Raw genomic sequence first — 54,323 nt, 5'->3', positions numbered from 1 at the left:
TCTCGCGGAGTAACTTGCGATGCTGATAATCTTGTTGACTATCAGTCTGACTCCACAAGCACCCACACGAATTGCTTGATTCAGTTGTTAAAGAGCGGTTGGTTAAGATCTTTCGTCTCAACCGAGGCGCGCATTCTACAGCAGCCTCTGTTGCTGTCAAGCGGTTATTTTCAGAAGTTTTCAAAGTTTCCTTTGCAACTTCAACCACTTGCGCTTCCGATCTCTCGTTAGCGGGAGGCGAATTCTACAGCGTTACTCGCTGCTGTCAACACCTCTTTTTCTCCGCTTTCGACCGAGAAGATCGAACCGTCAATCAAGCCAAACCCACCCGCTTGATCAACTCCTTCTGGGCTTCGATGACCTGAAGCAACTCACTGTCGAAAACTGCGTAACTCTTTGTTTACCAAGGAGTTTTCCGTTTCGACTGCGCCGGAAGTGGGGCGAATTATAGACTTCCAGAATCTGCCGTCAACCCCTAATTTCAGCTTTACTCGGATTTGAGCGTAATACGCGCAAATGCCTTCTTTCCCGCCTGGCAAACATGGGTCGCGCCCAGTACGTATATAAAGGTGCGATCGACAACCTCACCATCTATACGCACACCACCGGAACCCAGCAGGTCTCGAGCGACGGCCGAGTTCTTGACCAGGCCCGCCTTATTAAGGACGGCAGCGATCGGCATGTCTTCAGTCGCGGTCAATTCGATCTCTGGCAGATCGTCCGGCAGCTCGCCTTCCTTCATACGGTTGCCCGCCGCACGGTGAGCATTGGCCGCAGCCTCTTCACCATGGAAACGTGCAACGATCTCTTCGGCCAGCTTGATCTTGATATCACGCGGGTTGGCACCCGCCTCGACATCGGCACGGAATGCATTGATCTCATCCATGGAGCGGAAACTGAGCAACTCAAAGTAGCGCCACATCAGCGCATCCGGAATAGAGACCAGCTTGCCGTACATGACACCCGGCGCCTCCTGGATACCGACGTAGTTGCCCAAGGACTTGGACATCTTCTTCACGCCATCCAGACCTTCGAGCAGCGGCATAGTCAGGATGCATTGAGCCTCTTGACCATAACTGCGCTGCAGCTCACGTCCCATCAGCAGGTTGAACTTCTGATCGGTACCGCCCAACTCGACATCCGCGCGCAAAGCGACCGAGTCATACCCTTGAACCAACGGATAGAGGAACTCGTGAATAGCGATTGGCTGGTTGGTGGTGTAGCGCTTGTCGAAGTCGTCGCGCTCAAGCATGCGAGCCACGGTGTACTGCGAAGTCAGACGAATGAAGTCCGCCGGCCCCATCTGATCCATCCAAGTGGAGTTGAACGCCACTTCGGTCTTGGCCGGATCAAGAATCTTGAAGACTTGAGTCTTGTAGGTCTCGGCATTCTCGAGAACCTGCTCGCGAGTGAGCGGAGGACGTGTCGCGCTTTTGCCGCTCGGATCACCGATCATCCCGGTGAAGTCACCTATAAGGAAGATGACCTGATGACCCAGCTCCTGGAACTGGCGCAGCTTATTAATAAGCACGGTATGACCCAGGTGCAAATCCGGCGCAGTCGGATCGAAGCCTGCCTTAATACGTAGCGGCTGGCCACGCTTGAGCTTTTCGATCAGCTCGGACTCGACCAACAGTTCTTCCGCACCACGTTTTATCAGCGCTAGCTGCTCTTCAACCGACTTCATAACAGACCCGCAAGGCTCGAATTCAAAGGGAACCAACCATACAAGATCACGCGTCAAATACAAAGTTTGGCCGGCGCAATGACGCCAATCCGCTGGCAGAGTGACCACGGACTTGCTTCAGAGATGATTTGGTTATATTTTATACAGTTATTTCATCTTCATCATGTCATTCATCTTTTCCAATTCATCTTTTTTCAAAGTCAAAAATTACCCATGACCAAAGAATCGTCTAAAGCGCCACCGCTTTACCCGAAGACCCACCTGCTCGCAGCAAGTGGTATCGCCGCTCTTCTGAGCTTGGCGCTTCTGGTATTCCCTTCCAGTGATGTAGAAGCCAAAAAGACGACCCTGAGTCTTGAACTGGAAAGCCCTGCTGAACAACTGACACAAGATCAAGACGCTGCCGAAGCCGTTCAAGCCACAAATGAGCCGGCAGCCTCCCCTTTCGCGCAGATCGAAAACAGTGCGGAAGAACCTCAGAAAACAGCCCAGGCTGCACCAGCGCCGGCACCTGTCGTCGAAGAAAAGAAGGCACCAGGCCATAAGGAAGTGATCGTTTCCAAAGGCGATACTCTCTCCACGCTGTTTGAGAAAGTCGGCCTTCCAGCCACTTCCGTGCATGAAGTACTGGCCAGCGATAAGCAGGCCAAGCAATTCAGCCAACTCAAACACGGCCAGAAACTCGAATTCGAACTGACCCCCGACGGCCAGCTGACCAACTTGCACAGCAAGGTGAGCGACCTCGAAAGCATCACCCTGACCAAGAGTGACAAGGGCTATACGTTCAACCGCATTACCGCCAAGCCTACCGTGCGTTCTGCCTACGCTCATGGCGTGATCAACAGCTCGCTGTCGCAGTCTGCCGCGCGTGCCGGCCTGTCCCACAGCCTGACCATGGACATGGCCAGTGTGTTTGGCTATGACGTCGACTTCGCCCAGGATATTCGCCAGGGTGACGAGTTTGATGTGATCTATGAGCAGAAAGTCGTCAACGGCAAGGCTATCGGCAACGGTCCGATCCTTTCCGCACGCTTCACCAGCCGCGGCAAGACCTACACCGCCGTGCGTTACACCAACAAGCAAGGCAACAGCAGCTACTACACCGCTGATGGCAACAGCATGCGCAAGGCGTTTATCCGCACTCCGGTCGACTTCGCCCGCATCAGTTCGAAGTTCTCCATGGGCCGCAAGCACCCGATCCTGAACAAGATCCGCGCCCACAAAGGCGTGGATTACGCAGCACCACGCGGCACGCCGATCAAAGCGGCCGGTGACGGCAAGGTGTTGCTGGCAGGTCGCCGCGGCGGCTACGGCAATACCGTGATCATTCAGCATGGCAATACCTACCGTACGCTGTACGGCCACATGCAAGGCTTTGCCAAAGGCGTGCAGACAGGCGGCACCGTCAAACAAGGCCAAGTGATCGGCTACATCGGTACTACCGGCCTCTCCACCGGCCCGCACTTGCACTACGAGTTCCAGGTCAATGGCGTGCACGTCGACCCACTGGGCCAGAAGGTTGCGATGGCTGACCCCATCTCCAAAGCGGAACGCGCACGCTTCCTCGCGCAGAGCCAGCCGTTAATGGCGCGCATGGACCAAGAGAAAGCCACCATGCTGGCTTCGAAGCGCTAAATCATGACGCTCTATATAGGTGTGATGTCCGGGACCAGCCTCGATGGCCTGGACATCGCGCTGATCGAGCTGACTCCGGCGATCAACCTGATCGCCACGCACTACACCCCGATGCCTGATTCCCTGCGCGCCGAGCTGCTTGGCTTGTGCGCCAGCGGCCCGGACGAGATAGCCCGTTCCGCCATCGCCCAGCAAAACTGGGTGAAACTGGCAGCGCAGGGCATTAACACCCTCCTCCACCAGCACAACCTGAAGCCCGAAGACATTCGCGCGATTGGCAGCCACGGCCAGACCATTCGCCATGAACCGGCACGCGGCTTCACGGTGCAAATCGGCAACCCTGCGCTGCTGACCGAGTTGACCGGAATCACCGTGGTCAGCGACTTCCGCAGCCGTGATGTTGCCGCTGGCGGGCAAGGCGCACCTCTGGTTCCAGCCTTCCACGAAGCCTTGTTTGAAAAACGTGTCGGCAATCGCGCGGTATTGAATGTTGGCGGATTCAGCAACCTCAGCCTGATCGAGCCCGGCAAGCCTGTCGCCGGTTTCGACTGCGGCCCGGGGAACGTCCTGCTGGATGCCTGGATTCATCAGCAGCGCGGCGACAACTTTGACCGTGACGGCCAATGGGCTGCCAGCGGCAAGGTTGAACCGGTTCTGCTGAATGAATTGCTGAGTGATCCGTTCTTCGTAACCAAAGGCCCGAAAAGCACCGGCCGCGAAGTGTTCAACCTGTCATGGCTGACACAACATTTAGCGAAACTGCCACCCTTCGCGACTGAAGACGTGCAAGCAACTCTGCTTGAGCTGACCGCACTGACCATCGTCGAGTCACTGCAGCACGCCCAATCGGACACTCAGGAATTGCTGATCTGCGGTGGTGGCGCGCACAACGCCACACTGATGAAGCGCTTGGCCAGCCTGTTGCCAAACGCGACCGTCAGCAGCACCGCCGCTTACGGCGTGGACCCGGACTGGGTCGAAGCCATGGCCTTCGCCTGGCTGGCCCATTGCTGCCTGGAAGGCATCGCTGCCAATCGCCCAAGCGTCACCGGTGCCCGCGGCCTGCGCGTACTCGGCGCCATCTACCCGGCATAAACTCCACACAGCAAAACGCCGCAAAGCCCTGAAGCCATGCGGCGCTTGATAATGCGGTGAAGCGCGATCAGATCGAGAACGAAGAGCCGCAGCCACACGTGGTGCTGGCGTTCGGGTTCTTGATCACGAAACGCGAACCTTCCAGACCTTCCTGATAATCCACCTCGGCACCGGCCAGGTACTGGAAGCTCATCGGATCTACGACCAGACTCACACCTTCGCGCTCGACGATGGTGTCGTCATCGGCCACTTCTTCATCGAAGGTGAAGCCGTACTGAAAACCTGAACAACCGCCACCCGTAACGAATACGCGCAGCTTCAAGCGATCATTCCCCTCTTCATCGACCAGGCTCTTCACCTTGTGCGCGGCACCGTGGGTGAATTGCAAAGCGGTGGGGGTGAAGGATTCGACGCTCATGCTGACTATCTCCCGGCGTTACGCCGCCATAATGCGTGATGACGCGCATTATCCGCTTCTCCTAGAAAATCGGTCAACTATTGTTACGGTATATCAATAAACCCGATTGCCGGCGCAAAACGCAAAAAGGCCCGTCAGACGGGCCTTTTTGCTGACCAGGATAAAGCCCTACGGCAGCATACCGGCGTGGGACAGGCCCAGACGTTCATCCAGACCAAACAGGATGTTCAGGTTCTGCACCGCCTGACCCGACGCACCTTTGACCAGGTTATCGATCACCGACAACACCACTACCAGATCACCGTCCTGCGGACGATGCACGGCAATACGGCAAACGTTGGCACCGCGCACGCTGCGGGTTTCCGGATGGCTGCCGGCCGGCATTACGTCGACGAACGGTTCGTTGGCGTAACGCTTTTCAAACAGCGCTTGCAGATCCACCGAGCGATCGACGACGGTCGCGTACAACGTCGAGTGAATGCCGCGAATCATAGGCGTCAGGTGTGGAACGAAGGTCAGGCCGACGTCCTTGCCCGCTGCACGACGCAGGCCCTGGCGGATTTCCGGCAAGTGACGGTGACCTTTGACGGAGTAGGCTTTCATGCTTTCCGACGTCTCGGAGTACAGCGAACCCACAGAGGCGCCACGGCCCGCACCGCTGACACCGGATTTGCAGTCAGCGATCAAACGGCTGGTATCGGCCAGGCCCGCTTCGAGCAACGGCAGGAAACCCAACTGCGTCGCCGTTGGATAGCAACCCGGGACGGCGATCAGGCGAGCTTCCTTGATTTGCTCGCGATTGACTTCCGGCAAACCGTAGACCGCTTCTTCCAGCAGTTCCGGCGCACCGTGCGGCTGGCCGTACCACTTGGCCCACTCGACAGGGTCTTGCAGACGGAAGTCCGCCGACAGATCGATGACCTTGGTCCCGGCTGCCAGCAGTTCGCCAGCCAGCGCATGAGCAACACCGTGAGGCGTGGCGAAGAACACCACATCACACGCACCCAGCGTCTTGATGTCCGGAACGCTGAAAGCCAGGCCGTCGTAGTGGCCTCGCAGGTTCGGGTACATATCAGCCACGGCAAGTCCGGCCTCGGATCGGGAAGTGATCACTACCACTTCAGCTTGCGGATGCTGTGCCAACAGACGCAGCAGTTCGACACCGGTGTAACCCGTGCCGCCGACGATACCGACCTTGACCATAAACCTGCCCTCAACGAACCCACTGGAAAGCCGTCGATAATAGGGGCCGCGCAGCCCTGCGACAACTGTCAAGGTGACGTGCGGCGGCTCAAGCCTCTACTATTCGGGCTACCGTGAACCTGGGAATAACTAAAAATGCTTTATCTGTGGCTCAAAGCGCTTCATATCATCAGCATGGTCTGCTGGTTTGCCGGCCTGTTTTACCTGCCGCGCCTGTTCGTTTATCACGCCCAAAGCGAAGACACCGTCAGCAAGGAACGCTTCAGCATCATGGAGCGAAAGCTGTACCGCGGCATCATGGGCCCGGCGATGATCGCCACCCTGATTTTCGGTATCGCGCTGATCTGGCTTAACCCAAGCATTTTCAGTCAAGGTGCCTGGATTCATGCCAAGTTGACGCTGGTGGTGATCCTGATTGGCTACCACCACATGTGCGGCGCACAGGTAAAACGTTTTGCCCGTGGCGAAAACACCCGCAGCCATGTCTTTTATCGCTGGTTCAATGAAGTGCCGGTTCTGATATTGCTGGCTATCGTAATTCTGGTCGTCGTTCGGCCGTTCTAACTCCAATAGGCACAACTCACCGGGGTACTTCCAATGTCGCTGCCCGCTTTGCTCGAACAACGTTTGCGCCTGCCCGTGGTGGCTGCGCCGATGTTCCTGATTTCCAATCCGCAATTGGTGCTCGCCTGCTGCCGTAACGGCGTGGTGGGCAGTTTCCCCGCGCTGAACCAGCGCGAGAGCAGTGGCTTCAAGGCCTGGCTGGAAGAGATCGAAGCAGGGTTGGCGACACTGGAGAACCCGGCGCCTTACGCGGTGAACCTGATCGTCCACAACAGCAACCCGCGACTGCAAGCGGACCTTGCTATCTGCGTCGAGCATAAAGTGCCGATCGTGATCACCAGCCTCGGCGCCGTGAAAGAACTGGTCGACGCCGTCCACAGCTATGGCGGCCTGGTGTTCCATGACGTGACAACGCGTCGACATGCCGAGAAAGCCGCCGAAGCCGGTGTGGACGGTTTGATCGCCGTGGCAGCAGGCGCCGGTGGACACGCCGGGACCTGGAGCCCGTTCTCGCTGATTGCCGAGATTCGCCAGTTTTTCGACAAGACCCTGCTATTGGCGGGCTGCCTGAACCACGGCCACGAGGTTCTTGCGGCGCAATTGCTTGGCGCGGATCTGGCCTACTTCGGTACGCGATTTATCGGCACCACTGAAAGTCATGCGCCTGACGCCTACAAAGAGATGTTGCTGAATTCCAGAGCCGCGGACATCGTCCATACTCCGGCGGTCTCGGGTGTACCGGCGAGTTTCATGCGTCAAAGCCTGGAGGCTGCCGGTTTTGACATGGCGGCACTGCAAGGCAAAGGCGAGGTCGACTTCGGCTCCAAACTCAAACCCATCAGCGATGAAGCCAAAGCCTGGAAAACCGTATGGTCCGCGGGCCAGGGTGTCGGGGAAATCGATGATTTGCCGAGCGTCGATCAATTGGTCGCACGGCTGGACGCGGAGTACCGCAAGGCACTGGAACTGGCGGCACAGCTGCCTAAACGCTGGCCGCGCTGAGATGAAAGTTTGGCCAGCCCGCTCCGGCTGGCCTTACACTCCATGCCCGTAACATTTCCTCATTCAAAAACTCGCGACAAGGATGCCTCGCAATGAGCGACAACCGTTTCAAGATCGTGTTCGACGGCGCTCTGCTGCCAGGCGTTGACGTCACCACCGCCAGACAGAATCTGGCCGCGCTGTACAAAAGTGAGGTCGCGGCTGTCGAGCGACTGTTCACTGGCAAGACGGTTACGCTCAAACAAGACCTGTCGCAAGTTGACGCGCAAACTTACCTTCAGGCGCTGAACAAAACCGGCATCGATGCTCGCATCGAAAGTGAATCATCCATAGAGCTGAACCTGGCCGACGCCCGCGAACACGCGCCCGCCAGCAGCCAACCGGTATTCGCCGACCCCGCATCCCCTTACGCACCGCCCCGGGCCACTGTCGGCGAAAGCTTGCCCGCGTACGCTCCACTCAAGCCATTCAGCGTCGAAGGCCGCATCGGTCGTTTGCGTTATCTGGCCTGGACGATGTCCCTGACGCTGGTCACGCTGGCCGTCGGTTCGCTATTGGCCATTTTCGCCTTCGCCATCATCAGCGCCGATTCGACCACTGGCCTGATTCTCGGGGGCTTGGTGGCATTCACCCTGTTCATTGCCATGGCGGTCGTGAGCATTCAGATCAGCGTTCAGCGTCTGCATGACATCGGCTGGTCCGGCTGGCTCTGGCTGCTGAACCTGGTCCCGTTCGTGGGCAGCTTCTTCCCGTTTGTGATCATGATCGCTCCGGGCACCAACATCGCCAATCAATATGGCGCACCACCTCCACCTAACACCACAGCGGTCAAAGTGCTGTCTTCGCTGTGGGTCGTGTTGATTGCCATCGTCTTGATTGGCGCACTGGCAGGAGGTCTTACGGCGATCCAGGAAGAGTATGAAACCGCGGCCGAAACCAGCTTTGACAGTAGCTCGGTGACTACCGAAGAAGTTGAAGTCGAGCCGGCCGCAGAGGCCGAGCAAGCACCCGACTCTGCAGACGATGAAGCCGAATAAGCCCCCGCCCCTGTAGACTCTGCGAAAGTATGAACAGCGCTCCCCGCCCGTGACACCCGCGTCGCCGGCGCGGAGCTGTTGCGATGGAGAACTGCATGACCCGTTACGCTCTGATCACTGGTGCTTCCAGCGGCATCGGCCTGGCGATGGCCGAAGCGCTGGCCCGCCGTGGCCGCAGCCTGATTCTGGTGGCCCGTCAACGTGATCAGCTGGAAAGTATTGCAATTGAACTGACCCAACGGTTTGGCGTGGAAATCTTGTTCCGCGCCTGCGACCTTGGTGAGCCGTTACGACTGTCCGGGTTCCTGCTGGAACTGGAAGAAGGTGACCGGCAAATCGATTTGCTGATCAACTGCGCCGGCATCGGCACCTGCGGGCCATTTCTGGCCCAGGACTGGATGACCGAGCAGGACCTGATCGAAGTGAACATCCTGGCACTCACCCGTTTGTGCCATGCCATCGGAAACAGCATGGCCTTGCAGGGGGGCGGGCAGATTCTGAACGTCGCTTCAATGGCGGCATTCCACCCCGGGCCGTGGATGAGCACGTATTACGCCAGCAAAGCCTACGTGCTGCACTTTTCCGAAGGGTTGCGCGTCGAGCTGAAGAAATGTGCGGTCAAGGTCTCGGTGCTTTGCCCCGGCCCGACACGTACGGGGTTCTTCCGCACCGCGCAATTGAACACCGGCAAACTGGCCGACAGCAAAATGCTGATGAGTCCCGAAGAAGTGGCGCTGTATACCGTGCGGGCCATGGAGAAAAATCGCGCGATCATCATTCCGGGTCGAGGGAACCGCTGGCGCGCCCTTCTGCCGCGGCTCGGCTCTCGCTGGTTGATCCGGACAATCGCTGGCATGGTCAACAAGGCCTACTGCCCGCGCTGACCAGACCTGAAAGTAAATGGCTGGGCTCGAGGGTAACCCATGAGTACACTCAGGCCAGCCCAAACAACGGAGAAAACAGCTGTGGATACTCTGTTCACCAAGATCATCAACCGGGAAATCCCGGCCAAGATCATTTACGAGGACGACCAGGTACTGGCCTTCCACGACATCGCCCCACAGGCACCGGTGCATTTTCTGGTCATTCCGAAAAAAGCGGTGCGCACCCTTAACGACCTCACCGAGGACGATAAGGCATTGGCCGGGCATATTCTGTTCACTGCCCAGCGCCTCGCCCTGGAACTGGGCTGCGAAAAAGGCTTCCGCGTTGTCATGAACTGCAATGAAGAAGGTGGGCAGACTGTCTATCACATTCATATGCATGTGCTGGGTCAGCGCCAGATGCACTGGCCGCCGGGCTGATCCACAGACCCTGCCCTTTGTAGGAGCGAGGCTTGCCCGCGAAGAACGATAACGCGGTCGATTTGGATGACTGCGTCGCACCAATTGCGGGCAAGTCGGATCGCCGCACCGCTCGCTCCTACAGGTTTGCTGGTGCTCCCACTGGAAATGACCCAGCGCAAACCTTCCCCGGCCGATTGGGTTAAACTGGCCGCCGAGATTCTTCCCGGAGGTCAGCATGACTACCCAGCGTCACTACTCGCCGATTGACCGTCTTCTGCTGCAAGCCGATGCCGCGATGCGTACGTTGCTGCCCTTCAGTGGCCAGCCGTACCGTCCGTCGCCCGCCATCGTGCAGCCGGATGCGCAAATGAGTGACGAAGACACCCGCCACGTTGCCGGCTTGATGCGCATCAACCATACCGGTGAAGTCTGTGCCCAGGCGCTGTATCAGGGTCAGGCCCTGACCGCCAAGCTGCCGCACGTGCGTGCCGCCATGGAACATGCTGCCGAAGAAGAAATTGATCACCTGGTCTGGTGCGAGCAACGCATCAAACAACTGGGCAGCCACACCAGCATTCTCAACCCGCTGTTCTACGGCATGTCGTTCGGAATTGGTGCGGTGGCCGGATTGATCAGCGACAAGGTCAGCCTGGGTTTCGTGGCCGCCACCGAGCATCAGGTGTGCAAACACTTGAACGAGCACCTTGAGCAATTGCCGGCGGAAGACGAAAAGTCCCGAGCGATTCTTGAGCAGATGCGGATTGATGAAGAGCACCATGCTGAAAGCGCGCTGGAGGCTGGAGGCTTTCGTTTTCCGGCACCTGTGAAGTTCGGGATGAGCTTGATGGCTAAAGTGATGACCAAGAGTACTTATCGGATCTGATTCAAGGGGCTTTTCGTAGGAGCGAGCGATGCGGCGACCCGACTTGCCCGCGGAGGCCGCTACAAGGTTTCACCGAAACACCGCGTTATCGTTCTTCGCGGGCAAGCCTCGCTCCTACAAGGAGTTTGCGACAGACATGAAAAAGGCGACTGCCGTGAGGTAGTCGCCTTTTTTTTATCCGAAAATCTTAGGTCGGCATGTTGCGCGCGTAGAAGATTTCGAGCATTTCGTGTTTCACACGATCAGTCACTTGAGCACGCTGCTCAGGGGACAGGTTGTTGGTCGCGTCACCGAACAGGTAGTTATCCAGTTCGAAGTTCTTCAACAGCATTTTGGTGTGGAACAGGTTTTCCTGGTACACGTTCACGTCGGTCATCTGGTACGCGTCGCGGGTGTCGTCGGAGAGGTAGTTCTGGATCGAGTTGATTTCGTGATCGATGAAGTGCTTGTTGCCTTCGACGTCACGGGTGAAACCGCGCACGCGATAATCCACGGTCACGATGTCCGAATCGAACTGGTGAATCAGGAAGTTGAGCGCCTTAAGCGGTGAAATGACGCCACAGGTCGACACGTCGATGTCCACACGGAATGTCGCAATGCCGTCGTCCGGATGGATTTCCGGGTAGGTATGCACCGTGATGTGGCTCTTGTCGAGGTGGGCCAGGATAATCTCGGGCAACGGACCCGGCGACTCTTCGATCTGGCTGTCGGTCGGGGTTACCGGCTCTTCCGAGATCAGAATCGTGACGCTGGCACCCTGTGGATCGTAGTCCTGACTGGCGATGTTCAGGATGTTGGCACCAATGATATCGACAACTTCTGTGAGGATCTGCGTCAGGCGCTTCGCGTTGTACTCTTCATTGATGTACTCAACGTAAGCCTGTTGGTCTTGCGGGGTTTCCGCATAGCAGATGTCATAGATGTTGAAGCTCAAGGTCTTTGTCAGGTTATTGAACCCGTGGAGCTTGAGTTTGCTTTTCACCGTTAAAAACTCTCTATGTATTGCGGCCCGGGCCGCGTGATCAAGCATGCCCGTCAGATGCGAACAACGCACCTGCGTAGGACGGTTAACACCTCTTCGCGATCGCGATTTTGGTTGTCTGTTCGGGTGTGCAGCCTGTTGATGACGGGCCACGACCCTGAAAAAAGTGGCGCATTATGCAGACGTCAGCTTGGGATCGCCAGAGTCTGCACTGCTTTTATGATAGTTGAATGTCGATTCAACCGAGTTCGATGATCTCGTAGTCGTGGGTAATCGCTACGCCCGCCGCGCCAAGCATGATCGACGCCGAGCAATACTTCTCGGCGGACAGTTCGATAGCGCGTTTGACCTGGGCTTCTTTCAGCCCGCGGCCCTTGACCACGAAGTGCATGTGGATCTTGGTGAAGACTTTCGGATCTTCGGTTGCACGCTCGGCTTCGAGGAAGGCTTCACAGCTTTCGACGGCCTGACGGGACTTCTTGAGGATGCTGACCACGTCGAAATTGCTGCAACCGCCGACACCCAGCAGGAGCATTTCCATCGGCCGGACACCCAGGTTGCGACCGCCTGCATCGGGCGGACCGTCCATGACCACGACGTGACCGCTGCCGGATTCACCGAGGAACATGGCTTCGCCAGCCCATTGGATGCGTGCCTTCATCGCCAGACTCCACTGCATAAAAAAGGGTCGCCAGCTTAGCACAGGGGCTTGGATTGACAGTGCCCGGCATTTATAGGACATAACCTTCCGAGCCGTAGGTAAATGCTCGAATATTGCAGGAAGTGTCTGTTAAGCTGGCGCCAATTCGCTGGCGCTTGGCCAGCCTTTGCCGCAACCGTCGTCTGCGACTCATAAAAAAACCAAACACACCGTGAAGTCTTTTCGGGATACAACCATGGTTGCTATTGCCCCAACCCCCAAAATCAAGAACCTCGACAAGCTGTTGATGCATTGCCAGCGCCGTCGTTATGCGGCCAAGAGCAACATCATTTGTGCCGGTGATCGCTCGGAAACGCTGTTCTTCATCATCAAAGGCTCCGTCACGATCCTGATCGAGGATGACGACGGCCGCGAAATGATCATCGCCTACCTGAACTCCGGGGACTTTTTCGGTGAGTTGGGTCTGTTCGAACAGGCTGGCCTGGAACAGGAGCGCAGCGCCTGGGTGCGCGCGAAGATCGAGTGTGAAGTGGCGGAAATCAGCTACGCAAAATTCCGCGAGCTGTCCCAGCAAGATCCAGACATTCTTTACGTGCTCAGCGGACAAATCGCACAGCGTCTGCGCAATACCACGCGCAAGGTCGGTGACCTGGCCTTCTTCGACGTCACTGGCCGCGTCGCCCGCTGCCTGCTGGAGTTGTGCAAACAGCCGGATGCCATGACCCACCCGGACGGCATGCAGATAAAAGTGACCCGCCAGGAAATCGGCCGAATTGTCGGTTGTTCACGTGAGATGGTCGGTCGCGTGCTCAAGGATCTGGAAGAACGCAACCTGGTGGACGTCAAAGGCAAGACCATGGTGGTCTTCGGTACGCGCTAAGCTCGAACACTCAAGCGCCGAGCATGTCTGCCAGCAACTGGCGATAAAGCGTGTCGAGCCGATCCAACGCATCGGGGGCGGCAAACTTCTCATGCAGGGCAATGTGGCTTTCGGCGCGCACCCGCTGTTCAAGACCGCACGTTTCATTGAAGCGATTGACCGCGGCGACCATCGATTCACGCTCGTTATCGAGCAACAAAGCACCGTGCACCAATCCCACCGGGCGCTGACCACCCTTGCTTTGGCGCCAGCGCTGAGCGGTGCCGACCATCTTGCGGCCGTCGAGGTTGACGTTGAAACGTCCATCGCAAAATGCGCCGTCGACTTCGCCCAATGACGAAACGCCGCCCAGCTCATCCAGCAACTGACAGATTGGATCGCAGAGTCGGCGATAAGCGGTTTCAATGCGGTTTTGATCGCCTTCGCTACGCGGGGGTGCGTAGACCAAGGCGATATTGATGGTGGAGGCCGATTGCGGCACTGGCTCACCGCCGGTTTCACGCAACAGCACTGGCCAACCGGCAGCGGCTGACACTTCACATGCTGCTTCGAAGCCTGGCAGACGGTTCAAGCGTCGGGGCATGACCAGCGCTTGATCGCCGGGTTGCCAGAACAGCAGACCAAACTCTGAATCGCCGGTGCAGACTGAACCTAATAGGTCCTGCTCGGCCAAGAGGCCAGCTTCGACAGCCAGTGAGGTGGGTTTGAACATGAACAACTCCGTAAGACATGAGGTCTTTGGGGAATTTGAGGGCCTCTTCGCGAGCAAGCCCGCTCCCACATTGGATCGGCGTTAGTCTGTACTAGCGCGGATTAATGTGGGAGCGGGCTTGCTCGCGAATGGTGGCACCCCGGCTTACGATCTGTGTTCAGTCGAGCGTAGAACCGCTGACCGGACCGCCGCGCTAAGGAAAGAACAGACGCTGCAACTCGGTGCCCGGGCTCTCGGCGCGCATGAACGCTTCGCCCACCAGGAACGCGTACACGTCGCTGATTTCCATCAGTTCCACATCGGCCCGGTTGAGGATGCCGCTTTCGGTAATCACCAAACGATCTCGCGGGATACGCGGCAACAGGTCCAGCGTGGTTTCCAGGCTGACGTCGAAGGTATGCAGGTTGCGGTTGTTCACGCCTACCAGAGGCGTGTCGAGGGTTTTCAAGGCCCGCTCCAGCTCGTTGCCGTCGTGGACTTCCACCAGCACATCGAGACCGACGCTTTTCGCCACGGCCGCCAGCTCGGCCATTTTCACGTCATCCAGTGCGGAGACGATCAACAGCACGCAGTCAGCGCCCAAGGCACGGGCTTCGACGATCTGGTAAGGATCGATCATGAAGTCCTTGCGGATCACCGGCAGGCTGCACGCCGCCCGCGCCTGTTGCAGATACGCATCAGCGCCCTGGAAGTAATCGATATCGGTCAGCACCGACAAGCAAGTCGCGCCGCCCTTCTCGTAGCTTTTCGCGATGTCGGCGGGAACGAAGTGCTCGCGGATCACGCCTTTGCTCGGCGAGGCTTTCTTGATTTCGGCAATGACTGCCGGCTGTTTCAGCTTGGCCTGAGCAATCAGTGCCTTGGCAAAACCACGGGGTGCATCGGCCGCCTTGGCCAGACTTTCCAGCTCCGCCAGACTCACACGGGCGCTACGCTCGGCAACTTCCTGGACTTTGCGGGCCAGAATGTTTTCCAGAACCGTCGGTACACTCATCCCTCATTCTCCACTCTGAATACCGCGGTAAATGCACCCAACTCCTCAAGTTTTTCCCGAGCGAGGCCTGTGTGCAGCGCATCGTGCGCCAGGGCAACGCCTTCTTTCAAACTGGTCGCCAAGTCGGCGGCGTACAGCGCCGCACCGGCATTGAGCACGATCATCTCGGCCGCTTTCTGACCGCTCTCGGTCTTGCGCTTGCCCAAGGCATCGCGAATCAGCTCAAGGGACGCCGCCGGACTTTCCACTGCCAGGCCGTGCAGGCTCTGACTCTTCATGCCCAGGTCTTCTGGTTCGACCCAATATTCGGTGATCTGGTCATTCTTCAGCTCTGCCACAAAGGTTGGCGCCGCCAGACTGAACTCGTCCAGGCCATCCTTCGAGTGCACCACCAACACGTGCTTGCTGCCCAGACGCTGCAAGACTTCGGCCAATGGCCGGCACAACGCCTGACTGAACACGCCCACCACCTGATGTTTCACACCGGCCGGATTCGTAAGCGGGCCGAGCATGTTGAACAGGGTACGCAGGCCAAGATCCTTGCGCGGGCCGGCGGCGTACTTCATGGCACGGTGATGGGTCTGGGCAAACATGAAACCGATACCGACGTTGTCGATGCAACGCGCCACCTGGACCGGGGTCAGGTTCAGGTAGATACCGGCTGCCTCAAGCAAGTCGGCGCTGCCGCTTTTGCCCGATACTGCACGGTTACCGTGCTTGGCCACGGTGCAACCCGCTGCCGCCACCACGAAGGAGGACGCCGTCGAGACGTTGAAAATGTTCGCACCATCACCGCCGGTGCCGACGACATCGACTACGCCGTCGAGGGTCTTGAGTTCGACCTTGTCCGCCAGCTCGCGCATGACCGACACCGCGCCGACGATCTCGTCGATGCTCTCGCTCTTCATGCGCATGGCCATCATGAACGCGCCGATCTGCGCATCCGTGCATTGCCCGGTCATGATTTCGCGCATCACATCGCGCATCTCATCGGTGCTGAGGTCGAGGTGGTCGACGATACGGCTCAGGGCTGTCTTGATATTCATGAAAAGTCCTTAGCGCGTGCCGCCGGTTTGTTTGAGGAAGTTAGCGAACAGCTCGTGGCCCTGCTCGGTGAGGATAGACTCGGGGTGGAACTGCACACCCTCGATGTTCAATGTCTTGTGGCGCAGGCCCATGATCTCGTCGACCGAACCGTCTTCGAGCTGGGTCCATGCGGTCAGCTCCAGGCAGTCCGGCAGGGTTTCGCGCTTGACGATCAGCGAGTGATAGCGCGTCACCGTCAGCGGACGGTTCAGACCTTCGAATACACCCTTGTCCTCGTGGAATACCGGGCTAGTCTTACCGTGCATGACTTGCCGGGCGCGGACCACATCACCGCCAAAGGCCTGGCCGATGGACTGGTGGCCGAGGCAGACGCCGAGAATCGGCAGTTTGCCGGCGAAGTGCTTGATCACCTCGAGCGAGATGCCGGCTTCAGTCGGGGTGCAAGGACCGGGGGACACGACGATGCGCTCAGGGTTGAGGGCTTCGATGTCGGCAATGGTGAGTTCATCGTTGCGCACGACTTTGACCTGGGAGCCGAGCTCACCGAGGTATTGCACAACGTTGTAGGTAAAAGAGTCGTAGTTATCGATCATCAGCAACATGGCGTTTGGAACCTCTTGAATTCACTGACTTTTAATTCAGCCTTCGAATGATTACCCGCAGTGTCCTGCGCTTTGTCAGTCGCCGGGTGCGCCAGCAAAGCGGTATGTCATACGGGTGAAGAAGGCAAAGCGGTACAGGTCCGGCGGGGCCGGCAAAAGAATTCAGGCGCGCCAACGCCAGCGGGCGTGTGCCTTGATGACTTGATCCAGGAGTTTGCTGATGATCAACACGGGGAAGGTCTCATTCATACGTCTTGGCACAGTAACTTAGCTGGGCAGAGCGTGCAATATGGCCGGGGCCACTGGCCGCGAAACAATCGAAAGGTTCGCGACCGATGGCAAAAGGCCGGAAGTTTTTGGTACTGTCGTTTCGTTCACTACAACAATAAATAAACGGACTTGCTCATGATCAAACAGACGTTGTTTGTACCGCTCGCAGGATGCTTGCTCGCCATGGCCTGTGCCCAGGCGATGGCCGCGCCCAATCCTTACACCAATTTCGTCGTCTTCGGCGACAGTCTCAACGATGCCGGGACCTTTGCCGACACGGGCGGACCGGCCGGTTCGACCCAACGCTTTACCAACCGGACGGGGCCGGTTTACCTGGATGGCAGCGGCGAAGTCCGCTCGCTCAACTCCACGCAGATTCTGGGTGGAAAACTAGGGTTCTCAGCGGATCAGACAGCCTCATCTTCCTCGGCTGTACGCGCCAACAATGGCCAGCCCGATGGCAACAACTGGGCCGTCGGCGGTTATCGCACCGACCAGATTCTCGATTCGATCACCAGCACCTCCGCCACGGGCGATCGCACCCGAGCGGGCTACCTGCCGTCGAACAACTTCCGCGCAGACCCGAATGCGCTGTATTACCTGTCGGGCGGTGGTAACGATTTCCTGCAAGGTCGCGTGACCAGCCTGCCCCAGGCCAGCGCCGCCGCCGATCGCCTGGTCAACAGCGTACAAACCCTGCAACAGGCCGGTGCCCGCTACATCATGGTCTGGTTGCTGCCAGACATCGGCTTTACCCCGGCCTTCAACGGCACACCACTGCAAGCGTTCACTTCCCAACTCAGCACCCAGTTCAACACTGAACTGGTGAGCCAGCTGCAGAACGTCAACGCCAACGTCATCCCGTTGAACATTCCGGTTCTACTCAAAGAGACGTTTGCCAACCCGGGGCAGTTCGGTCTGGCTACCGACCAGAACCTCAGCGCTACGTGCTTCAGCGGCAGCAGCTGTACCGAAAACGCCCGTTACGGCATCAACAGTGCTACGCCGGACCCGACCAAGCTGATCTACAACGACTCGGTGCACCCGACCGAGGCCGGGCAACGCCTAATCGCCGATTACGCCTACTCGCTGCTGTCTGCACCATGGGAAGCGACCCTGCTGCCGCAAATGGCCCAGGGGACTTTGCGCTCCCATCAGGATGAATTGCGTAACCAGTGGCTGGCGGATTGGCAAAACTGGCAAGGCGTGGGGCAATGGCGGGCGATTGTTGCCGGTGGCGGCCAGCATCAGGACTTTGACAGTCAGCGCAGCGGCGCCAGTGCTGACGGCAATGGCGCCAACCTGAACATCGGTGGCAGCTACCGGCTCAACGATGCATGGCGCGTTGGCCTGGCGGCGGGCTTCTACAACCAGAAGCTTGAAGCCGGCGACAACGATTCGGACTACAAACTGAACACTTATATGGGCACCGCTTTCGCCCAGTACCAGCAAAACCGCTGGTGGGCTGATGCGGCGTTGACGGCCGGGCATCTGGACTACGACAGCCTCAAGCGTAAATTCCAGTTGGGCTTCAACGAGCGCGGGGAGAAAGGCGATACCGACGGTTACCTGATGGCTATCAGCGGCCGCGTGGGTTACGACATCGCGCCAGAAGCGACCAGCCCTTGGCACCTGTCGCCGTTCGTTAGCGCTGACTTCGCCAAGGTTGAAGTCGACGGCTACTCGGAAGATGGCGCCGACTCCACCGCGCTGACCTTCGATGACCAATCGCGCATCTCCCGGCGCCTGGGTCTCGGGATCCAGGGCAAGTACCAGATCACTGCGCAGACCCAGGTGTTTGGCGAACTGGCCCACGAGCGCGAGTACAACGACGACACCCAGGACGTGACCATGAACCTCAACAGCCTGCCGAACAACCGCTACGCCTTGGCCGGCTATACCCCGCAGACCAACCTGAACCGTTTGAACCTGGGCGTGAGCCACAACCTCACCAAGGATTTGGCATTGCGGGCCAGTTATGACATTCGCAAGGATGATGACTTTACCCAGCAAGGCATTAACGTCGGGGTGGCACTGGACTTCTAAATAGCAGGCAACAAAAAACGCGGCACCCTCACAGGCACCGCGTTTTTTTATGCTGGTGGAGTCTTTGTGGGAGCGGGCTTGCTCGCGAATAGGCCGTGTCAGTCGACATCAATGTTGAATGACACACCGCATTCGCGAGCAAGCCCGCTCCCACAGGGGGTTTTGTGTGAACTCAGGCGTCCGGGGTTTGTTCGGCCAGGGCCACGGCGCGGAACATGGCGCGGCGCTTGTTCAGGGTTTCTTCCCATTCCAGCGCCGGCACCGAGTCGGCGACAATGCCGCCACCGGCCTGCACATGCAGCTCGCCATTCTTGATCACTGCGGTGCGGATCGCAATCGCGGTGTCCATGTTGCCGTTCCAGGCGAAATAGCCCACCGCCCCGCCGTAGACACCGCGCTTGACCGGCTCCAGTTCGTCGATGATCTCCATCGCACGAATCTTCGGTGCGCCCGATAACGTGCCCGCCGGCAAGATCGCCCGCAGTGCGTCCATCGCCGTCAGCCCGGCCTTCAATTGGCCAGTGACGTTGGAGACGATGTGCATCACGTTGGAATAACGCTCGATGACCATTTTCTCGGTGAGCTTCACCGAACCGATCTCCGAAACCCGGCCGGTATCATTGCGGCCCAGGTCGATCAGCATCAAGTGCTCGGCGATTTCCTTGTGGTCCGACAGCAGGTCTTTTTCCAGCGCCACGTCAGCCTCTTCGTTGGCGCCTCGCGGACGGGTGCCGGCAATCGGGCGCACGGTGATCAGGTTGTCTTCGACCCGCACCAGCACTTCCGGCGAACTGCCGACGACGTGGAAGTCGCCGAAGTTGAAGAAGTACATATAAGGCGTCGGATTGAAGCAGCGCAGCGCCCGGTACAGATCGATCGGCGCAGCCTTGAAGTCGATCGACATGCGCTGTGACGGCACGACCTGCATGCAGTCACCGGCCAGGATGTATTCCTTGATGGTGTCGACGGCTTTTTCGTAATCGTCCTGGGTAAAGCTCGAGCGGAACACCGGATCAGCCGACTGTTGCTTGCTGAAATCCAGGCCGCGGCGCGGGGTGATCGGCTGACGGAGTTTTTCCAGCAGCTCTTCCAGGCGTGCCTGACCTTGTTCGAAAGCGTCTGCCTGCGATGGGTCGGCCAGCACGATGGCGTGCATCTTGCCGGCGAGGTTGTCGAACACCACCACCGCGTCGGACACCATCAGCAGAATGTCCGGCACGCCCAGCGGATCCGGGTTCGGGCACTTGCCCAGACGCTTCTCCACATAGCGCACGCAGTCGTAACCGAAGTAACCCACCAGACCGCCATTGAAGCGTGGCAGGCCAGGGATGGTCGGTACGTTGTAACGGGCTTTGAATTCTTCGACGAAGGCCAACGGATCTTCGGCTTCATGGCTTTCAATCTCGACGCCGTCATGGGTCACGCTGACGTGATGATCGTGAACCCGCAGCACGGTGCGGCACGGCAGGCCGATGATCGAATAACGGCCCCACTTCTCCCCGCCCTGCACCGATTCCAGCAGGTAGGAATTCGGCTCATCGGCCAGTTTCAGGTAGATCGACAGCGGCGTGTCGAAGTCGGCCAGGGTTTCGCAGGCCAACGGGATACGGTTATAGCCGGCAGCGGCCAAACGCAGAAATTCTTCGCGGATCATGGGGTAGCCTCGTGGCTTGAGGTGCTAACAGTCAGGTATGCAAACGCGCCGGAAAGCCGGCCAGAATCGAGTCAGGCGCGCCAACGCCAGCGGGCCAGGGCCTTGATGACTTTCATCCAGAGTTTGCGAGTGACCACCACGATGGCGTTTCCAGAAGGGGATTGAGCAACGTCGGCCAACGTTATCTCAGCGGCCGGATCCAGGCAACCGGGAATTAGCTTGCGCAGATCGTCGATCACCAGCGCCGGCGACTCTTCCGAAATCGGCCGGCCATGGTTGTAGCCGTAGCTGAGGGCGACACACTTGACCCCCGCTGCTTTCGCCGCCTGCACATCGCTGCGCGAATCGCCGACAAATAGCGATTGCGAGGCCGGGATGTTGGCCATTTTCATCACGAAAAACAGCGCGGCCGGGTCAGGCTTCTTCTGCGGCAGGGTATCGCCGCCGATGATCCATTTGAAGTAACGGCCGATTTTCATCTGATCCAGCAACGGCGCGACGAAGCGCTCCGGCTTGTTGGTGATCAGCGCCATCTCGACACCCTGCTTGTGCAGCCATTTCAGGGTGTCACGCACGCCGGGATAGACCACGGTCAGATCATGGTTCTCGGCGTAAGCCTCCATGAAAATCTCCAGGGCGCCCTCGGCTTCACCGTCGTCGACCGTCGAATGGTCGATGCCACCGGCCAGCGCGCGGCGAACCAGCACCGGCGCGCCATTGCCGACCCACTCACGCACCGACTCGAGGCCGGCAGGTTGACGCCCGAGTTTGAGCAGCATGTTATCCACAGCCACGGCGAGGTCGGGGACCGAATCGATCAACGTGCCATCCAGATCGAACATCACCAGCCGCGGCAGACGCCCCGGGAACAGCTGCTCAAAGCCACTCATGGACGAGTCAACGCCAGTTCGGAACGCATCTTTTCAATCACCTCTTGGTAGTTCGGTGCATTGAAGATCGCCGAACCGGCGACGAAGGTGTCGGCGCCAGCCGCAGCGATTTCACGAATGTTGTTCACGTTGACGCCACCGTCGATTTCCAGGCGGATGTCCCGGCCGGAAGCATCGATCAGCGCGCGCGCTTCACGCAGCTTGTCGAGGGTGCCGGGGATGAACTTCTGCCCGCCGAAGCCTGGGTTGACGCTCATCAGCAAGATCATGTCGACCTTGTCCATCACGTACTTGAGCACGTCCAGCGGCGTCGCCGGGTTGAACACCAGGCCCGACTTGCAGCCGCCCTCGCGGATCAGTTGCAGGGAACGGTCGACGTGCTGCGTGGCTTCCGGGTGGAACGTGATGTAGGTCGCGCCGGCCTCGATGAAGTCACCGACGATGCGGTCCACCGGGCTGACCATCAGGTGCGCGTCAATCGGCGCGGTCACGCCGTACTTGCGCAACGCGGCGCAGACCATCGGGCCGATGGTCAGGTTTGGCACATAGTGGTTGTCCATGACATCGAAGTGCACGAAGTCGGCGCCGGCGGCCAGGACGTTGTCCACTTCTTCACCCAGGCGGGCGAAGTCGGCGGAGAGAATCGACGGAGCAATGACGAAGGGCTGCATGACGCACCTTTTTTGAGCAGAATCACGATGGCGCGCATTGTATACCGCATGCTTTGAAGCGCGCACCGTGACGCGATAATCAGTAGGCCGCGCGGTAGATCTTCTCGATATCGATGGCGCTCAATTTGCGCGGATTGTTGCGCATCAGACGCTCGATCCCCGCGGCTTCCACGGCCATGGCCGGGATGGCGTCCTCGGGAACACCGAAACTGCGCAGGCCTGGCGGGATCTCAACCGCCGCACACAACGCGGTCATCGCCTCCACGGCTTTGTCCGCCGCTTCGTTGGCGCTCAGGTGCGCGGTCTTCACTCCCATGGCTTCGGCAATATCCTGCATGCGCTCGACGCAGGCCATCTTGTTCCAAGTCATGACATACGGCAGCAGCAAGGCGTTGCTGACGCCATGGGCGATGTTGAAACGCCCTCCCAGCGGATACGCCAGCGCATGCACCGCGCCGACCCCAGCATTACCGAAGGCCATGCCGGCCATCAGGCTGGCGGTGGCCATGTCTTCCCGGGCTTGCGGGTTGGACGGGTTGGCGTAGGCCTTGGGCAGTGCATTGGCGATCAGCTTGATGGCGCCGATGGCCAGGGCGTCGGTAATCGGTGAGGCGTTCAGCGACAGGTAGGATTCGATGGCATGCACCAGCGCGTCGACGCCACTGGCGGCGGTGACACTGCGCGGGCACGTCAGGGTCATCTGCGGACTGACCAGCGCCACGTCCGGCAATAGATAGTCGCTGACAATGCCTTTCTTCAGCTGCGCAACCTTGTCGGAGAGGATCGCCACGTTGGTCACCTCCGAACCGGTGCCGGCCGTGGTCGGAATGGCGATCAGCGGCGGGCCTTTGCGTGGCACCTGATCGACGCCGAACAAATCCTCCAGCGCACCGTGGTAACCGGCGTAGGCCGCAACGCTTTTGGCGATGTCGATGGCGCTGCCGCCGCCGAGGCCAATCAGGCCGTCGTGCCCTCCCTCGCGGTAGACCCGCATGCAGTCTTCGACGATGGCAATTTCCGGGTCGGGCAGCACACGGTCGAAAATCTCGTAGGTCCGATCGCCCAGTTGCGCCAGCGCCAGCTCGACCGTGCCGGACTTGACCAGTGCTGCGTCGGTGACGATCAGCGGGTTGTCGACATCCAGGCGGGTAAGCTCGGCGGCCAGTTGCTCGATGGCACCTGCGCCGGTGATCAGTTTGTGAGCGATTTTGAAAGAGGAAAGACTCATCGTGCGCAGCCTCTTATAAGTAGGGGAGCTGGGCACAATAGTAGCTGGGGATTGGGGTTTGTCTGCTATTCAGGTTGTGAATGACTGAACATGTCCGGCGGGATTGCCGATCGTTCCCACGCTCCGCGTGGGAATGCAGCCAGGGACGCTCTGCGTCCCAAGAGCGGACGCGGAGCGTCCAGTGAGGCATTCCCACGCGGAGCGTGGGAACGATCATGGTGTGTGGACTCAGACTTGGGCGGTGCGCAGTTTTTCGCTGCGGCCTCGCAGCCACTCAAGGGTCAGCAACAGGATCACCGAGAAGGCGATCAGCAGCGTCGCGGCGGCAGCAATGGTCGGGCTGAGGTTTTCGCGGATACCGCTGAACATCTGCCGTGGCAAGGTCGCTTGTTCGGGACCGGCAAGGAACAGCGTCACCACCACTTCATCGAACGACGTCGCGAAGGCAAACAGCGCACCCGAGATCACACCCGGCGCAATCAGCGGCAACGTCACCCGGCGGAACGCCGTCAGCGGCGAAGCCCCCAGACTGGCAGCGGCACGCACCAGGTTGTGGTTAAACCCCTGCAAGGTCGCCGACACGGTAATGATCACAAACGGCACGCCCAACACCGCATGCACCACGATCAGCGAGAAGAAGCTGTTGCCCAGGCCCAGCGGCGCAAAAAACAGATAGCTCGCCACACCGATGATTACCACCGGCACCACCATCGGCGAAATCACCAGTGCCATCACCAGCGCCTTGCCCGGAAAATCACCCCGAGTCAGGCCAATCGCCGCCAGCGTACCGAAGATCATTGCCAGCACCGTCGCCGCTGGGGCAACGATGATGCTGTTCCTCAACGCGCGCATCCATTCCGCCGAGGCGAAAAAGTCGTGATACCACTGCAGCGAGAAGCCTTGCAGCGGGTACACCAGGAAACTGCCGGAGTTGAACGACAGCGGAATGATCACCAGCACCGGCAGAATCAGAAACAACAGAATCAGGCCGCAGAGAATCCGCAAGCTGTAGAACCACACCCGTTCGATGGGCGACATATAAGGACTCAGCATTTCATTCTCCCCTTAGCTCAGGCGCAGGCGACTGGCGCCTACCAGCCAGCTGTAAATCAGATAAAGCACCACAGTCGCCAACAGCAGCAGCCCACCGAGTGCGGTCGCCATGCCCCAGTTGATGCTGGTGTTGGTGTAGAAGGCGACGAAGTAGCTGACCATCTGATCGTTCGGGCTGCCCAGCAAGGCCGGGGTGATGTAGTAGCCGATGGCGAGGATGAACACCAACAGGCAACCGGCGCCGACACCGGCATAGGTCTGCGGGAAGTACACCCGCCAGAAACTGGCGAACGGGTGGCAGCCAAGGGAAATCGCGGCACGCATGTAAGTCGGCGAGATGCCTTTCATCACGCTGTAGATCGGCAGAATCATGAACGGCAGCAGGATGTGCACCATGGAGATGTAAACCCCCGTGCGGTTGAACACCAGCTCCAGCGGTTTATCGATAATGCCCATCGCCATCAGGCCGCTGTTTATAAGCCCGCCGGATTGCAGCAACACAATCCACGCGGCGACCCGCACCAGAATCGAAGTCCAGAACGGCAACAGCACCAGAATCATCAGCAAGTTGCTTTGGCGTGATGGCAGGTTCGCCAGCAGGTAGGCCAACGGATAAGCCAGCACCAGGCAGATCACGGTGATGATCAGGCCCATCCAGAACGTGCGGGCGAAGATGTCGAGGTAGATCGCCTGATCAGGGGTGGCCGGGGCGATTTCGCCGAGGTCGTCGATGCGGTGATCGACCGCCGCCAGCAAGTAGTACGGCGTGATGTTGCTGGTGTTGCGGCGCACCGCTTGCCAATAGGCCGGGTCGCCCCAGCGTTCGTCGAGGCCTTCCAGTGCTTCTTTATAGGAGGCCGGTTCGGTGGCGAACGGCAAGGCGCGGGCGGTTTTGGTCAGCAGGCTGCGGTAGCCGGCCAACTCCATGTTCAAGCGCTTGGACAGATCGCCCAGGGTCTGATTCTTGCGAGCTTCAGCGAGGTCTTCGCTGGCCGCTTTGTAAACCGGTTCTGCGGGCAGGCCTCGGCCGTCCCAACTGGCGATGGCTGCCACGGTGCGCGGCATGCCGCCGACCACTTCCGGGTTACCAACGCTTTTGTAGAGCAGCGCCACGATCGGCACCAGGAACACCAGCAACAGAAACAGCACCAGGGGCGCGATCAAGGCCTGAGCCTTCCAGCGGTTGATCCGCTCGGCGTGCTTGAGCCGCTGCTTCAAGGTGGGGTCAGTGCCCGCGTTCAGGGGAATGGCGGTGGCCATGGCGTACTCCGAAAATCTTTGATCGTTACAGAGGCGGCATTCCGTGACCGCAAGGCCACCTCTGTTCTTGATAACTACACATTCCCCCGTAGGAGCGAAGCTTGCTCGCGAAGGCGGCGTGTCAGTCAACATTGATGTTGAAAGTGCTGACGTCTTCGCGGGCAAGCCTCGCTCCTACAGGAGTGGATAAGCCCACGGGGTGGTCTTATTTGGCAGCCCAGGAATTGAAGCGCTGTTCCAGTTGCTCGCCGTTGTCAGCCCAGAAGCTGACGTCGATCTGCACCTGATTGGCGATGTTTTCCGGGGTGGTCGGCATGTCTTTCAGGACATCCTTGGCCAGCAACGGTACGGCCTGGATGTTGGCCGGGCCGTAGGCGATGTTTTCCGAGTAAGTCTTCTGCTGTTGTGGCTGCACCGAGAACGCGATGAATTTCTTCGCCGCTTCAGCACGCGCCTTATCCAGACCTTTTGGAATGGCCCATGCGTCGAAGTCGTAGATACCGCCATTCCACACGACTTTCAGGTTGCTTTCTTTCTGCACGGCAGCGATCCGGCCGTTGTAGGCCGAGCTCATGACCACGTCACCGGAAGCGAGGTATTGCGGCGGTTGTGCGCCGGCTTCCCACCACTGAATGCTTGGCTTGAGTTCATCAAGTTTCTTGAACGCACGGTCCTGACCGTCCTTGCCGGCCAGCACTTTGTAGACGTCTTTCGGCGCAACGCCGTCGGCCATCAGTGCGAATTCCAGGGTGTACTTGGCGCCTTTACGCAGTCCGCGTTTGCCCGGGAATTTCTTGGTGTCCCAGAAATCCACCCAGCTGGTCGGTGCGGAGGCCAGCTTGTCGGCGTTGTAGGCCAACACGGTCGACCACACGAAGAAACCTACGCCGCAGGGCTGGATCGCGCCTTTGACGTAATCTTCGGATTTGCCGAACAGCGCCGGGTCGAGTTGCTCGAACATGTCTTCGTCGCAACCGCGAGACAGTTCCGGGGATTCAACTTCCACCAGGTCCCAGGACACGCTTTTGGTGTCGACCATGGCTTTGACCTTGGCCATCTCACCGTTGTATTCGCCCGCCACGATCTTGCCGTTGCCTGCCGCTTCCCACGGTGCGTAGAAGGCTTTGACCTGCGCAGCCTTGTTCGCCCCGCCAAAGGACACCACGGTCAAATCCGGGCCCGCCGCCATCGCGTGTGACGCACCGATCATGCCGATGACCAGGGCGCTGAATTTCAGGGATCTCAACATTTATTGTTCTCTCCACGTGCAGGGTTGGTGTTGTTGAAGCCGGGGCGATCAGTTCGCCTCTAGAAGTGGGTCGAGCGCACGAACGTGTTCGACCTGCCAGCCAAGCGGTACCACATCACCGACGGCGAGCGCGGGATCGAGCTCGGCAATCGGTTGTTTCACGAAGAAGTCGGTCTTGCCGCAGACTTCCAGGCGAACCCGGACGTGATCGCCCAGATAGATGAATTCCGCCACCCTCCCCGAGAAGCGATTGACGCAGGACTCGCTCGAACCATTGAGGCTCACGCGTTCCGGACGAATCGACAGCGTGACCGGTTCGCCGGTCTTGCCGACGTTCACGGCCAGGGCTTCAACCTTTTCACCGCGACCGAGCTCGACCACGCAGCGGTCGCCAGTGTGGCTGTGCAAGCGGCCGTTGAGACGATTGTTCTCGCCGATGAAGTTGGCGACGAAGGTGTTTTTCGGTTCTTCGTAGAGGCTGCGCGGTGGAGCGATCTGCTGGATCTCGCCTTGGTGGAACACCGCCACGCGGTCGGACATGGTCAAGGCTTCACCCTGGTCGTGGGTCACGTAGACCACGGTCACGCCGAGGCGCTGGTGCAGATGCTTGATCTCCATCTGCATGTGTTCGCGCAGTTGTTTGTCCAGTGCGCCGAGGGGTTCGTCCATCAGCACCAGTTGCGGTTCGAATACCAATGCGCGGGCCAGGGCCACACGCTGTTGCTGACCGCCGGACAGTTGCGCCGGGTATCGCTGGGCGAAGGTGTCGAGCTGAACCATGCTCAGGACTTTTTTGACCTTGTCGCTGACATCGCTCTTGTTCAAGCCACGCACGGTCAGCGGGAACGCGAGGTTCTCGGCAACGGTCATGTGCGGGAACAACGCGTAGTTCTGAAACACCATGCCGATGTCGCGCTTGTGCGGCGGCACGTTGTTGATGGAACGCCCGGCCAACTGGATTTCGCCAGCGGTCGGGGTTTCGAAACCGGCAAGCATCATCAGGCTGGTGGTCTTGCCGGAGCCGGACGGCCCGAGCAAGGTGAGGAATTCGCCTTTGCGAATGTCCAGGTTGAGGTCTTTGACGATCAGGTTCTCGCCGTCGTAGCTTTTTTGCACTCCACGAAAGCTGACCAGAATATCGCTGGCCCCTGCGTTTGAATCGACCTGGCTCATACCCACACCTTTGTTGTGATGACTGCTGTGGACTAAGCCTAGTGGACACTGCTGACCACGCAAATCGGGGCGCAGGAGAGAATGGCCTCAGCCGGATGGAAGGTTGGGGGTAGGGATTGCCCTACAAGGATGGCGCGTTTTGACCAACACAGCGTCAAACGGTCAGCTGCAAGCCACAAGTAAAGGCAAAAGCGATTCGCAGGGATGTCGCAAATGGATATGCACCGCCCATCCCTGTAGGAGCGAGGCTTGCCCGCGAAGCTTTTGGCGTCAGTGAAATCGCCTTCGCGGGCAAGCCTCGCTCCTACAGGGAATGCATGCGATTTTTATAGGAGTTTGTGTTCCATGGCGTACTTCACCAGCTCAGCCAGGGAGGTGATGTTGAGTTTCTGCATCAGCCGCGCCTTGTGGGTGCTGATGGTTTTGCTGCTCAGGGCCAGTTGCTGGGCGATGTCATTGACGTTGGCGCCCTGGGCCAGGCGTTCGAACACCGAGAACTCACGCTCCGACAGCAACGAGTGCAACGGCCGCGAATCGGTCAGGCCGACTTCGAAGACCATGCGGTCGGCCAGGTCCGGGTCGATGTAACGACCGCCCGCCGCGACTTTGCGGATCGCCGTCAGCAGCAGTGCCGGATCGCTGTCCTTGGTCGCGTAACCCGCAGCGCCGACCTTCAGCGCCCGGGCGGCCATTTGCGCTTCGTCATGCATCGACAGCACCAGGATGGCCGGCGGATTGTTCAGCGCGCGAATCCGCGGGATCGCTTCCAGGCCATTGACGCCCGGCATGGAGATATCCAGCAGCACCACTTCGCAGGGCACATGCCGCAGGGTCTCGAGCAGCTGCTCGCCATTGCTTGCCTCCCCTACCACCAGCAAGTCCTTGGCCAGGCCGATCAATTGCTTGATGCCTTCACGGACGATGGTGTGGTCTTCGGCTACCAGTACACGGATCACGTTTTTCTCCATTCTTTTTATATCAGAGCCAAAATCTATCGTCGGAACGCCGCCCGGAGCAGGCTCGCTCCTACAGGGATTCGTGTAGGGGCATAGATAGCTGACACATCCCAATCCACTGTAGGAGTGAGCCTGCTCGCGAAGGCGTCAGTTCAGGCACCACAAATACCTCAGGCTTCATTCACCGGCACCCGCACACTCAACGTCGTGCCCTCCCCCGGCTCACTCTCAAGCGACAACCGCCCGCCCATGATCAACACCCGCTCGCGCATACCGACCACGCCAAACGACGTCGGCCGACCGGTGGCGGGAACAAATCCTACGCCATCATCGCTGACGGTCAGACACAACTCGTCACCTTCCAGCTCCAATGTCAGTTCAACAGTATGCGCCTGGGCATGCCGCATGACATTGGTCAGGGCTTCCTGAAGGATTCGGAACAGTCCTATGGCCTTGGCATCACTGAGCACCGGCAGATTCTCGGGCACCTGCACCAGACACGGAATCTGCGTGCGCGCCTCGAAACGCCGGGCCTGCCACTCGATGGCCGAGGCGATCCCGGCATCGAGAATCGGCGGTCGCAACGCGGTCGCCACATCGCGCACCAGCTGGAACAGCTGCGCAATCAAGCGCTTCATGCTGTTCAAGCGCTCATTCAGACCAGGGTCGAGTTGAGCGTAGGCCAATTCGCACATGGAGGTTTCCAGCTTGAGCACGGTCAACATCTGACCCAACTCGTCGTGAACTTCCCGGGCGATGCGCGCTTTTTCCTCTTCCCGCACACTCTCCAGGTGAGCGGACAGCTCACGCAGTTGCTCACGGGAACTGGCCAGTTCAAGTTCGATGCGCTTGCTCTCGCTGATGTCCCAGACAATCCCGTCCCAGACATACGCACCGTCTTCGAGCCGTCGGGTGATGGCCTTGATCTCGGCCCAGCGTTGCTCGCCCGAACGCGTGAGAATCCGCCCTTGCCACGACCAGTCACTGTCCGTGTCCAGCGCATGGTCCTGAGTCTGGTGATAACTGGCCTTGTCGTCCGGATGCACCAGGCTGCGCAGGCCTTTGTCGCGGTGGGCCAGGGTCGCCGGGGAGTAGCCCACCAGACTCTCGCTGCCTTCACTGATGTAGGCAAAGTCGATCTGCCCTGTCACCGGCGCCCGTTCCAGGCGAAAGACCAATCCCGGAACGTTGGCGGCAATCCCCTGCAACCGCGCTTCGCTTTCCTGCAACGCAGCCAGGGCGCGACGACGTTCAGTGACGTCGTTGAGGTAGACCACCAGGTATTCGCCACCGCGAAAACGCATAAAACTCAACGAAACATCGGTCGGCAGGGTGCTGCCATCCGCTCGCACGCAATTGGTTTCGAAACTTTGCGGCCCCTCTTCGCTGGCCCGGGCGCGCTTCCACAGGTTCAGCCAGCGGTCCATGTGCAGGCCCGGCTCGAAGTCGATCAACGGCCGATCCATGATTCCACCGGCCGGATAACCGAGCATGGCTTCAGCCGCGCGGTTGGCGTAGCGCACGTGACTGTCCCAGTTGACCCAGAGGATGCCGACGGTGCTCTGATCGATGGAAAACTGCGTCAGGCGCAATGCCTCTTCGCTGGCCTCGCGCAGGGCAATGTCCTCGCGCGCCGCCAATAACCGCTGCTCCAGACTGTGTTGCTGGCGGCGTTGCCAGAACACGATGGCCATGCTGCTTAGCATCAACACCGCCATCAGCAGGCAGAGGTTTTGCCAGAAGCCCGGGGACTCGGTCAGGCGCGGGTACTTGGGTTGCAGCCATTGGTTGTGCAGGAGCTCCAGGTCCTTGGCCGGGATCGCCCGCAGCGCGCTTTCAACGATGCCGGCCAGTTCCGGCTGGTCCCGACGCGTGGCCACACGCAGCAATTGCGGCAGGCCGATGTCACCCACCACGACCAGCCCGGCAAACTCAGGCTCCACGGACAGACGCCCCAACTGCGCTTCATCGACCACGGCGTAACCGGCCTGCTGACTCAGCAACAGCTGCAATGCCTGACGCTCGATGGGCACGCCTTGCAGGTTCAGATGGGGATAGTTGCCGCGCAGATAGTCGGCCGTCGCGCTGGGCATGCGCACAGCGACGCGGGTCTGGCTGTCGAGTTTTTCCAGTTCCACGGCAACGGTGCTTTTCTGGTCGCTGACCACCAGTTGCGGCACCCGCATGTAGGGGTCGGAGAATTGCCAGAGCCGCAGGCCGGCGGGGGTTTGGGTCAGCCCGGGGGCGATGTCGATTTCACCGTCGCGCGCAGCAGTTTCCAGTTGCGCAAGGTCGGGGAAATTACGCCAGCTCAGCTCGACCTTAAGGGCCTTGGCCAGCCATTTCATCAACTCGACGTTAACCCCGGACAGGCGCTGCAAGCGGCGATCGTATTGCGCGTAAGGCGCCTGCAACACCAGCCCCACGCGCAATTCACCGTGCGTTGCCAGCCACTGTTGTTGCTTGGGCGACAAGGGTGCGACGTGCGCCGGTGGCGCGGACGCCGCCCAACTCATCAAGGGAAACCACAAACAGCCGATAACCCACAGGCAGCGAAAACGCATCATCGAAGTCTCACACACTGACAAATACTGACCAACCCATTAGGCTGCCGGAATAACTTCTGGCCTGGAATATCCGATGCCCCCTGTCTACCGCCTGGCACTGCCAGCATTGTGCCTGTCGCTGATCCTGCCTTGCGCCTTTTCCGTCGAGGCGGCCGACCCGGCACCTGCATCTGCGGAAAAACCCGCGGAAGAAAAACCGGTCGAACGCCAGCCACTGCTTGAGCGTAGTCAGGAAGAAGCGACAGCCCTTGAGCGAAAAATCCCGGCGCAGGAACAGCAACAACTGCAAGCCGGTGCCGACACTTTTCTTGCTTTGTGGAAACCGGCCAACACCGCCGAGCCCAAAGGCGCGGTGATTATCATCCCGGGCGCCGGTGAAACCGTTGACTGGCCGCAAGCTATCGGCCCGTTGCGTAACAAATTGCCCGACGCGAAGTGGAGCAGCCTGAGTATCACCTTGCCCGACCTGCAAAGCGATGCCATTGCGCCCCGCGTCGTGGAAATGCCGCCAACGCTCAAGGCGCCGGAAACCGGTAGCAAGGACTCGACCACGGCGGCACCCATCGAGCAAGCCGCCGGTGGTGAAGCGGAAGTTGCCGACAAGGCCATCGCTGAAACCACCGAGGAGCAAGCCAAGGCCGATGCCGAACGTATCTTTGCTCGCATTGATGCAGCCATTGCCTACGCCGAGCAGCAAAGCGCTCGCAGCATCGTCGTGCTGGGGCATGGCACCGGCGCTTATTGGGCGGCGCGTTATCTGAGCGAGAAGCAGCCGTCGCAAGTGGAGAAGTTTGCGATGGTGGCGGTGCAGACGCCCGCCGCGGCGAAACCCGAACTGGCGCAATTGACGCCAACGTTGAAGCTGCCGACCGTCGATATTTTCTATATGGACAAGCCGCTGGATCGCAACGCTGCACTTGAGCGGATGCAGGCCAGCAAGCGATTGAAGACTCCGGCGTTCAGCCAGGTATCGCTCAAAGCGTTGCCCGGTAATGCCAAGGCTGAGCAAGAGCAGCTGGTGCGCCGGGTTCGCGGGTGGTTGAATCCGCAGAAGGCGGCGGACTGACAGACCGCGTCGCCCCGTTCGCGGCAAGCCTCGCTCCTACAGATTCTGTGTCGTATGACGCGGACCCTGTAGGAGCGAGGCTTGCCCGCGAAGACGGAATTACTGGCGACACATCTCTTTCCGGCTACCGAAAATCCCGCCGCTCACGAATCAACGTGTATGCCGTATGCAGTTCACGAGTCTTGTCAGTCGCCTCCCGCACCTGCAACGCCGTCGCCCCGCTGCCGGCAATCTTGTCCGGATGATGACGACTGAGCAGGCGTCGATAGGCACGCTTGATCTGCGCCGGCTCGCTGGTCGCCGAGACCCCCAAAAGCCGCAAGGCCTCTTGATAAGTCAAAGCACTGCTGACTTGCGGTCGCAGATGCGGCTCATAGTCCGCCGCCAGCGCCTGCACCTGATGCCGCGTCCAGCCCAGCCACTTGCCCCATTGCGCAATCAGCTCGCGCTCGGCATTGCCCGCACGGCCATCGGCCCAGACCATCCGCCAACACGCGCGCAACACGCCTTCCGCTGCATGAGGCTGAACGCTCAAGCGCCGCAGATATCCGCGTAACCGGTCGTTGCCTGACTTGCCGCGATTGAATGCAGCAATCGCCCGCCGCTTTGCAGGCTCGGTCATTTCCAGCGAATGCATTTCCTGACGCGCCTGCAGGATATGTCCCTCCCCCACTCGCCCATCGCTCTTGGCCAAGCGTCCCAGCAACACAAACAACAGTTCATCGTTACGCAGCATCGGACGACCGCCGAGCTTTTCCCGCAAATGCCCCCAGCTTTGCAAGTGCAAGCGCCGATCCAGCGCCTGTCCCAACAAAGCGCCGAGCATGGCCCCCGGAATGCTGGCTATGGCAAAGCCCGCTCCGGCTCCAATCAGAGTCCCTGGCCACAACATGTCAGCGTCTCGCTTCTATCAGAGTTTCAACTTCAGCCAGGCGTTCGTGCGTGCCGACATCCACCCAGTGTCCATTCAGGCGTTCGCCGGTTACTTGTCCATCAGCCATGGCTTTGCGCAGCAACGGTGCCAGTTTGAAGGCACCGGCCGAGCAACCGTCGAACAACTGCGGATGCAGCACGGCAATGCCGCTGTAGGTCAGGGTGGCGGTGTCCAGTTGACCGTCGTGCACTTGCCCATCGACCAGCGTGAAATCGCCGGTCGGGTGATGGGCCGGGTTTTTCGTCAGCACCAGATGCGCCAACCCGGCGATGGGTTGATGCAGCACACTGAAGTCGTAGTCAGTCCAGATGTCACCATTGACCACCAGGAAAGCCTCATCGCCCAGCAACGGCAACGCACGGAAGATCCCGCCACCGGTTTCCAGTGGCTCACCTTCTGCTGAGTACTGAATACGCAGGCCGTATTGCGAACCGTCACCCAGGTAACTTTCGATCTGCTGACCGAGCCAGGCGTGATTGATCACGATCTCGGTAAACCCGGCGATCGCCAGGGCTTTCAAGTGGTACTCGATCAGAGGCACGCCGCCGGCACGGACCAACGGTTTTGGTGTGGTCAGGGTCAGCGGGCGCATGCGCTCGCCTTTGCCGGCCGCCAGAATCATCGCCTTCATGCATGGGCTCCAGCACGCAGACTCAGCAGCAACACATCCAGCTCAGCCAGTTCAGGACGGCGGGCGACCACCGCTTCTATATAGGCAAAGAAGCGCGGCACATCGGCCAGGTAACGCGGCTTGCCGTCGCGGTGGCAGATACGGGCGAAGATGCCGATCACTTTCAGATGACGCTGCACGCCCATCAGGTCGCTGGCCCGCAGGAAGTCTTCAAAATCGGGTTGCACGGGAATGCCGAGATCGCTGGCTTGCTGCCAGTAATTTTCCAGCCAGCCGCGCACACGTTCCTCGGGCCAACTGAGGAACGCGTCCTTGAACAGGCAGGTCACGTCATAGGTCACCGGGCCATAGACCGCATCCTGGAAATCCAGCACGCCCGGGTTCGGTACGCTGAGCATCAGGTTGCGTGGCATGTAGTCGCGATGCACCAGCACTTTTGGCTGGGCCAGGGCGCTGTCGATCAGCAGCTCGGTCACGTTCTGCCAGAGCATCTGCTGCGCCGAGTCGAACTCGATGCCCAGCTCCCGTTTCACGTACCACTCAGGGAACAGCTCCAGCTCGCGACGCAGCAATGCCACGTCATAACTTGGTAGCGGTGCAACCATCGGCAATTGCTGAAAAGCCAGCAGTGCTTGCAGGGCATCATTGAACAAATCGTCGGCGTTTTCGCTGTCGATCACGTCCAGATAAGTCTTGTTGCCGAGGTCATTGAGCAAAAGAAAACCGCGCTCGAGGTCTTCGGCGTAAATTTTCGGCACATTTATTCCGGATTTCGCCAGCAAAAAAGCGATATCCACGAAGGGTTTGCAGTTTTCCTGGGGCGGAGGCGCGTCCATCACGACGAAACTCCGGCCCTCGCCTTCCCATCGGAAATAGCGCCGAAAACTCGCATCGCTACTGGCCGCAGTCAATGTGGCCGGGGGTACGGCGCCCCAACCTTGTTCTGCAAAGAGGGTTGCCAACTGCTCATCGAGCCAAACTTTCAGGTGTTGCAAACGTACATCTTGGTCAGGCATTGCAAGGGTCTCCGACGGCGCTAGCCGTCAAGCGGGTCATGCTTTATTATCCAGCATCTTTTTCAGACCATCGAGAGGCGTGCGGCCCACACCGCGGGCAGATGGCACGCAGGAAGCCCGGACTAATAAGATGGCATTGAAATCCCCCGCGTTTCGTAAAAAATTTCCGTTGTTGGTTACCGGCAGTCTGCTGGCCCTGCAACCCCTAGCCACTTCATTCGTGGTCGCCGCGGAACAGTATGACTGCTCAGTCTCTGCTTCGGGTGCCTGGGACTGTGCGCCAAAAGCGCCAGCGGCGGCATTGCCTCCGCGTCCCGTCCATGACGGCAGCGCAGTTTCCGCCACCGGCGAACCTGCGACCGAGAATGGCACCAGTGAAGACACCGGCGCCAAGCCTGTGCTGGTTACCGAGTCCAAAGGCCGCGGCCTGAAGTCGCGTAGTGCAGACTACAGGCACCTCGACTGGGTTCCGCGCGAGAACCTCACGGCGGCGCAACTGGCCGAGACCGGTCCTTACTGCTCTGGCTCCTATATCGAACCGATTCGTCCTGGCATGAATGACAAGACGAATAAAAGTGACGCCCCGACCTTTATCGGCGCCAAGGCCTCTCGCTACAAGCAGGATGAGCAAATTGCGACCCTGGCCGGTGACGTCGTCATGCGTCAGGGCAGCATGCAGGTCGAAGCCGACGAAGCGAACCTTTACCAGGCTGAAAGCCGTGGCGAACTGAGCGGCAACGTGCGCATTCGCGACAACGGCGCGCTGATCGTGGGCGACCACGCCGACGTGCAGCTCGATACCGGTGAAGCCAAGGTCGATAACGCCGAATACGTGATGCACAAATCCCGTATCCGCGGTAACGCGCTGTACGCCAAACGTGCCGAAAACGCGATCATCCGCCTCAAGGATGGTACGTACACCACGTGCGAACCGAACAGCAACGCCTGGCAGCTCAAAGGCAACAACATCACCTTGAACCCGGCGACCGGCTTCGGCACCGCGACCAACGTGACACTGCGGGTCAAGGACATTCCTGTCCTGTACACGCCGTACATCTATTTCCCGATCGATGACCGTCGCCAGTCCGGCTTCCTGCCGCCAACCATCGGCACGGGCACCGATACCGGCTTCATGCTGGTGACTCCGTACTACTTCAACCTGGCACCGAACTACGACGCCACGTTGTACCCACGCTACATGAGCAAGCGCGGCCTGTTGATGGAAGGCGAGTTCCGCTACCTGACGCCGTCCAGCGAAGGCCAGTTCGGCGCCGCGTACCTGAACGACGACGACACCGAGCGCAGCAAGCAGACCGACTACGAAAAAACCCGCTACATGTACAACTGGCAGCACAAGGGTGGCCTCGACTCGCGCGTTCTCACGCAGGTCGACTACACCAAGATCAGCGATCCTTATTACTTCCAGGATTTGCAGACCGACCAGATTGGTGTGAAAAGCGCTGACTACGTTAACCAGCAGGGGTCCGTTACGTACCGCGGTGATAGCTACACAGCTCGACTCAATGCCCAGGCCTATCAGTTGGCGACCGTGTCGAACATCACGCCTTACAACCGTTTGCCACAGATCACCTTCGATGGTGCTCTGCCGTATCACCCGGGCGGGCTGGATTTCTCGTACAACACTGAACTTGTGCGATTTGACCGGGATTTGGAAAACGGCACCTTCACCGATGAAGACGGCAATATTTCCCCGCGTCTCGACACTAACGTTCAAGGTCTTGCGCGAGCCACTGGCGATCGCCTCAACTTGGCCCCGACTGTCAGCCTGCCTTTGAACTGGACGTATGGTTTCCTGAAGCCATCGCTCAAGTATCAGTACACCCAGTATCAGCTGGACCTGGACAGTATTGGCAAAAACCAGATCGTGGCTCAGGATCAAGCCGCAGCTGCAGCCGGGACTGACAATGTCAATGGTCATTTCGGCTCCAACCAGAACCGTGGTGTGCCAATCGCCAGCATCGACAGCGGGCTGTACTTTGATCGCAATACCACATGGTTCGGCAAGAACTATCGCCAAACCCTTGAACCGCGCCTGTACTACCTCTATGTACCTGAGGAAAACCAGGAAGATATCCCTGTGTTCGACACCGCCGAATACACCTTTAACTACGCGTCGCTGTTCCGCGAAAATCGCTTCTCCGGTTCCGACCGCGTTGGCGACGAGAACAAACTGTCGCTGGGTATAACCAACCGCTGGATCGAAGACAACGGTTTCGAGCGTCAACGCATCAGTGTCGGCCAGGCTTTGTACTTCAAGGACCGCGAAGTTCAGTTGCCGGGTATCGATGCAAAAACCCGCGACGATGCGCAGGCCAACGTTTCGCCATATGCACTGGAATACGAGTATCGCTGGAACCGCGATTGGCGCACCACAGCCGACTACAACTGGGACCCGGACAGCCGCAGCCCTCGCTCGGGCAGCGCGATGTTCCACTACCAGCCTGAAGACAACCCGAACAAGGTCATCAACGCCGGCTATCGCTATCGCAATGACCAGGTTCGTTACGACCAGAACACCGGTAAGTGGTCCGTTGGCGGTGGTGACTACGGCACCCCGGGTCAACCTGGCTACGTGAAGGACTACTACAAAATCCAACAGCACGACTTCTCGGTGATCTGGCCGATCGTGCCGCAATGGAACGCTATCAGCCGCTGGCAGTATGACTACAACCGCAACCGTACCCTGGAAGCCTTCGGTGGTTTCGAGTACGACAACTGCTGCTGGAAACTGCGCCTGATCAACCGTTACTGGGTTTCGTATGATGAATTCAGTCAGAACGCCCCGGAAAACGAAAAAGGCGACCACGGCATCTTCCTACAAATCGTTCTGAAAGGTCTCGGCGGCCTCACTGGCGCCAAAGTAGAGAGCTTCCTCGACAAAGGCATCCAAGGTTATCGTGAACGTGAAGACCAAGCTTTCTGATTGTCTGCGCCCGCTAGTGTTGGGCGCGCTGTTCCTGGGTACTGCGGCGAACGCCGCAGTACAGTCCATCGATAAAGTGGTGGCCATTGTCGACAACGACGTGGTCATGCAGAGCCAACTGGACCAGCGTATTCATGAAGTTCAGCAAACCATCGCCAAACGCGGTGCTGCGGTGCCGCCGGCCGGCGTGCTGGACCAGCAGGTGCTTGAGCGCCTGATCGTTGAAAACCTGCAATTGCAGATCGGCGAGCGTTCCGGCATCCGCATCACCGATGAAGAACTGAACCAGGCCGTCGGCACCATTGCCCAGCGCAATAACATGTCGATTGATCAATTCCGCGCCGCCCTGACTCGCGACGGCCTGTCTTACGACGACGCCCGCGAACAGATCCGTCGCGAAATGATCATCAGCCGTGTGCGCCAGCGTCGCGTGGCAGAGCGTATCCAGGTGTCTGAACAGGAAGTGAAGAACTTCCTGGCTTCCGACCTCGGCAAAATGCAGCTGTCGGAAGAATTCCGTCTGGCCAACATCCTGATTCCTACACCGGAAAGCGCCAACTCCGATGCGATTCAGAATGCTGCCAAGCAAGCGGACGCGGTCTACCAGCAACTCAAGCAAGGCGCCGACTTCGGTCAGTTGGCAATCGCCAAATCCGCCAGCGAAACCGCACTGGAAGGCGGCGACATGGGCTGGCGTAAAGCTGCTCAATTGCCACCTCCGTTCGATCGCATGCTGAGCACCATGACGGTTGGCGACATTACCCAGCCAATGCGTACGCCGGGCGGCTTCATCATCCTCAAGATCCTCGACAAGCGTGGCGGTGAAACCCAGACACGTGACGAAGTGCACGTGCGTCATATCCTGGTCAAACCTAGCCCGATCCGTGACGAAGCAAAAACCAAAGCCCTGGCTGAATCGCTCTACACCCGAATCGAAGCGGGCGAAGATTTCGGCGAACTGGCGAAAAGCTTCTCGGAAGATCCAGGTTCCGCCCTCAACGGTGGCGACCTTAACTGGATCGACCCGAACGCATTGGTGCCTGAGTTCCGCGAAGTGATGGCCAAGACCCCGCAAGGTCAGCTGTCCAAGCCGTTCCAGACCCAATACGGCTGGCACGTACTGGAAGTCCTTGGCCGTCGCGCCACCGACAGCACTACCCAGGCCCGTGAGCAGCAAGCGATGACCGTACTGCGTAACCGCAAATACGACGAAGAGCTGCAAACCTGGCTGCGTCAGATCCGTGACGAAGCGTACGTAGAGATCAAACTCCCTGGTGCAGACCAGGCAACGCAGTGAAACCCAAGCGTTTCGCGCTGACACCCGGCGAACCGGCCGGCATAGGTCCTGACCTGTGCCTGCTGCTCGCCTCGCAAGCCCAGCCACACCCCCTGATTGCCATTACCAGCCGCGACCTGCTCCTTGAGCGGGCCGCGCAGCTGGGCGTGGTCGTCGATTTACTCCCGGTCGCACCGGACAGCTGGCCGGATGCTCCGGCACCCGCCAACAGCCTGTATGTCTGGGATACCCCGCTTAATGCACCGGTCACCGCCGGGCAACTGGACAAGGCCAATGCGGCTTTCGTTCTGGAAACCCTGACCCGTGCGGGCCAAGGCTGCCTCGACGGGCATTTCGCCGGCATGATCACCGCCCCTGTGCACAAGGGCGTGATCAATGAATCCGGAATTGCCTTCTCCGGGCACACCGAATTTCTCGCTGACCTGACCCATACCGCGCAAGTGGTGATGATGCTTGCCACCCGCGGCTTGCGCGTGGCGCTGGTCACTACACACCTGCCCCTTCGAGAGATTGCCGACGCGATCACGCCGGAGCGTCTGGAACGGGTCACGCGCATTCTGCACACAGACCTGCAACAAAAATTCGGCATCGCCCAGCCACGTATCCTGGTCTGCGGGCTAAACCCGCACGCCGGTGAAGGCGGACACCTGGGCCATGAAGAAATCGACATCATCGAACCTACATTAGAGCGCCTGCGCGGCGAGGGCATGGACCTTCGCGGCCCCCTGCCCGCCGACACTCTGTTTACCCCCAAATATCTGGAGCACTGCGACGCGGTGCTGGCGATGTACCACGACCAGGGCCTGCCTGTGCTGAAATACAAAGGCTTCGGCGCGGCAGTCAACGTGACCCTGGGCTTGCCGATCATCCGCACGTCGGTCGACCACGGCACTGCCCTGGATCTGGCCGGCAGCGGCAAAATCGACACCGGCAGCCTGCAAGTCGCCCTGGAAACCGCCTACCAGATGGCCGAGACCCGTTTATGACCGAACATTACCAACACCGGGCGCGCAAGCGTTTCGGCCAGAACTTCCTGCACGATGCCGGTGTTATCGACCGCATCCTGCGCTCCATCTACGCCAAGCCCGAAGACCGCCTGCTGGAAATCGGCCCGGGCCAGGGTGCATTGACCCAAGGCCTGCTGGGCAGTGGCGCGCAACTGGACGTGGTGGAGCTGGACAAAGACCTGATCCCGATCCTCAATCAGCAGTTCGCCGGGAAGAGCAACTTCAACCTGCATCAGGGTGACGCGCTGAAGTTCGACTTCAACAGCCTGAACGCAGCTCCCGGCAGCCTTCGGGTTGTAGGCAACTTGCCGTACAACATCTCTACGCCGCTTATTTTTCACTTGCTGCATAACGCCAGCCTGATTCGCGACATGCACTTCATGCTGCAAAAGGAAGTGGTCGAGCGCATGGCGGCAGGTCCTGGCGGCGGTGACTGGGGTCGCCTGTCGATCATGGTTCAGTACCACTGCCGCGTCGAGCATCTGTTCAACGTTGGTCCGGGCGCGTTCAACCCGCCTCCAAAAGTCGATTCGGCCATTGTGCGCCTGGTGCCTCATACAGTGCTGCCGCACCCGGCCAAGGATCACAAGCTGCTGGAGCGCGTGGTGCGCGAAGCCTTCAACCAGCGCCGCAAGACCCTGCGCAACACCCTCAAATTGCTGCTGAGCAATGACGAAATCACCGCCGCCGGTGTCGACGGGAGCCTTCGTCCAGAGCAGCTCGACCTCGCCGCCTTCGTGCGCCTGGCCGACAAGCTCAGCGAACAAGCCCCACACACACCCACCGTCGACTGACAGGCGACGAGTGTGATCGGGTAGGACACCAGCGCCCATGTCTGGTTTACTACCCGATACTTGGCCTAGACTGAGTTCAATCAGCTAAGCCCCGCGTCTCGCTTCGTTTTTAAGGCCTCTTGCATGTCCGATCCTCGTTATCAGGTCGACGTCAGCGTCGTCACCCGCTATCTGGCAGAACAATCGCAACCCGAGCAAAACCGCTTTGCCTTCGCCTACACCATTACCGTGCACAACAATGGCGAGCTACCGGCCAAACTGCTGTCGCGGCACTGGGTGATCACCGATGGTGACGGGCATGTGGAGGAGGTCAAGGGTGCGGGTGTCGTGGGTTTGCAGCCTTTAATCCAGGCCGGTGAAAACCACACCTACAGCAGCGGCACCGTCATGACCACCAAGGTCGGCACGATGCAAGGCACTTATGAGATGGTTGCCGACGACGGCAAACATTTTGACGCCATCATCGCTCCCTTCCGCCTGGCGGTACCCGGAGCCCTGCACTGATGACGACGTATGCCGTCGGAGACCTTCAAGGCTGCCTTGAGCCGCTGCAATGCCTGCTCAAACAAGTCGCTTTCGACCCTGTAAAGGATCGTCTGTGGCTGGTGGGCGATCTGGTCAACCGTGGCCCGCAGTCGCTGGCAACCTTGCGCTTCCTCTATAGCATTCGCGAATCGCTGGTGTGCGTGCTCGGCAACCATGACCTGCACTTGCTGGCGGCCGGGCAGAACATTGAACGCCTGAAGAAAGCCGACACCCTGCGCGAGATCCTCCAGGCGCCAGATGCTGCGGAACTGCTGGAGTGGATGCGTCAGCAAAAGCTCATGCACTACGACGAGCAGCGCAACATTGCCCTGGTCCATGCCGGCATCCCGCCACAGTGGTCGCTGCGCAAAGCCTTGAAATGCGCCGCTGAAGTCGAAGAAGCCCTGCGCGACGACAACCGCTTCCCGGCCTACCTTGACGGCATGTACGGCAACGAACCAGTGAGATGGGACAACGACCTCAAAGGCGTAACCCGCCTGCGCGTGATCACCAACTATTTCACCCGCATGCGCTTCTGTACCAGCGAGGGCAAACTCGACCTCAAGGGCAAGGAAGGCATCGATTCCGCGCCGCCGGGTTATGCGCCGTGGTTCAAGCACAAGGATCGCAAAACCAAGGGCCTGAAGATCATCTTCGGCCACTGGGCGGCGCTCGAAGGCCAGTGTGACGAGCCAGACGTCTTCGCACTCGACACCGGGTGTGTCTGGGGCGGCTCCATGACTCTGATGAACGTCGACACCGGTGAACGCCTGCTGTGCAAATGCGACGAACATGGCCACACCTTACCGCCAGTCGCACCCCCTACCCCCGAACAAACGTCAGCCAGCGCCTAGCGCTAGACTGCGCTTTCAGCCGAGCCACAGGAGCCCGCCATGAGCGAATTCAAACGCATCCCCCCAGAACAGGCACAAGCCCTGCGCGAACAAGGCGCAGTGGTGGTCGATGTCCGTGATCCTGCTACTTATGCCGCGCTGCACATCGCCGGCTCAAAGCATCTGGACAATGTTTCCATTTCCGACTTCATCCGCGCCGCCGATCTTGATGCCCCTACGGTAGTGGTCTGCTATCACGGCAACTCCAGCCAGAGTGCCGCCGCTTACCTGATCAGCCAGGGCTTCTCCGACGTGTACAGCATGGATGGCGGTTTTGAGCTGTGGCGTACGACTTATCCTGCGGAAACGGCGCAAGGCACGTCCGAATAATTTTTTTGTAACGTGCAAGCCCCGGCCCCTGCGGGCTCGCGCGGTGGCAGACGAACGGTCTGCCACAACTAATTACGTATCTCGCCTTTACCTCCCGAATTCCCAACTATCCTTAAGCGCAGGCCATCCAAAACAGGGGAGAGCCGGTACACCGGCGCGCGGGTCATCGGGAGTAGCTTTCGGGGTAGTCAGCTCCGAAAGAGTTCTGGGGGGTAAACAGCAACTGCATATCCGGTTGCTGCCAGCATCGACTGAATGATCCGGCGTCGGCTCCACGTATCGAGCGAGGTGACGTCATGAGTATCTTTAGCCACTTCCAACAACGCTTCGAGTCCACACGCCAGGAAGAACTCTCGCTGCAAGAGTATCTTGAGCTGTGCAAACAGGACCGCAGCGCCTACGCCTCCGCCGCCGAGCGTCTGTTGCTGGCCATCGGAGAACCGGAGCTGCTCGACACCTCGACCAACTCGAGACTGTCGCGAATCTTCTCCAACAAGGTGATCCGCCGCTATCCGGCCTTTGAAGACTTCCACGGGATGGAAGAATGCATTGACCAGATCGTGTCGTATTTCCGCCATGCCGCTCAGGGCCTGGAAGAGAAGAAACAAATCCTCTATCTGCTCGGCCCCGTCGGTGGTGGTAAATCGTCCCTGGCCGAGAAGCTGAAACAGCTGATCGAGAAAGTGCCCTTCTACGCCATCAAGGGCTCGCCGGTATTCGAGTCGCCGCTGGGTCTGTTCAACGCCACTGAAGATGGCGCGATCCTCGAAGAAGACTTCGGCATTCCGCGGCGCTACCTCAATACCATCATGTCGCCATGGGCTACCAAGCGCCTGGCCGAATTCGGCGGCGACATCAGCCAGTTCCGTGTGGTGAAACTGTATCCGTCGATCCTCAATCAGATCGCGGTGGCCAAGACCGAACCGGGCGATGAAAACAACCAGGACATCTCGGCGCTGGTGGGCAAGGTCGATATCCGCAAACTGGAGGAATACCCACAGAACGACGCCGATGCCTACAGCTACTCGGGCGCTCTGTGCCGGGCCAACCAGGGCCTGATGGAATTCGTCGAAATGTTCAAGGCGCCGATCAAGGTCCTGCACCCATTGCTGACCGCCACACAGGAAGGTAACTACAACAGTACCGAAGGCCTCGGTGCGATTCCGTTTACCGGGATCCTGCTGGCTCACTCCAACGAATCGGAATGGCACACCTTCCGCAACAACAAGAACAACGAAGCCTTCATCGACCGGATCTACATCGTCAAAGTGCCGTACTGCCTGCGGGTCAGCGACGAAGTGAAGATCTACGACAAGCTTCTGTTCAACAGTTCCCTGGCCAAGGCCCATTGCGCGCCCGACACCCTGAAAATGCTCGCCCAGTTCACCGTGCTCTCACGCCTCAAGGAGCCGGAAAACTCCAACATCTACTCCAAGATGCGTGTGTATGACGGCGAGAACCTCAAGGATACCGACCCGAAAGCCAAGTCGATCCAGGAATACCGCGACAACGCCGGTGTAGACGAAGGCATGAACGGTCTGTCGACCCGGTTTGCGTTCAAGATCCTGTCCAAGGTCTTCAACTTTGATCCGCACGAAATCGCCGCCAACCCGGTGCACTTGCTGTATGTGCTGGAACAACAGATCGAACAGGAACAATTCCAGGCCGAGACCCGCGAACGGTACCTGCGCTTCCTCAAGGAGTACCTGGCACCGCGTTATATCGAATTCATCGGCAAGGAGATCCAGACTGCCTACCTCGAGTCTTACAGCGAATACGGCCAGAACATCTTCGATCGCTACGTGCTGTACGCCGACTTCTGGATTCAGGATCAGGAGTACCGCGATCCGGAGACCGGCGAAATCCTCAACCGCGTCGCGCTGAACGAAGAGCTTGAGAAAATTGAAAAACCGGCCGGCATCAGCAATCCGAAGGATTTCCGCAACGAAATCGTCAACTTCGTACTGCGCGCCCGGGCCAATAACAACGGCAAGAACCCGACCTGGCTCAGCTACGAAAAACTGCGGGTGGTCATCGAGAAGAAAATGTTCTCCAACACCGAGGACCTCCTGCCAGTCATCAGCTTCAATGCCAAGGCCAGCAAAGAGGACCAGCAGAAGCACAACGACTTCGTCACACGGATGGTCGAGCGGGGCTACACCGACAAACAGGTACGACTGCTGTCCGAGTGGTACCTGCGGGTCAGAAAATCACAGTAACCCGCTGCCGGTCAGACCGGTTGTCGTCAGCCAGAGACCTGTGTGCGCTTTTTCTGTTACACAGACCTCTGGAAGGTGTTCGAAAGTTGGAAGCGAAGTTCAGGCAGCATCCAAAGCGCTTGGGGGAGCGTGAACATCCCTTGGCACTCGGCACGATGCTGCATAACCGCTCGCCCCTTTCAGGACAGCTTCTAAGGAGCAGTCATGAGCTATGTGATCGACCGACGTCTCAATGGCAAGAACAAGAGCACGGTGAACCGTCAGCGGTTTCTGCGGCGTTACCGTGATCACATCAAAAAGGCTGTCGAAGAGGCGGTCAGTCGGCGTTCCATTACCGATATGGAACACGGCGAACAGATCAGCATCCCCGGCCGCGACATTGACGAGCCGGTGCTTCACCACGGTCGGGGTGGCAAGCAAACCGTCGTGCATCCGGGCAACAAGGAGTTCACCAGCGGCGAGCACATTGCCCGCCCGCCTGGAGGTGGCGGTGGCAGAGGCCCCGGCAGGGCCGGTAACTCGGGCGAAGGGATGGACGAATTCGTCTTCCAGATCACCCAGGAGGAATTCCTCGAATTCATGTTCGAGGACCTTGAGCTGCCGAATCTGGTCAAGCGCAACCTGACCGGCACCGACACCTTTAAGACCGTGCGCGCAGGTATCAGCAACGAAGGTAACCCGTCGCGAATCAACATCATCCGAACCTTGCGCTCGGCCCATGCCCGGCGAATCGCCCTGTCTGGCAGCAGCCGGGCAAAATTGCGCGAAGCCAAAGACGAACTGCTGCGACTCAAGCGGGATGAACCGGACAACTTCGGCGATATTCAGGAAATCGAAGCAGAAATCGAAAAACTCAGTGCGCGCATCCACCGCGTGCCGTTTCTCGACACCTTTGACCTCAAGTACAACCTGCTCATCAAGCAGCCGAACCCAAGCTCCAAAGCGGTGATGTTCTGCCTGATGGACGTGTCCGGCTCCATGACCCAGGCGACCAAGGACATCGCCAAGCGGTTCTTCATCCTGCTGTACCTGTTTCTCAAGCGTAACTATGACAAGATCGACGTTGTGTTCATCCGCCACCACACCAGCGCCCGCGAAGTGGATGAGGAAGAGTTCTTCTACTCCCGGGAAACCGGCGGCACCATCGTCTCCAGCGCCTTGAAACTGATGCAGGAGATCATGGCCGAACGCTATCCGAGTAACGAGTGGAACATCTATGCCGCCCAGGCCTCCGACGGCGATAACTGGAACGACGACTCGCCGATTTGCCGCGACATTCTGATCAACCAGATCATGCCGTTCGTGCAGTACTACACTTACGTTGAGATTACCCCGCGCGAACATCAGGCTTTGTGGTTTGAGTACGAACGTATTGCTGAAGCCTTCTCTGACAATTTTGCCCAGCAGCAACTGGTCTCGGCCGGGGATATCTATCCGGTCTTCCGTGAACTCTTCCAGCGCAGGTTAGTGACATGACCGCCAAAGAGCAGAAGCGCCAACCCATTTCCACCGGCTCCGAATGGACGTTCGAGCTGATCCAGGCCTACGACAAAGAAATCAGTCGTCTGGCGGCTCGTTATGCCCTGGATACCTACCCCAACCAGATTGAAGTGATCACCGCCGAGCAGATGATGGATGCCTACGCCTCCGTCGGCATGCCGCTGGGTTATCACCATTGGTCCTACGGCAAACACTTCCTCAGCACCGAGAAGTCCTACAGCCGTGGGCAGATGGGGCTGGCCTACGAGATCGTGATCAATTCCGACCCGTGCATCGCGTACCTGATGGAAGAAAACACCATCTGCATGCAGGCCCTGGTGGTTGCTCACGCCTGCTATGGCCACAACAGCTTTTTCAAGGGCAATTACCTTTTCCGCACCTGGACCGACGCCAGTTCGATCATCGATTACCTGGTCTTCGCCAAGCAGTACATCATGCAATGCGAAGAACGCCACGGCATCGACGCGGTCGAGGACCTGCTGGATTCCTGTCACGCGCTGATGAACTACGGGGTCGATCGCTACAAACGCCCGTATCCGATATCGGCTGAAGAAGAACGCCGTCGGCAGAAGGATCGGGAAGAGCATTTGCAGAAGCAGATCAACGATCTGTGGCGGACCATTCCAAAAGGTGCGGACAAGTACAGCGACAAGGACAACGCACGCTTCCCCGCCGAACCTCAGGAAAATATCCTGTACTTCATCGAAAAACACGCCCCGCTACTGGAGCCCTGGCAGCGGGAAATCGTGCGGATCGTGCGCAAGATCGCCCAGTATTTCTACCCGCAACGCCAGACCCAGGTGATGAACGAAGGCTGGGCCACGTTCTGGCACTACACGCTGATGAACGATTTGTACGACGAAGGACTGGTCACCGACGGCTTCATGATGGAGTTTCTGACGTCCCACACCAGCGTGGTCTATCAACCCGGCTTCGACAGCCCCTACTACAACGGCATCAACCCCTACACTCTGGGTTTTGCCATGTACCGGGACATACGGCGCATGTGTGAACACCCAACCGAAGAGGACTACCGCTGGTTCCCGGAAATTGCTGGCACTGACTGGTTGTCTAGCATCAAGTTCGCCATGAGCAGTTTCAAGGATGAGAGTTTCATCCTCCAATACCTGTCACCCCAAGTGATCCGCGACCTGAAACTGTTCAGCATTCTCGATGACGACCAGAAGGACGATCTGCTGGTGCCAGCCATTCACGATGAGCCGGGCTACCGGATCATCCGTGAAACCCTGGCGGCCCAGTACAACCTCGGCAATCGCGAACCCAACGTACAGATCTACAGCATCGACCGCCGCGGCGACCGCTCCCTGACCTTGCGTCACCAGCAGCACGACCGCAAACCGCTGGGTGAGTCCACCGAGGAAGTGCTCAAACACCTGCATCGCCTCTGGGGCTTCGACATTCACCTGGAAACCCTGCAAGGCGACCAGGTCATGAAAGTTCAGCACGTTCCACCCAGAAGTGAACACGCTGAGGGGGATTACGGAAGACTGGATCTGGCCGTCATTCATCTTTGATCCTGTTTCTGCCTCCGGAAGTTCGACGCAACGGTTATTCTGTCGGGCTAACGGAGGTTTTTTATGCGGATTTATAAAGTCGGCGGCGCGGTACGCGATCGCTTGCTGGGCAAGCCTGTCACCGATATCGACTGGGTCGTGGTCGGCTCCACCACCGAAGAAATGCTCGCCCAGGGCTATCGCCCGGTTGGCGCTGACTTCCCGGTATTCCTTCACCCCAAGAGCGGTGAGGAGTACGCCCTTGCCCGTACCGAACGCAAAAGCGGACGTGGTTACGGCGGCTTCACCTTTCACGCCAGCCCCGACGTCACCCTCGAAGAAGACCTGATCCGTCGTGACCTGACAATCAACGCCATGGCCGAAGACGATCAGCAGAACCTGACCGATCCTTATCACGGCCAGCGAGATCTCGAAGCTCGTGTACTTCGCCACGTTTCCCCCGTGTTCGCCGAAGATCCGCTCCGTGTGTTACGCGTTGCCCGCTTTGCCGCCCGTTATGCCGGGCTGGGTTTCATCGTCGCGTCTGAAACATTGGAGCTCATGCGTCAACTCAGCGAGTCAGGCGAACTGGAGGCGTTGACTGCCGAGCGCAGCTGGAAAGAGATTTCCCGTGCTCTCATGGAAGATCAGCCACAGGTGTTCATCGAGGTGCTGCGTGAATGCGGCGCGCTCAAGGTGTTGATGCCGGAAGTCGACGCCCTGTTTGGCGTGCCCCAACCCGAAGCCCATCATCCGGAGATCGACACTGGCGTGCACACCCTGAGCGTGCTCGAACAAGCAGCGCTGCACAAACAACCGCTGACAGTGCGCTGGGCGTGCCTGCTGCATGATCTGGGCAAAGGATTGACGCCCAAAGAAGAGTGGCCACGCCACATTGCTCATGAACACAAGGGTTTGAAGCTGATCAAAGCGGTCAACGAACGCTTCAAGGCTCCGAAGGATTGTCAGGAACTGGCATTGCTGGCGGGCCAATATCACACCCATGGCCACCGCGCCCTTGAGCTGAAACCCTCGACGTTGCTGGAGTTGTTGCAGAGTTTTGACGTTTACCGTCGGCCTCAGCGATTTGAAGAGTTCATTGCGGCGTGTGAAATGGACGCCCGCGGACGCAAAGGTCTGGAGCAGAGAAGTTATCCACAGGCGGAATATTTGCGCGGGGCGGCGACTGCGGCCCGGAGCGTGGCGGTACAGCCGTTGCTGGAGAAGGGATTCAAGGGGCCGGAGCTGGGCGAGGCGATCAAGCGTGAGCGGCTCAAGGCGCTGAAGGCTTACAAAGAGGCGGCGTCTAGCTGAAAAGCTTCGCGGGCAAGATCACAGCAAATTCGAAGGTGTCAGCTGCTCTCCGCGCCACTCGAACGCCACTGGCGCCAACACCTGATCAATTTTTGCTTCATCCCACAACGTCGCAAAGCTTTTGCCTACGCCCGGATGCACTCTGTCCGGCGCAATCAGCGACAGCGGCCACAGCACAAAGGCATTTTTCAGAATTTCTGCCCGAGGCAGGATCAATCCGTCGAAATTGCCCACCAGGTCGCCAAACAGCAGCACGTCGATATCCAGCGGCAAGCCCTTGCGGTCGGGCGCATAGCGGCCGTTGTCCGCCTCAATGAATTTCAATCGGCGGTCCAGCTCCATCAGCGGCAGATCGGTGTAAGCCGAGACCACGAAATTGAAGAACGGGCCGCTCTTGATCCCCACTGGCTGGCTTTCGAACACCGCCGAGCAATGAATATCCACCAGGAAACCCGCCAGGGCTTCGAGGCCAGCCTGCAAATGGGTTTCGCGCTCGATATTACTACCGAGTCCGAGATACACCTGAGTCAGCGACATCCGCGCTCGATCTCCACGCCCACACCACCAGTGGCCGCCGGGACGGCACCAGGCTTGGTCAGCTTGAGGCGCACCCAGGTGATCTTGAATTCGCTCATCAACACTTCGACCAGACGCTCGGCGAACGTCTCGACCAGCTTGTACTGGGAATGCTCGGCAAACGCCTGGATGCGTGACGAAACGCTCGCGTAGTCGAGCGCCAGTGTCAGGTCATCCCCGGCAGCGGCCGGGCGGTTGTCCCAGGCGAAGCTCAGATCAAGTCGCAGGCACTGTCGGATGCCTCGCTCCCAGTCGTAGGCACCAATCACGGTGTCGACTTCCAGGCCCTCGATAAACACTCTGTCCAAGCACTTTTCTCCGCTGCACGACAAGGGCGCAATGCGCCGTTAGAATCAGGGCGTCCTCGCCCGGAATAGTTAGCATGTTTTGGTTACTGGCGACTATCGCCTACCTGCTCGGCTCGCTGTCCTTCGCCATTTTGCTCAGCCGTCTGACCGGTAACCCCGATCCGCGAATGAGTGGCTCGGGCAATGCCGGTGCCACCAACATGTTGCGCCTGGCCGGCAAGAAACTCGCCATCCTGACCTTGATCGGCGACCTCTGCAAAGGCCTGCTGCCGGTGCTGATCGCAGGCCTTGCGGGGCTTTCGCTGCAAGAACAGGCCTGGATCGGCGTCTGTGCCGTCATCGGCCACCTGTTCCCGCTGTACTTCCGTTTTCGCGGCGGCAAGGGTGTCGCCACCGCAGCCGGCATGCTCTTGGGCCTGTACCCGCCCGCCGCACTATTGGCGGTCTGCGCCTGGCTGCTGACGTTCTACCTGACCCGCACCAGCTCTCTCGCCGCGCTTATCGCCACGCCGCTGACCCTGCCGCTGCTGGCCTGGCAAGAACCGGCGGCACTGCTGCCCATGAGCGCACTCACGGGGCTGATCGTCTGGCGTCATCGCGGCAATCTACGCGACCTGTTTGCCGGGCGCGAACGGCATTTTTAAGTACCGGACATGAGCACCGCTCATCACAGCGCCGACAGTTGCTCCATTGGCCAACGCGCCTGCACGCTGATTGCCAGGCTTTCGTGCTGACCGGCTTGCAAGCGCTGGCAACCGGCAAACGCAATCATCGCGCCATTATCGGTGCAGAACTCAGGACGGGCATAAAACACATCGCCTTTCATGTCGCCGAGCATTTTTTCCAGAGAAGTGCGCAGCGCCTTGTTGGCGCTGACGCCTCCAGCGATCACCAGACGCTTCATGCCCGCCTGGTTCAGGGCTCGCTTGCACTTGATGGTTAAAGTCTCCACCACGGCCTGCTGGAACGCCAGCGAGATGTCGCAACGGGCTTGCTCGCTGTCGTCCCCGGCGCTGACGCTCTGTTGCCAGGTGTTCAGGGCGAAGGTTTTCAAGCCACTGAAGCTGAAGGCCAGGCCCGGGCGGTCGCACATCGGACGCGGAAAGGTGAAACGTCCTGCAACGCCCCGCTCTGCGAGTTTCGCGATTTCCGGACCACCCGGATAATTCAGCCCCATCATCTTCGCCGTCTTGTCGAACGCTTCACCGGCGGCATCGTCGAGGGTCTCGCCCAAGAGCGTGTAATGACCGATCCCGTCGACCTGAACCAGCTGCGTATGACCGCCCGACACCAACAAAGCGACGAACGGGAATTCCGGTGGTTGCGACTCCAACATTGGCGCCAGCAAGTGACCTTCCATGTGGTGCACACCCAGCGCCGGAATGCCCCAGGCGAAGGCCAGGGCCTGAGCGCAGGAGGCGCCCACCAGCAAGGCACCGACCAGGCCAGGACCCGCGGTAAAAGCGATGGCGTCGATCTCGGTCGGCACACAGTCAGCTTCGGCCAACACCTGACGGATCAAGGGCAGCATGCGTTTGACGTGGTCGCGTGAGGCCAGCTCCGGCACCACGCCGCCATAGACGCGATGCAGGTCGATCTGGCTGAACAGCGCGTCGGCGAGCAGGCCGCGTTCACTGTCATATAATGCGACACCGGTTTCGTCGCAGGAGGTTTCTAATCCCAGTACTAGCATGGGTTTGCGCCTTGTTTAGGCTGAATTCGAAGGCGCGCATAATAGTCGCCATGGGATGCCCCGACTAGCGGTTTTCGATCAGAGGCTTTGCATTCCGGTCGATGAGGGGTTAACATCCGCAACCCTTAAAAACCGACGTCTTCAAGTGCTCTTTTGCCACGAGGATGTTGACCCCGGTAATGAATGAAGGTAGCTCTGGATGCCAGCCGTCAAAGTAAAAGAGAACGAACCCTTCGACGTAGCTCTGCGTCGTTTCAAGCGCTCCTGCGAAAAAGCCGGTGTACTGGCTGAAGTTCGTAGCCGCGAATTCTACGAGAAGCCTACTTCTGAGCGTAAGCGTAAAGCAGCAGCCGCTGTTAAGCGTCACGCCAAGAAAGTACAGCGCGAACAGCGCCGCGCCGTTCGTCTGTACTAATACACAGACGTTCGTAGCAAGCTTCTGCCAAGCCCGGCCCTCAGCCGGGCTAATGGCATTTGCAGAAAACGCTTGATGCTTCACCGTCAAAGCCGCAGACGCGACAGAGACAAACCTGCTTCACAGCGTCAGACCTGGCTCTTTTGCCAGCGGTGCACGTCTTTTCTGACGAGCCTTCCAAGGCTACTGACGAGCACACCCACTGATTCCTCTCACGACGATCAGCCCAAGGCACCTTCTTGCGTGCCCGCTTATGAGCTATCCGAGGCCCTCGACTGGCCGCAGCCGGATTCAGCGAAACACTTTCATATAGTCGAATACTGATTGGTACTAACGTCAGTGGATTTTCGGCAGATACACTTCCCGACAGCGATTACGCAGACGACACCGGTCGAGCCGCACATTTTGCGCGCCTCAAACAACGACCCGCGTTCGGCCGCTCTTCGTTTTGGGTCCATTTAAGCGCAGATGACGAGAACGCCATGGCCGGGCTAATTCCCCAGAGCTTCATTGACGACCTTCTGAACCGCACCGACATCGTCGATGTGGTCAGCTCGCGCCTGCAAATGAAAAAGGCTGGCAAGAACTACACCGCCTGCTGCCCTTTTCATAAAGAGAAAACCCCGTCCTTCAGCGTCAGCCCCGACAAGCAGTTCTATTACTGCTTCGGCTGCGGCGCTGGCGGCAACGCCCTCGGCTTCATGATGGACCACGACAACCTGGATTTCGTCCAGGCTGTCGAAGAACTGGCCAAAGCCGCCGGCATGGAAATCCCCCGCGAAGAAAGCGGCCGACCGCACAAACCGCGGCAGCCGACCGATTCGCCGCTGTACCCGCTACTGACTGCGGCCGCCGACTTTTACCGACAAGCCCTGAAAAGTCATCCATCACGCAAAGCGGCTGTGGATTACTTGAAAGGTCGCGGGCTGACCGGCGAAATTGCCCGGGATTTCGGCCTCGGCTTCGCCCCACCCGGCTGGGATAATCTGTTCAAGCACTTGAGCAGCGACACCCTGCAACAGAAAGCCATGGTTGATGCCGGCCTGCTGATCGAGAACGCCGAAACCGGCAAGCGCTATGACCGCTTTCGCGATCGCGTGATGTTCCCGATCCGTGACAGTCGCGGGCGAATCATTGCTTTTGGCGGCCGGGTACTGGGCGATGACAAACCGAAATATCTGAACTCACCGGAAACCCCGGTATTCCATAAAGGCCAGGAACTCTACGGCCTTTATGAAGCACGCAAGAATAACCGCAACCTCGACGAAATCATTGTCGTTGAAGGCTACATGGACGTCATCGCCCTTGCCCAGCAAGGCTTGCGCAATGCCGTCGCGACCCTGGGCACCGCCACCAGCGAAGAGCATTTGAAGCGGCTGTTTCGCGTCGTGCCCAACGTGCTGTTCTGCTTCGACGGCGACCAGGCCGGCCGCAACGCGGCGTGGCGCGCACTGGAAGCGGCGCTGCCATGCCTGCAGGACGGACGGCGCGCGCGCTTTCTGTTCCTGCCCGAAGGCGAAGACCCGGACACGCTGGTCCGCTCCGAAGGCACTGACGCGTTCCGCGCGCGAATCAACCAGCACGCCCAGCCATTGGCGGATTATTTCTTCCAGCAGTTGACCGAGGAATCGGACCCGCGCTC

52 protein-coding genes (1 of these 52 only partly in view) are annotated in these 54,323 nt (G+C 59.1%); 26 read left to right on the top strand and 26 right to left on the bottom strand.

The window, feature by feature from the left end; genetic code table 11:
- Both EYC95_RS30365 and tyrS read right to left on the bottom strand, forming a co-directional pair.
- On the bottom strand, nucleotides 1-208 hold a 208-nt coding region (locus tag EYC95_RS30365), incomplete at its 3' end, for a hypothetical protein (protein ID WP_218568847.1).
- 279 nt (nucleotides 209-487) lie between these two features.
- A complete protein-coding gene (gene tyrS, locus EYC95_RS14865) occupies nucleotides 488-1,687 on the bottom strand; it encodes a tyrosine--tRNA ligase (RefSeq protein WP_131061026.1) in 1,200 nt (399 codons plus the stop codon).
- A gap of 213 nt (nucleotides 1,688-1,900) precedes the next feature.
- On the opposite strand from tyrS, the gene EYC95_RS14855 reads away from it, so the two are divergent.
- Both EYC95_RS14855 and EYC95_RS14850 read left to right on the top strand, forming a co-directional pair.
- Complete coding sequence (locus EYC95_RS14855) at nucleotides 1,901-3,322, top strand: peptidoglycan DD-metalloendopeptidase family protein (RefSeq protein WP_131061025.1); 1,422 nt, start codon at nucleotides 1,901-1,903, stop codon at nucleotides 3,320-3,322.
- 3 nt (nucleotides 3,323-3,325) lie between these two features.
- Nucleotides 3,326-4,417: an anhydro-N-acetylmuramic acid kinase gene (locus EYC95_RS14850; protein ID WP_131061024.1), complete on the top strand. Its 1,092-nt coding sequence runs from the start codon at nucleotides 3,326-3,328 to the stop codon at nucleotides 4,415-4,417.
- A gap of 67 nt (nucleotides 4,418-4,484) precedes the next feature.
- On the opposite strand, the gene erpA is transcribed toward EYC95_RS14850, so the two are convergent.
- Both erpA and argC read right to left on the bottom strand, forming a co-directional pair.
- Nucleotides 4,485-4,835 (bottom strand): iron-sulfur cluster insertion protein ErpA, encoded by a 351-nt coding sequence (gene erpA, locus EYC95_RS14845; RefSeq protein WP_007947969.1) that lies wholly within the window; start codon nucleotides 4,833-4,835, stop codon nucleotides 4,485-4,487.
- Nucleotides 4,836-5,003: 168 nt separating this feature from the next.
- Nucleotides 5,004-6,038: an N-acetyl-gamma-glutamyl-phosphate reductase gene (gene argC / locus EYC95_RS14840; RefSeq protein WP_131061023.1), complete on the bottom strand. Its 1,035-nt coding sequence runs from the start codon at nucleotides 6,036-6,038 to the stop codon at nucleotides 5,004-5,006.
- A 135-nt stretch (nucleotides 6,039-6,173) separates the two neighbouring features.
- On the opposite strand from argC, the gene hemJ reads away from it, so the two are divergent.
- The 7 genes from hemJ (at nucleotide 6,174) to coq7 (ending at nucleotide 10,810) form a co-directional block, all read left to right on the top strand.
- Nucleotides 6,174-6,602: a protoporphyrinogen oxidase HemJ gene (hemJ, locus tag EYC95_RS14835; protein WP_131061022.1), complete on the top strand. Its 429-nt coding sequence runs from the start codon at nucleotides 6,174-6,176 to the stop codon at nucleotides 6,600-6,602.
- 33 nt (nucleotides 6,603-6,635) lie between these two features.
- A complete protein-coding gene (locus EYC95_RS14830) occupies nucleotides 6,636-7,604 on the top strand; it encodes a nitronate monooxygenase family protein (protein WP_131061021.1) in 969 nt (322 codons plus the stop codon).
- A 92-nt stretch (nucleotides 7,605-7,696) separates the two neighbouring features.
- Nucleotides 7,697-8,641, top strand: a complete 945-nt coding sequence (locus EYC95_RS14825; protein WP_131061020.1) for a DUF805 domain-containing protein — start codon at nucleotides 7,697-7,699, stop codon at nucleotides 8,639-8,641.
- 95 nt (nucleotides 8,642-8,736) lie between these two features.
- Nucleotides 8,737-9,525 (top strand): SDR family oxidoreductase, encoded by a 789-nt coding sequence (locus tag EYC95_RS14820; protein ID WP_131061019.1) that lies wholly within the window; start codon nucleotides 8,737-8,739, stop codon nucleotides 9,523-9,525.
- Between the two features lie 81 nt (nucleotides 9,526-9,606).
- Nucleotides 9,607-9,945 (top strand): histidine triad nucleotide-binding protein, encoded by a 339-nt coding sequence (locus EYC95_RS14815; RefSeq protein WP_053162884.1) that lies wholly within the window; start codon nucleotides 9,607-9,609, stop codon nucleotides 9,943-9,945.
- Between the two features lie 66 nt (nucleotides 9,946-10,011).
- Nucleotides 10,012-10,194: a hypothetical protein gene (locus EYC95_RS30165; RefSeq protein WP_165557461.1), complete on the top strand. Its 183-nt coding sequence runs from the start codon at nucleotides 10,012-10,014 to the stop codon at nucleotides 10,192-10,194.
- A complete protein-coding gene (gene coq7 / locus EYC95_RS14805; RefSeq protein WP_131061018.1) occupies nucleotides 10,163-10,810 on the top strand; it encodes a 2-polyprenyl-3-methyl-6-methoxy-1,4-benzoquinone monooxygenase in 648 nt (215 codons plus the stop codon). The genes EYC95_RS30165 and coq7 overlap by 32 nt, the downstream gene beginning before the upstream one ends.
- 187 nt (nucleotides 10,811-10,997) lie before the next feature.
- Here the strand turns inward: coq7 and speD are convergent, their stop codons facing one another.
- Together speD and EYC95_RS14795 are read right to left on the bottom strand one after the other, a co-directional pair.
- Nucleotides 10,998-11,792, bottom strand: a complete 795-nt coding sequence (speD, locus tag EYC95_RS14800) for an adenosylmethionine decarboxylase (RefSeq protein ID WP_131061017.1) — start codon at nucleotides 11,790-11,792, stop codon at nucleotides 10,998-11,000.
- Nucleotides 11,793-12,030: 238 nt separating this feature from the next.
- A complete protein-coding gene (locus EYC95_RS14795; protein WP_007941657.1) occupies nucleotides 12,031-12,453 on the bottom strand; it encodes an OsmC family protein in 423 nt (140 codons plus the stop codon).
- Between the two features lie 235 nt (nucleotides 12,454-12,688).
- On the opposite strand from EYC95_RS14795, the gene crp reads away from it, so the two are divergent.
- Complete coding sequence (gene crp, locus EYC95_RS14790) at nucleotides 12,689-13,333, top strand: cAMP-activated global transcriptional regulator CRP (RefSeq protein ID WP_008027103.1); 645 nt, start codon at nucleotides 12,689-12,691, stop codon at nucleotides 13,331-13,333.
- 10 nt (nucleotides 13,334-13,343) lie between these two features.
- On the opposite strand, the gene EYC95_RS14785 is transcribed toward crp, so the two are convergent.
- The 4 genes from EYC95_RS14785 to EYC95_RS14770 form a co-directional block, all read right to left on the bottom strand.
- Complete coding sequence (locus EYC95_RS14785; RefSeq protein ID WP_131061016.1) at nucleotides 13,344-14,045, bottom strand: lipoate--protein ligase family protein; 702 nt, start codon at nucleotides 14,043-14,045, stop codon at nucleotides 13,344-13,346.
- 193 nt (nucleotides 14,046-14,238) lie between these two features.
- The gene (trpC, locus tag EYC95_RS14780; RefSeq protein WP_131061015.1) at nucleotides 14,239-15,039 is read right to left on the bottom strand and encodes an indole-3-glycerol phosphate synthase TrpC; all 801 of its coding nucleotides are present in this window, start codon (nucleotides 15,037-15,039) and stop codon (nucleotides 14,239-14,241) included.
- Nucleotides 15,036-16,085 (bottom strand): anthranilate phosphoribosyltransferase, encoded by a 1,050-nt coding sequence (gene trpD / locus EYC95_RS14775; protein WP_131061014.1) that lies wholly within the window; start codon nucleotides 16,083-16,085, stop codon nucleotides 15,036-15,038. Before trpD ends, trpC begins: the two co-directional genes overlap by 4 nt.
- 9 nt (nucleotides 16,086-16,094) lie before the next feature.
- Nucleotides 16,095-16,688 carry an aminodeoxychorismate/anthranilate synthase component II gene (locus tag EYC95_RS14770; RefSeq protein WP_131061013.1) on the bottom strand — a complete coding sequence of 198 codons (594 nt, stop codon included), beginning with the start codon at nucleotides 16,686-16,688 and terminating at the stop codon, nucleotides 16,095-16,097.
- A 405-nt stretch (nucleotides 16,689-17,093) separates the two neighbouring features.
- On the opposite strand from EYC95_RS14770, the gene estP reads away from it, so the two are divergent.
- Complete coding sequence (gene estP, locus EYC95_RS14765) at nucleotides 17,094-19,004, top strand: esterase EstP (RefSeq protein ID WP_131061012.1); 1,911 nt, start codon at nucleotides 17,094-17,096, stop codon at nucleotides 19,002-19,004.
- 172 nt (nucleotides 19,005-19,176) lie between these two features.
- Here the strand turns inward: estP and trpE are convergent, their stop codons facing one another.
- The 10 genes from trpE to EYC95_RS14705 all read right to left on the bottom strand — a co-directional run bounded on the left by trpE (nucleotide 19,177) and on the right by EYC95_RS14705 (nucleotide 31,705).
- Nucleotides 19,177-20,658, bottom strand: a complete 1,482-nt coding sequence (gene trpE, locus EYC95_RS14755) for an anthranilate synthase component I (RefSeq protein ID WP_131061011.1) — start codon at nucleotides 20,656-20,658, stop codon at nucleotides 19,177-19,179.
- 71 nt (nucleotides 20,659-20,729) lie between these two features.
- On the bottom strand, nucleotides 20,730-21,548 hold the full coding sequence (locus EYC95_RS14750) for a phosphoglycolate phosphatase (protein WP_131061010.1): 819 nt from the start codon (nucleotides 21,546-21,548) through the stop codon (nucleotides 20,730-20,732).
- Nucleotides 21,545-22,219 carry a ribulose-phosphate 3-epimerase gene (rpe, locus tag EYC95_RS14745; RefSeq protein ID WP_028621492.1) on the bottom strand — a complete coding sequence of 225 codons (675 nt, stop codon included), beginning with the start codon at nucleotides 22,217-22,219 and terminating at the stop codon, nucleotides 21,545-21,547. Before rpe ends, EYC95_RS14750 begins: the two co-directional genes overlap by 4 nt.
- 79 nt (nucleotides 22,220-22,298) lie before the next feature.
- On the bottom strand, nucleotides 22,299-23,447 hold the full coding sequence (locus EYC95_RS14740) for an iron-containing alcohol dehydrogenase (protein WP_131061009.1): 1,149 nt from the start codon (nucleotides 23,445-23,447) through the stop codon (nucleotides 22,299-22,301).
- A gap of 228 nt (nucleotides 23,448-23,675) precedes the next feature.
- Entirely contained in the window at nucleotides 23,676-24,500 is an 825-nt protein-coding gene (locus EYC95_RS14730; protein WP_131061007.1) for an ABC transporter permease, read from the bottom strand.
- A 12-nt stretch (nucleotides 24,501-24,512) separates the two neighbouring features.
- Complete coding sequence (locus tag EYC95_RS14725; RefSeq protein WP_131061006.1) at nucleotides 24,513-25,760, bottom strand: ABC transporter permease; 1,248 nt, start codon at nucleotides 25,758-25,760, stop codon at nucleotides 24,513-24,515.
- Between the two features lie 205 nt (nucleotides 25,761-25,965).
- Nucleotides 25,966-27,009, bottom strand: a complete 1,044-nt coding sequence (locus tag EYC95_RS14720; RefSeq protein ID WP_131061005.1) for an ABC transporter substrate-binding protein — start codon at nucleotides 27,007-27,009, stop codon at nucleotides 25,966-25,968.
- A 48-nt stretch (nucleotides 27,010-27,057) separates the two neighbouring features.
- A complete protein-coding gene (locus EYC95_RS14715) occupies nucleotides 27,058-28,182 on the bottom strand; it encodes an ABC transporter ATP-binding protein (protein WP_131061004.1) in 1,125 nt (374 codons plus the stop codon).
- A gap of 326 nt (nucleotides 28,183-28,508) precedes the next feature.
- The gene (locus EYC95_RS14710) at nucleotides 28,509-29,150 is read right to left on the bottom strand and encodes a response regulator transcription factor (RefSeq protein WP_174160275.1); all 642 of its coding nucleotides are present in this window, start codon (nucleotides 29,148-29,150) and stop codon (nucleotides 28,509-28,511) included.
- A gap of 158 nt (nucleotides 29,151-29,308) precedes the next feature.
- Complete coding sequence (locus EYC95_RS14705; protein ID WP_131061003.1) at nucleotides 29,309-31,705, bottom strand: PAS domain S-box protein; 2,397 nt, start codon at nucleotides 31,703-31,705, stop codon at nucleotides 29,309-29,311.
- Nucleotides 31,706-31,778: 73 nt separating this feature from the next.
- On the opposite strand from EYC95_RS14705, the gene EYC95_RS14700 reads away from it, so the two are divergent.
- Nucleotides 31,779-32,771, top strand: a complete 993-nt coding sequence (locus EYC95_RS14700; protein ID WP_131061002.1) for an alpha/beta hydrolase family protein — start codon at nucleotides 31,779-31,781, stop codon at nucleotides 32,769-32,771.
- A gap of 124 nt (nucleotides 32,772-32,895) precedes the next feature.
- On the opposite strand, the gene EYC95_RS14695 is transcribed toward EYC95_RS14700, so the two are convergent.
- Genes EYC95_RS14695 through EYC95_RS14685 form a run of 3 tightly spaced genes read right to left on the bottom strand, consistent with a single transcriptional unit; the run spans nucleotide 32,896 to nucleotide 35,352 of the window.
- Nucleotides 32,896-33,663 carry a DnaJ domain-containing protein gene (locus EYC95_RS14695; protein WP_131061001.1) on the bottom strand — a complete coding sequence of 256 codons (768 nt, stop codon included), beginning with the start codon at nucleotides 33,661-33,663 and terminating at the stop codon, nucleotides 32,896-32,898.
- 1 nt (nucleotide 33,664) lies between these two features.
- The gene (gene murU, locus EYC95_RS14690; protein WP_131061000.1) at nucleotides 33,665-34,336 is read right to left on the bottom strand and encodes an N-acetylmuramate alpha-1-phosphate uridylyltransferase MurU; all 672 of its coding nucleotides are present in this window, start codon (nucleotides 34,334-34,336) and stop codon (nucleotides 33,665-33,667) included.
- The gene (locus EYC95_RS14685) at nucleotides 34,333-35,352 is read right to left on the bottom strand and encodes an aminoglycoside phosphotransferase family protein (protein WP_131060999.1); all 1,020 of its coding nucleotides are present in this window, start codon (nucleotides 35,350-35,352) and stop codon (nucleotides 34,333-34,335) included. The genes murU and EYC95_RS14685 overlap by 4 nt, the downstream gene beginning before the upstream one ends.
- A 130-nt stretch (nucleotides 35,353-35,482) precedes the next feature.
- Between EYC95_RS14685 and EYC95_RS14680 the strand changes: the two genes are divergently transcribed.
- The 11 genes from EYC95_RS14680 (at nucleotide 35,483) to EYC95_RS14630 (ending at nucleotide 49,689) form a co-directional block, all read left to right on the top strand.
- Complete coding sequence (locus tag EYC95_RS14680; protein WP_131060998.1) at nucleotides 35,483-38,296, top strand: LPS-assembly protein LptD; 2,814 nt, start codon at nucleotides 35,483-35,485, stop codon at nucleotides 38,294-38,296.
- The gene (gene surA / locus EYC95_RS14675; protein WP_131060997.1) at nucleotides 38,277-39,593 is read left to right on the top strand and encodes a peptidylprolyl isomerase SurA; all 1,317 of its coding nucleotides are present in this window, start codon (nucleotides 38,277-38,279) and stop codon (nucleotides 39,591-39,593) included. Before EYC95_RS14680 ends, surA begins: the two co-directional genes overlap by 20 nt.
- Complete coding sequence (gene pdxA, locus EYC95_RS14670; RefSeq protein WP_131060996.1) at nucleotides 39,590-40,579, top strand: 4-hydroxythreonine-4-phosphate dehydrogenase PdxA; 990 nt, start codon at nucleotides 39,590-39,592, stop codon at nucleotides 40,577-40,579. Before surA ends, pdxA begins: the two co-directional genes overlap by 4 nt.
- Entirely contained in the window at nucleotides 40,576-41,394 is an 819-nt protein-coding gene (rsmA, locus tag EYC95_RS14665; protein ID WP_131060995.1) for a 16S rRNA (adenine(1518)-N(6)/adenine(1519)-N(6))-dimethyltransferase RsmA, read from the top strand. Before pdxA ends, rsmA begins: the two co-directional genes overlap by 4 nt.
- Nucleotides 41,395-41,517: 123 nt before the next feature.
- Nucleotides 41,518-41,898: a Co2+/Mg2+ efflux protein ApaG gene (apaG, locus tag EYC95_RS14660; RefSeq protein WP_131060994.1), complete on the top strand. Its 381-nt coding sequence runs from the start codon at nucleotides 41,518-41,520 to the stop codon at nucleotides 41,896-41,898.
- Nucleotides 41,898-42,773 carry a symmetrical bis(5'-nucleosyl)-tetraphosphatase gene (locus tag EYC95_RS14655; protein WP_131060993.1) on the top strand — a complete coding sequence of 292 codons (876 nt, stop codon included), beginning with the start codon at nucleotides 41,898-41,900 and terminating at the stop codon, nucleotides 42,771-42,773. Before apaG ends, EYC95_RS14655 begins: the two co-directional genes overlap by 1 nt.
- A gap of 39 nt (nucleotides 42,774-42,812) precedes the next feature.
- Nucleotides 42,813-43,142, top strand: coding sequence for a thiosulfate sulfurtransferase GlpE (gene glpE, locus EYC95_RS14650; protein WP_131060992.1), 330 nt, complete (start codon nucleotides 42,813-42,815; stop codon nucleotides 43,140-43,142).
- 296 nt (nucleotides 43,143-43,438) lie between these two features.
- Nucleotides 43,439-45,361 (top strand): PrkA family serine protein kinase, encoded by a 1,923-nt coding sequence (locus EYC95_RS14645; RefSeq protein ID WP_010467160.1) that lies wholly within the window; start codon nucleotides 43,439-43,441, stop codon nucleotides 45,359-45,361.
- A 204-nt stretch (nucleotides 45,362-45,565) separates the two neighbouring features.
- On the top strand, nucleotides 45,566-46,837 hold the full coding sequence (locus tag EYC95_RS14640; RefSeq protein ID WP_131060991.1) for a YeaH/YhbH family protein: 1,272 nt from the start codon (nucleotides 45,566-45,568) through the stop codon (nucleotides 46,835-46,837).
- On the top strand, nucleotides 46,834-48,396 hold the full coding sequence (locus EYC95_RS14635) for a SpoVR family protein (RefSeq protein WP_131060990.1): 1,563 nt from the start codon (nucleotides 46,834-46,836) through the stop codon (nucleotides 48,394-48,396). Before EYC95_RS14640 ends, EYC95_RS14635 begins: the two co-directional genes overlap by 4 nt.
- A 63-nt stretch (nucleotides 48,397-48,459) precedes the next feature.
- Complete coding sequence (locus EYC95_RS14630; protein WP_131060989.1) at nucleotides 48,460-49,689, top strand: multifunctional CCA addition/repair protein; 1,230 nt, start codon at nucleotides 48,460-48,462, stop codon at nucleotides 49,687-49,689.
- A gap of 18 nt (nucleotides 49,690-49,707) precedes the next feature.
- Here EYC95_RS14630 and folK read toward each other — a convergent pair whose 3' ends face one another.
- Nucleotides 49,708-50,226 carry a 2-amino-4-hydroxy-6-hydroxymethyldihydropteridine diphosphokinase gene (gene folK, locus EYC95_RS14625; protein WP_131060988.1) on the bottom strand — a complete coding sequence of 173 codons (519 nt, stop codon included), beginning with the start codon at nucleotides 50,224-50,226 and terminating at the stop codon, nucleotides 49,708-49,710.
- On the bottom strand, nucleotides 50,217-50,573 hold the full coding sequence (gene folB, locus EYC95_RS14620; protein ID WP_131060987.1) for a dihydroneopterin aldolase: 357 nt from the start codon (nucleotides 50,571-50,573) through the stop codon (nucleotides 50,217-50,219). The genes folK and folB overlap by 10 nt, the downstream gene beginning before the upstream one ends.
- A gap of 74 nt (nucleotides 50,574-50,647) precedes the next feature.
- Here folB and plsY point away from each other — a divergent pair, with 74 nt between their 5' ends.
- Nucleotides 50,648-51,217 carry a glycerol-3-phosphate 1-O-acyltransferase PlsY gene (gene plsY, locus EYC95_RS14615; protein ID WP_131060986.1) on the top strand — a complete coding sequence of 190 codons (570 nt, stop codon included), beginning with the start codon at nucleotides 50,648-50,650 and terminating at the stop codon, nucleotides 51,215-51,217.
- A 23-nt stretch (nucleotides 51,218-51,240) separates the two neighbouring features.
- Here plsY and tsaD read toward each other — a convergent pair whose 3' ends face one another.
- The gene (gene tsaD, locus EYC95_RS14610) at nucleotides 51,241-52,266 is read right to left on the bottom strand and encodes a tRNA (adenosine(37)-N6)-threonylcarbamoyltransferase complex transferase subunit TsaD (RefSeq protein WP_131060985.1); all 1,026 of its coding nucleotides are present in this window, start codon (nucleotides 52,264-52,266) and stop codon (nucleotides 51,241-51,243) included.
- Nucleotides 52,267-52,465: 199 nt separating this feature from the next.
- Between tsaD and rpsU the strand changes: the two genes are divergently transcribed.
- Both rpsU and dnaG read left to right on the top strand, forming a co-directional pair.
- Nucleotides 52,466-52,681 (top strand): 30S ribosomal protein S21, encoded by a 216-nt coding sequence (gene rpsU / locus EYC95_RS14605; protein ID WP_002551877.1) that lies wholly within the window; start codon nucleotides 52,466-52,468, stop codon nucleotides 52,679-52,681.
- 482 nt (nucleotides 52,682-53,163) lie between these two features.
- Nucleotides 53,164-54,323, top strand: the 5' portion of a protein-coding gene (gene dnaG, locus EYC95_RS14600; protein ID WP_131060984.1) for a DNA primase. Its footprint extends 820 nt past the window's final position; only the first 1,160 of its 1,980 coding nucleotides appear in the window; the start codon lies at nucleotides 53,164-53,166; the stop codon falls past the right edge of the window.

The organism is Pseudomonas sp. BGI-2 (genome assembly GCF_004310295.1).
GTDB lineage: Bacteria > Pseudomonadota > Gammaproteobacteria > Pseudomonadales > Pseudomonadaceae > Aquipseudomonas.
This window is presented reverse-complemented; position numbering and strand designations above follow the sequence as displayed.

Coding starts and splice junctions, on each gene's coding strand:
- tyrS (WP_131061026.1), bottom strand. CDS start 1,687: ATGAAGTCGGTTGAAGAGCAGCTAGCGCTGATAAAACGTGGTGCGGAA.
- EYC95_RS14855 (WP_131061025.1), top strand. CDS start 1,901: ATGACCAAAGAATCGTCTAAAGCGCCACCGCTTTACCCGAAGACCCAC.
- EYC95_RS14850 (WP_131061024.1), top strand. CDS start 3,326: ATGACGCTCTATATAGGTGTGATGTCCGGGACCAGCCTCGATGGCCTG.
- erpA (WP_007947969.1), bottom strand. CDS start 4,835: ATGAGCGTCGAATCCTTCACCCCCACCGCTTTGCAATTCACCCACGGT.
- argC (WP_131061023.1), bottom strand. CDS start 6,038: ATGGTCAAGGTCGGTATCGTCGGCGGCACGGGTTACACCGGTGTCGAA.
- hemJ (WP_131061022.1), top strand. CDS start 6,174: ATGCTTTATCTGTGGCTCAAAGCGCTTCATATCATCAGCATGGTCTGC.
- EYC95_RS14830 (WP_131061021.1), top strand. CDS start 6,636: ATGTCGCTGCCCGCTTTGCTCGAACAACGTTTGCGCCTGCCCGTGGTG.
- EYC95_RS14825 (WP_131061020.1), top strand. CDS start 7,697: ATGAGCGACAACCGTTTCAAGATCGTGTTCGACGGCGCTCTGCTGCCA.
- EYC95_RS14820 (WP_131061019.1), top strand. CDS start 8,737: ATGACCCGTTACGCTCTGATCACTGGTGCTTCCAGCGGCATCGGCCTG.
- EYC95_RS30165 (WP_165557461.1), top strand. CDS start 10,012: ATGACTGCGTCGCACCAATTGCGGGCAAGTCGGATCGCCGCACCGCTC.
- coq7 (WP_131061018.1), top strand. CDS start 10,163: ATGACTACCCAGCGTCACTACTCGCCGATTGACCGTCTTCTGCTGCAA.
- EYC95_RS14795 (WP_007941657.1), bottom strand. CDS start 12,453: ATGAAGGCACGCATCCAATGGGCTGGCGAAGCCATGTTCCTCGGTGAA.
- crp (WP_008027103.1), top strand. CDS start 12,689: ATGGTTGCTATTGCCCCAACCCCCAAAATCAAGAACCTCGACAAGCTG.
- EYC95_RS14785 (WP_131061016.1), bottom strand. CDS start 14,045: ATGTTCAAACCCACCTCACTGGCTGTCGAAGCTGGCCTCTTGGCCGAG.
- trpC (WP_131061015.1), bottom strand. CDS start 15,039: ATGAGTGTACCGACGGTTCTGGAAAACATTCTGGCCCGCAAAGTCCAG.
- trpD (WP_131061014.1), bottom strand. CDS start 16,085: ATGAATATCAAGACAGCCCTGAGCCGTATCGTCGACCACCTCGACCTC.
- EYC95_RS14770 (WP_131061013.1), bottom strand. CDS start 16,688: ATGTTGCTGATGATCGATAACTACGACTCTTTTACCTACAACGTTGTG.
- estP (WP_131061012.1), top strand. CDS start 17,094: ATGATCAAACAGACGTTGTTTGTACCGCTCGCAGGATGCTTGCTCGCC.
- trpE (WP_131061011.1), bottom strand. CDS start 20,658: ATGATCCGCGAAGAATTTCTGCGTTTGGCCGCTGCCGGCTATAACCGT.
- EYC95_RS14750 (WP_131061010.1), bottom strand. CDS start 21,548: ATGAGTGGCTTTGAGCAGCTGTTCCCGGGGCGTCTGCCGCGGCTGGTG.
- rpe (WP_028621492.1), bottom strand. CDS start 22,219: ATGCAGCCCTTCGTCATTGCTCCGTCGATTCTCTCCGCCGACTTCGCC.
- EYC95_RS14740 (WP_131061009.1), bottom strand. CDS start 23,447: ATGAGTCTTTCCTCTTTCAAAATCGCTCACAAACTGATCACCGGCGCA.
- EYC95_RS14730 (WP_131061007.1), bottom strand. CDS start 24,500: ATGCTGAGTCCTTATATGTCGCCCATCGAACGGGTGTGGTTCTACAGC.
- EYC95_RS14725 (WP_131061006.1), bottom strand. CDS start 25,760: ATGGCCACCGCCATTCCCCTGAACGCGGGCACTGACCCCACCTTGAAG.
- EYC95_RS14720 (WP_131061005.1), bottom strand. CDS start 27,009: ATGTTGAGATCCCTGAAATTCAGCGCCCTGGTCATCGGCATGATCGGT.
- EYC95_RS14715 (WP_131061004.1), bottom strand. CDS start 28,182: ATGAGCCAGGTCGATTCAAACGCAGGGGCCAGCGATATTCTGGTCAGC.
- EYC95_RS14710 (WP_174160275.1), bottom strand. CDS start 29,150: ATGGAGAAAAACGTGATCCGTGTACTGGTAGCCGAAGACCACACCATC.
- EYC95_RS14705 (WP_131061003.1), bottom strand. CDS start 31,705: ATGATGCGTTTTCGCTGCCTGTGGGTTATCGGCTGTTTGTGGTTTCCC.
- EYC95_RS14700 (WP_131061002.1), top strand. CDS start 31,779: ATGCCCCCTGTCTACCGCCTGGCACTGCCAGCATTGTGCCTGTCGCTG.
- EYC95_RS14695 (WP_131061001.1), bottom strand. CDS start 33,663: ATGTTGTGGCCAGGGACTCTGATTGGAGCCGGAGCGGGCTTTGCCATA.
- murU (WP_131061000.1), bottom strand. CDS start 34,336: ATGAAGGCGATGATTCTGGCGGCCGGCAAAGGCGAGCGCATGCGCCCG.
- EYC95_RS14685 (WP_131060999.1), bottom strand. CDS start 35,352: ATGCCTGACCAAGATGTACGTTTGCAACACCTGAAAGTTTGGCTCGAT.
- EYC95_RS14680 (WP_131060998.1), top strand. CDS start 35,483: ATGGCATTGAAATCCCCCGCGTTTCGTAAAAAATTTCCGTTGTTGGTT.
- rsmA (WP_131060995.1), top strand. CDS start 40,576: ATGACCGAACATTACCAACACCGGGCGCGCAAGCGTTTCGGCCAGAAC.
- apaG (WP_131060994.1), top strand. CDS start 41,518: ATGTCCGATCCTCGTTATCAGGTCGACGTCAGCGTCGTCACCCGCTAT.
- EYC95_RS14655 (WP_131060993.1), top strand. CDS start 41,898: ATGACGACGTATGCCGTCGGAGACCTTCAAGGCTGCCTTGAGCCGCTG.
- glpE (WP_131060992.1), top strand. CDS start 42,813: ATGAGCGAATTCAAACGCATCCCCCCAGAACAGGCACAAGCCCTGCGC.
- EYC95_RS14645 (WP_010467160.1), top strand. CDS start 43,439: ATGAGTATCTTTAGCCACTTCCAACAACGCTTCGAGTCCACACGCCAG.
- EYC95_RS14640 (WP_131060991.1), top strand. CDS start 45,566: ATGAGCTATGTGATCGACCGACGTCTCAATGGCAAGAACAAGAGCACG.
- EYC95_RS14635 (WP_131060990.1), top strand. CDS start 46,834: ATGACCGCCAAAGAGCAGAAGCGCCAACCCATTTCCACCGGCTCCGAA.
- EYC95_RS14630 (WP_131060989.1), top strand. CDS start 48,460: ATGCGGATTTATAAAGTCGGCGGCGCGGTACGCGATCGCTTGCTGGGC.
- folK (WP_131060988.1), bottom strand. CDS start 50,226: ATGTCGCTGACTCAGGTGTATCTCGGACTCGGTAGTAATATCGAGCGC.
- plsY (WP_131060986.1), top strand. CDS start 50,648: ATGTTTTGGTTACTGGCGACTATCGCCTACCTGCTCGGCTCGCTGTCC.
- tsaD (WP_131060985.1), bottom strand. CDS start 52,266: ATGCTAGTACTGGGATTAGAAACCTCCTGCGACGAAACCGGTGTCGCA.
- rpsU (WP_002551877.1), top strand. CDS start 52,466: ATGCCAGCCGTCAAAGTAAAAGAGAACGAACCCTTCGACGTAGCTCTG.